Origin of the sequence: Lysobacter sp. CCNWLW3, from assembly GCF_036697405.1 — a bacterium.
In the GTDB taxonomy this organism is placed as follows: domain Bacteria; phylum Pseudomonadota; class Gammaproteobacteria; order Xanthomonadales; family Xanthomonadaceae; genus Lysobacter.
The window spans coordinates 1-56,702 of the sequence record NZ_JBAHWA010000005.1 but is presented as its reverse complement, the minus strand read 5'-3'; the positions used below and the strand labels follow the sequence as shown (position 1 = coordinate 56,702).

At 69.2% G+C, this 56,702-nt stretch carries 48 protein-coding genes, 1 pseudogene and 1 CRISPR repeat array; of the genes and pseudogenes, 16 read left to right on the top strand and 33 right to left on the bottom strand.

Annotated elements, in window-relative coordinates:
• Nucleotides 1-477 precede the first annotated feature (477 nt).
• Both V1318_RS10555 and V1318_RS10550 read left to right on the top strand, forming a co-directional pair.
• Entirely contained in the window at nt 478-855 is a 378-nt protein-coding gene (locus V1318_RS10555) for a PH domain-containing protein (protein WP_332939623.1), read from the top strand.
• A 13-nt stretch (nt 856-868) separates the two neighbouring features.
• A complete protein-coding gene (locus V1318_RS10550) occupies nt 869-2,095 on the top strand; it encodes a multifunctional CCA addition/repair protein (RefSeq protein WP_332939622.1) in 1,227 nt (408 codons plus the stop codon).
• A 298-nt stretch (nt 2,096-2,393) separates the two neighbouring features.
• Here the strand turns inward: V1318_RS10550 and V1318_RS10545 are convergent, their stop codons facing one another.
• The 3 genes from V1318_RS10545 to V1318_RS10535 all read right to left on the bottom strand — a co-directional run bounded on the left by V1318_RS10545 (nt 2,394) and on the right by V1318_RS10535 (nt 6,681).
• On the bottom strand, nt 2,394-4,901 hold the full coding sequence (locus tag V1318_RS10545) for a TonB-dependent receptor (RefSeq protein ID WP_332939621.1): 2,508 nt from the start codon (nt 4,899-4,901) through the stop codon (nt 2,394-2,396).
• 128 nt (nt 4,902-5,029) lie between these two features.
• Entirely contained in the window at nt 5,030-5,470 is a 441-nt protein-coding gene (locus V1318_RS10540) for a VanZ family protein (protein WP_332939620.1), read from the bottom strand.
• Nucleotides 5,467-6,681: an SAM-dependent methyltransferase gene (locus tag V1318_RS10535; protein WP_332939619.1), complete on the bottom strand. Its 1,215-nt coding sequence runs from the start codon at nt 6,679-6,681 to the stop codon at nt 5,467-5,469. Before V1318_RS10535 ends, V1318_RS10540 begins: the two co-directional genes overlap by 4 nt.
• A 130-nt stretch (nt 6,682-6,811) precedes the next feature.
• Here V1318_RS10535 and V1318_RS10530 point away from each other — a divergent pair, with 130 nt between their 5' ends.
• A complete protein-coding gene (locus V1318_RS10530; protein WP_332939618.1) occupies nt 6,812-7,573 on the top strand; it encodes a pteridine reductase in 762 nt (253 codons plus the stop codon).
• A gap of 156 nt (nt 7,574-7,729) precedes the next feature.
• Here V1318_RS10530 and V1318_RS10525 read toward each other — a convergent pair whose 3' ends face one another.
• The 4 genes from V1318_RS10525 to tsaD form a co-directional block, all read right to left on the bottom strand.
• Complete coding sequence (locus V1318_RS10525) at nt 7,730-8,560, bottom strand: DUF6159 family protein (RefSeq protein WP_332939617.1); 831 nt, start codon at nt 8,558-8,560, stop codon at nt 7,730-7,732.
• A gap of 165 nt (nt 8,561-8,725) precedes the next feature.
• The gene (gene folK / locus V1318_RS10520) at nt 8,726-9,232 is read right to left on the bottom strand and encodes a 2-amino-4-hydroxy-6-hydroxymethyldihydropteridine diphosphokinase (protein WP_332939616.1); all 507 of its coding nucleotides are present in this window, start codon (nt 9,230-9,232) and stop codon (nt 8,726-8,728) included.
• A gap of 57 nt (nt 9,233-9,289) precedes the next feature.
• Nucleotides 9,290-9,649 carry a dihydroneopterin aldolase gene (folB, locus tag V1318_RS10515; RefSeq protein ID WP_332939615.1) on the bottom strand — a complete coding sequence of 120 codons (360 nt, stop codon included), beginning with the start codon at nt 9,647-9,649 and terminating at the stop codon, nt 9,290-9,292.
• A gap of 218 nt (nt 9,650-9,867) precedes the next feature.
• On the bottom strand, nt 9,868-10,890 hold the full coding sequence (tsaD, locus tag V1318_RS10510; protein WP_332939613.1) for a tRNA (adenosine(37)-N6)-threonylcarbamoyltransferase complex transferase subunit TsaD: 1,023 nt from the start codon (nt 10,888-10,890) through the stop codon (nt 9,868-9,870).
• Nucleotides 10,891-11,016: 126 nt separating this feature from the next.
• Here tsaD and rpsU point away from each other — a divergent pair, with 126 nt between their 5' ends.
• The 3 genes from rpsU to dnaG all read left to right on the top strand — a co-directional run bounded on the left by rpsU (nt 11,017) and on the right by dnaG (nt 14,027).
• Nucleotides 11,017-11,232 carry a 30S ribosomal protein S21 gene (rpsU, locus tag V1318_RS10505; RefSeq protein WP_031371286.1) on the top strand — a complete coding sequence of 72 codons (216 nt, stop codon included), beginning with the start codon at nt 11,017-11,019 and terminating at the stop codon, nt 11,230-11,232.
• A 199-nt stretch (nt 11,233-11,431) separates the two neighbouring features.
• Nucleotides 11,432-11,893: a GatB/YqeY domain-containing protein gene (locus V1318_RS10500; protein ID WP_332939612.1), complete on the top strand. Its 462-nt coding sequence runs from the start codon at nt 11,432-11,434 to the stop codon at nt 11,891-11,893.
• 358 nt (nt 11,894-12,251) lie between these two features.
• A complete protein-coding gene (gene dnaG, locus V1318_RS10495; protein ID WP_332939610.1) occupies nt 12,252-14,027 on the top strand; it encodes a DNA primase in 1,776 nt (591 codons plus the stop codon).
• A gap of 109 nt (nt 14,028-14,136) precedes the next feature.
• Here dnaG and V1318_RS10490 read toward each other — a convergent pair whose 3' ends face one another.
• The 3 genes from V1318_RS10490 to V1318_RS10480 form a co-directional block, all read right to left on the bottom strand.
• Complete coding sequence (locus V1318_RS10490) at nt 14,137-15,261, bottom strand: membrane dipeptidase (RefSeq protein WP_332939609.1); 1,125 nt, start codon at nt 15,259-15,261, stop codon at nt 14,137-14,139.
• Complete coding sequence (locus V1318_RS10485) at nt 15,258-16,394, bottom strand: membrane dipeptidase (protein ID WP_332939608.1); 1,137 nt, start codon at nt 16,392-16,394, stop codon at nt 15,258-15,260. Before V1318_RS10485 ends, V1318_RS10490 begins: the two co-directional genes overlap by 4 nt.
• A 125-nt stretch (nt 16,395-16,519) precedes the next feature.
• Nucleotides 16,520-16,990, bottom strand: coding sequence for a RidA family protein (locus V1318_RS10480; protein ID WP_332939607.1), 471 nt, complete (start codon nt 16,988-16,990; stop codon nt 16,520-16,522).
• An 82-nt stretch (nt 16,991-17,072) separates the two neighbouring features.
• Between V1318_RS10480 and V1318_RS10475 the strand changes: the two genes are divergently transcribed.
• Nucleotides 17,073-17,963, top strand: a complete 891-nt coding sequence (locus tag V1318_RS10475) for a hypothetical protein (protein WP_332939606.1) — start codon at nt 17,073-17,075, stop codon at nt 17,961-17,963.
• Between the two features lie 10 nt (nt 17,964-17,973).
• Here the strand turns inward: V1318_RS10475 and cyoE are convergent, their stop codons facing one another.
• The 4 genes from cyoE to V1318_RS10455 form a co-directional block, all read right to left on the bottom strand.
• Nucleotides 17,974-18,900 carry a heme o synthase gene (cyoE, locus tag V1318_RS10470; protein WP_332939604.1) on the bottom strand — a complete coding sequence of 309 codons (927 nt, stop codon included), beginning with the start codon at nt 18,898-18,900 and terminating at the stop codon, nt 17,974-17,976.
• 2 nt (nt 18,901-18,902) lie between these two features.
• Nucleotides 18,903-20,051, bottom strand: a complete 1,149-nt coding sequence (locus V1318_RS10465; RefSeq protein ID WP_332939603.1) for a COX15/CtaA family protein — start codon at nt 20,049-20,051, stop codon at nt 18,903-18,905.
• Nucleotides 20,052-20,145: 94 nt separating this feature from the next.
• The gene (locus V1318_RS10460; protein ID WP_332939602.1) at nt 20,146-20,721 is read right to left on the bottom strand and encodes a hypothetical protein; all 576 of its coding nucleotides are present in this window, start codon (nt 20,719-20,721) and stop codon (nt 20,146-20,148) included.
• Entirely contained in the window at nt 20,718-21,437 is a 720-nt protein-coding gene (locus V1318_RS10455) for an SURF1 family protein (protein ID WP_332939601.1), read from the bottom strand. The genes V1318_RS10460 and V1318_RS10455 overlap by 4 nt, the downstream gene beginning before the upstream one ends.
• 60 nt (nt 21,438-21,497) lie before the next feature.
• On the opposite strand from V1318_RS10455, the gene V1318_RS10450 reads away from it, so the two are divergent.
• Nucleotides 21,498-21,722 carry a twin transmembrane helix small protein gene (locus V1318_RS10450; RefSeq protein WP_332939600.1) on the top strand — a complete coding sequence of 75 codons (225 nt, stop codon included), beginning with the start codon at nt 21,498-21,500 and terminating at the stop codon, nt 21,720-21,722.
• A 127-nt stretch (nt 21,723-21,849) separates the two neighbouring features.
• On the opposite strand, the gene V1318_RS10445 is transcribed toward V1318_RS10450, so the two are convergent.
• The 5 genes from V1318_RS10445 to coxB all read right to left on the bottom strand — a co-directional run bounded on the left by V1318_RS10445 (nt 21,850) and on the right by coxB (nt 26,317).
• On the bottom strand, nt 21,850-22,728 hold the full coding sequence (locus tag V1318_RS10445) for a cytochrome c oxidase subunit 3 (protein ID WP_332939599.1): 879 nt from the start codon (nt 22,726-22,728) through the stop codon (nt 21,850-21,852).
• A 56-nt stretch (nt 22,729-22,784) separates the two neighbouring features.
• On the bottom strand, nt 22,785-23,384 hold the full coding sequence (locus V1318_RS10440; protein ID WP_332939598.1) for a cytochrome c oxidase assembly protein: 600 nt from the start codon (nt 23,382-23,384) through the stop codon (nt 22,785-22,787).
• Nucleotides 23,381-23,518 (bottom strand): hypothetical protein, encoded by a 138-nt coding sequence (locus tag V1318_RS10435; protein WP_332939597.1) that lies wholly within the window; start codon nt 23,516-23,518, stop codon nt 23,381-23,383. The genes V1318_RS10440 and V1318_RS10435 overlap by 4 nt, the downstream gene beginning before the upstream one ends.
• A gap of 267 nt (nt 23,519-23,785) precedes the next feature.
• Complete coding sequence (gene ctaD / locus V1318_RS10430; RefSeq protein ID WP_332939596.1) at nt 23,786-25,405, bottom strand: cytochrome c oxidase subunit I; 1,620 nt, start codon at nt 25,403-25,405, stop codon at nt 23,786-23,788.
• 27 nt (nt 25,406-25,432) lie between these two features.
• Nucleotides 25,433-26,317, bottom strand: coding sequence for a cytochrome c oxidase subunit II (coxB, locus tag V1318_RS10425; protein WP_332939836.1), 885 nt, complete (start codon nt 26,315-26,317; stop codon nt 25,433-25,435).
• Nucleotides 26,318-26,819: 502 nt separating this feature from the next.
• Here coxB and putA point away from each other — a divergent pair.
• Nucleotides 26,820-30,029: a bifunctional proline dehydrogenase/L-glutamate gamma-semialdehyde dehydrogenase PutA gene (putA, locus tag V1318_RS10420; protein ID WP_332939595.1), complete on the top strand. Its 3,210-nt coding sequence runs from the start codon at nt 26,820-26,822 to the stop codon at nt 30,027-30,029.
• Between the two features lie 64 nt (nt 30,030-30,093).
• Here the strand turns inward: putA and V1318_RS10415 are convergent, their stop codons facing one another.
• The 11 genes from V1318_RS10415 to V1318_RS10365 form a co-directional block, all read right to left on the bottom strand.
• Nucleotides 30,094-31,308, bottom strand: coding sequence for an MFS transporter (locus tag V1318_RS10415; protein WP_332939594.1), 1,215 nt, complete (start codon nt 31,306-31,308; stop codon nt 30,094-30,096).
• Nucleotides 31,305-32,162: a DUF364 domain-containing protein gene (locus V1318_RS10410; protein ID WP_332939593.1), complete on the bottom strand. Its 858-nt coding sequence runs from the start codon at nt 32,160-32,162 to the stop codon at nt 31,305-31,307. Before V1318_RS10410 ends, V1318_RS10415 begins: the two co-directional genes overlap by 4 nt.
• A gap of 24 nt (nt 32,163-32,186) precedes the next feature.
• Nucleotides 32,187-33,455: an ATP-grasp domain-containing protein gene (locus tag V1318_RS10405; RefSeq protein WP_332939591.1), complete on the bottom strand. Its 1,269-nt coding sequence runs from the start codon at nt 33,453-33,455 to the stop codon at nt 32,187-32,189.
• A gap of 12 nt (nt 33,456-33,467) precedes the next feature.
• Nucleotides 33,468-34,514: a pyridoxal-phosphate dependent enzyme gene (locus tag V1318_RS10400; protein ID WP_332939590.1), complete on the bottom strand. Its 1,047-nt coding sequence runs from the start codon at nt 34,512-34,514 to the stop codon at nt 33,468-33,470.
• Nucleotides 34,511-35,443: a hypothetical protein gene (locus V1318_RS10395; RefSeq protein ID WP_332939588.1), complete on the bottom strand. Its 933-nt coding sequence runs from the start codon at nt 35,441-35,443 to the stop codon at nt 34,511-34,513. Before V1318_RS10395 ends, V1318_RS10400 begins: the two co-directional genes overlap by 4 nt.
• A gap of 28 nt (nt 35,444-35,471) precedes the next feature.
• A complete protein-coding gene (locus V1318_RS10390; RefSeq protein WP_332939587.1) occupies nt 35,472-37,415 on the bottom strand; it encodes a TonB-dependent receptor in 1,944 nt (647 codons plus the stop codon).
• 2 nt (nt 37,416-37,417) lie between these two features.
• Nucleotides 37,418-38,899: a DUF3526 domain-containing protein gene (locus V1318_RS10385; protein WP_332939586.1), complete on the bottom strand. Its 1,482-nt coding sequence runs from the start codon at nt 38,897-38,899 to the stop codon at nt 37,418-37,420.
• Nucleotides 38,896-40,299 carry a DUF3526 domain-containing protein gene (locus V1318_RS10380; RefSeq protein WP_332939584.1) on the bottom strand — a complete coding sequence of 468 codons (1,404 nt, stop codon included), beginning with the start codon at nt 40,297-40,299 and terminating at the stop codon, nt 38,896-38,898. Before V1318_RS10380 ends, V1318_RS10385 begins: the two co-directional genes overlap by 4 nt.
• The gene (locus tag V1318_RS10375; protein WP_332939582.1) at nt 40,296-41,030 is read right to left on the bottom strand and encodes an ABC transporter ATP-binding protein; all 735 of its coding nucleotides are present in this window, start codon (nt 41,028-41,030) and stop codon (nt 40,296-40,298) included. The genes V1318_RS10380 and V1318_RS10375 overlap by 4 nt, the downstream gene beginning before the upstream one ends.
• Nucleotides 41,027-43,306, bottom strand: a complete 2,280-nt coding sequence (locus tag V1318_RS10370) for a TonB-dependent siderophore receptor (protein WP_332939581.1) — start codon at nt 43,304-43,306, stop codon at nt 41,027-41,029. Before V1318_RS10370 ends, V1318_RS10375 begins: the two co-directional genes overlap by 4 nt.
• A 188-nt stretch (nt 43,307-43,494) precedes the next feature.
• Nucleotides 43,495-44,853, bottom strand: coding sequence for a porin (locus tag V1318_RS10365; RefSeq protein WP_332939579.1), 1,359 nt, complete (start codon nt 44,851-44,853; stop codon nt 43,495-43,497).
• Between the two features lie 243 nt (nt 44,854-45,096).
• On the opposite strand from V1318_RS10365, the gene V1318_RS10360 reads away from it, so the two are divergent.
• From V1318_RS10360 to V1318_RS10350, 3 genes are all read left to right on the top strand, one after another.
• On the top strand, nt 45,097-45,789 hold the full coding sequence (locus V1318_RS10360) for a rhomboid family intramembrane serine protease (protein WP_332939578.1): 693 nt from the start codon (nt 45,097-45,099) through the stop codon (nt 45,787-45,789).
• Nucleotides 45,790-45,945: 156 nt separating this feature from the next.
• Nucleotides 45,946-46,266: a DUF1820 family protein gene (locus V1318_RS10355; RefSeq protein ID WP_055901988.1), complete on the top strand. Its 321-nt coding sequence runs from the start codon at nt 45,946-45,948 to the stop codon at nt 46,264-46,266.
• Nucleotides 46,267-46,396: 130 nt separating this feature from the next.
• Nucleotides 46,397-47,023 carry a hypothetical protein gene (locus V1318_RS10350; RefSeq protein WP_332939576.1) on the top strand — a complete coding sequence of 209 codons (627 nt, stop codon included), beginning with the start codon at nt 46,397-46,399 and terminating at the stop codon, nt 47,021-47,023.
• A 209-nt stretch (nt 47,024-47,232) separates the two neighbouring features.
• On the opposite strand, the pseudogene V1318_RS10345 reads toward V1318_RS10350, so the two are convergent.
• From V1318_RS10345 to gpmI, 3 genes and pseudogenes are all read right to left on the bottom strand, one after another.
• Nucleotides 47,233-48,429 (bottom strand): annotated as a pseudogene (locus V1318_RS10345) (S41 family peptidase); the annotation flags it as partial.
• A gap of 553 nt (nt 48,430-48,982) precedes the next feature.
• Complete coding sequence (locus V1318_RS10340) at nt 48,983-50,230, bottom strand: peptidoglycan DD-metalloendopeptidase family protein (RefSeq protein ID WP_332939575.1); 1,248 nt, start codon at nt 50,228-50,230, stop codon at nt 48,983-48,985.
• Entirely contained in the window at nt 50,230-51,753 is a 1,524-nt protein-coding gene (gene gpmI, locus V1318_RS10335) for a 2,3-bisphosphoglycerate-independent phosphoglycerate mutase (protein WP_332939574.1), read from the bottom strand. The genes V1318_RS10340 and gpmI overlap by 1 nt, the downstream gene beginning before the upstream one ends.
• Before the next feature lie 294 nt (nt 51,754-52,047).
• Nucleotides 52,048-52,348: direct repeats of the CRISPR family, unit length 21 nt; unit sequence GAAACCGTCAACGGCAGCATC.
• Between the two features lie 75 nt (nt 52,349-52,423).
• Here gpmI and V1318_RS10330 point away from each other — a divergent pair.
• The 4 genes from V1318_RS10330 (at nt 52,424) to V1318_RS10315 (ending at nt 56,133) form a co-directional block, all read left to right on the top strand.
• Nucleotides 52,424-52,639: a hypothetical protein gene (locus V1318_RS10330; protein WP_332939573.1), complete on the top strand. Its 216-nt coding sequence runs from the start codon at nt 52,424-52,426 to the stop codon at nt 52,637-52,639.
• Between the two features lie 118 nt (nt 52,640-52,757).
• On the top strand, nt 52,758-54,530 hold the full coding sequence (locus V1318_RS10325) for a M28 family metallopeptidase (RefSeq protein WP_332939572.1): 1,773 nt from the start codon (nt 52,758-52,760) through the stop codon (nt 54,528-54,530).
• Between the two features lie 351 nt (nt 54,531-54,881).
• Nucleotides 54,882-55,292 carry an MAPEG family protein gene (locus tag V1318_RS10320; protein ID WP_332939571.1) on the top strand — a complete coding sequence of 137 codons (411 nt, stop codon included), beginning with the start codon at nt 54,882-54,884 and terminating at the stop codon, nt 55,290-55,292.
• 91 nt (nt 55,293-55,383) lie between these two features.
• A complete protein-coding gene (locus V1318_RS10315; protein WP_332939569.1) occupies nt 55,384-56,133 on the top strand; it encodes a 2OG-Fe dioxygenase family protein in 750 nt (249 codons plus the stop codon).
• The last annotated feature ends 569 nt before the right edge of the window (nt 56,134-56,702 follow it).

The following is a 56,702-nucleotide window of genomic DNA, read 5'->3' as shown; positions in this document are numbered from 1 at the left end:
TTACCGGCACCCCTCGAATCCGCTGCGACCTGTCGTCCCTTTGCTTGTCAGTCGCGCAAGTCCGCTGTTGCTCGTCATTCGCGCGAATCTGCTCTTGCTCGTCATTCCCGCGAAAGCGGGAATCCAGTGACTTGGGTGAAACCCACTCACGAAGCGATCTGAACGGAGCCAGGTTCTCTGTACCTGCTACCGTGATCGAGGTTTCGCTCTAAAGTCACTGGATTCCCGCCTTCGCGGGAATGACGGCAAAGAGCAACGGCATCCCCATCGAACGGGTCGTCTGCTGCTTCTTCGCCCGTCACTCCCGCGAAAGCGGCAATGACGGCAAAAGAGGAGCGGCTGCGAACGGGTTCCACATCGCCCGGCTGCCATGCGCTCGTCGGCGCGCTCCCCAAGCCCCCTCGTAAGCCCTCTCCCCTCGCCCTCCCGCCCGACAACCCTTAGCATCGGGTTCCACTCCACACCGAGACCGCCGCCATGGGCTTGCTCGACACCCTGCTCGGCCACGCCGGCGACAAGCCGGTCGACAAGATCGCGGACGACTTCATGCCCTTGCTCGCGCCGGGCGAAACCGTGCAGCGCGCGTTCGGCGAGATCCGCGACCTGATCGTGTTCACCGACCGGCGCCTGATCCTGGTCGACAAGCAGGGCGTGACCGGCCGCAAGACCGAATTCCTCAGCCTGCCCTACCGCAGCATCGTGATGTTCTCGCTGGAAACCGCGGGCCACTTCGATCTCGAATCCGAGCTGCGCGTGTGGGTCTCCGGCCAGGCCACGCCGATCGTGCGCCACCTGGGCCGCAGCAGCGGCGCCGAGGACATCATCGCGCTGCTGGCGCAGAACTCGCCGCGTTGAGCCTGGCCACGCGATGAAGACCTACCTGGTCGGCGGCGCGGTCCGCGACCGCCTGCTCGGGCGGGCGCCGGGCGACCGCGACTACGTCGTGGTCGGCGCGACCCCGCAGGCCATGCTCGACGCCGGCTACAAGCCGGTCGGGCGCGACTTCCCGGTATTCCTGCATCCGGACACCGGCGAGGAATACGCGCTGGCGCGCACCGAACGCAAATCCGGACGCGGCTACCGCGGCTTCGTGGTCGACGCCGATCCCTCGGTATCGCTGGAGGAAGACCTCGGCCGACGCGACTTCACCATCAATGCCATCGCCCAGGACGAAGACGGCGCCCTGGTCGACCCCTACGGCGGCGCGCGCGACCTGGAAGCGCGGCTGCTGCGCCACGTCGGTCCGGCCTTCGTCGAGGATCCGCTGCGGGTGCTGCGCGCGGCGCGCTTCATGGCGCGCTTCGCGGCGCTGTGCTTCAGCGTCGCCCCGGAAACCACCGCCTTGATGCGGCATATGGCCGAGTCCGGCGAACTCGCCGAACTGGTGCCCGAGCGGGTCTGGCAGGAACTGCGGCGCGCGCTCGCCAGCGAACGCCCCTCGGCCTTCCTGCGCACCCTGCGCGATGCCGGCGCCCTGGCGGCGGTGCTGCCGGAGGTCGACGCGCTCTACGGCGTGCCACAACGCGCCGAGTACCACCCCGAAGTCGACACCGGCATCCACGTCGAACTGGTCTGCGACATGGCCGCGCGCCTGGCGCCCGGCGACGACACCATCGGCTTCGCCGCGCTCACCCACGACCTGGGCAAGGCGCTCACGCCCGCCGACGTGCTGCCGCGCCATCAGGGTCACGAACATGCCGGCCTCGAACCGCTGCGCGTGCTGTGCGAGCGCCTGCGCGTGCCGACCGAGCACCGTCAGCTCGCCGAGGCCGCCTGCCGCGAACACCTCAACGTGCACCGCTACGACGAACTGCGCTCCAGCACCGTCTACGACCTGATCGCGCGCTGCGACGGTTTCCGTCAACCCGAACGGATACGCCGCATGAGCCTGGTCTGCGAGGCCGACAAGCGCGGCCGAACCGGTCTGTCCGAGGTCCCTTATCCGCAGGGCCAGCGCCTGCGCGACGCGCTCGACGCCGCCCTCGCGGTGCGCGCCTCCGACGTCGCCGCCGGCCGCAGCGGCCCGGAAGTGGGCGAAGCCTTGCGCCGCGCGCGCATCGCCGCGATCGCCACCGCGGCCGGCAAGAAGAGCTGACGAGACACGCTCCACGCCCCCGTAGGAGCGGCGCAAGCCGCGACCGCGAATCCGCGGCTACGACGAAAGCCGCGTCGCAGGTCCTATTCCGGGTCGCGGCTCACGCCGCTCCTACACTCGCAGGATGCGGTGACAACCGCATCATCGTTGCCACCTGTACCACGCATGATGCGGTGCGCCTGCGGCTCACCGCATCCTACGTCCGTCATGGCGATGCGGCCGACACCGCGCCAAACAAAAACGCCGGGCGACCTCGCGGCCGCCCGGCGCTGTCAGCACTCCGTCCTGGCGCCGCGGATCAGAAGCGATAGTCCATCCGCACGTAGTAGCTGCCGCCGTTCATGCCGAAGGGCATGGTTTCCCAGCCGTACTTGAAGCCCAGCGACGGGAACGGATTCACGCCGGGGTTGTCGGCGCCGACCGACCACTTGTCCGGGTACTGGTCGAAGATATTGTTGCCGCCCACGGTCAGGTGCAGGTTGTCGTTGAACGAGTAGCGCACCGCCAGGTCGAACAGGGTCTTGCCGCCCCAGGTCTGTTCCGGCGCGAAGAACTCGCCGGTGACCGAGCCGTAGTAGTTGGCGCGTCCGGTGATCGTCCAGGCGCCGGTTTCGTACACGCCCTGCAGCACGTGGTGGGCGCGCGGCTGGCCGCGCTCGACCAGGGTGATCTGGGCGGCGTCGAACAACTGGCCGGGCGCCAGGATCGGCGAGTTGGAATGGATCTCGCGCACCTCGGTCTTGTTGAAATGCACCAGCGCGGTCAGGGTCAGGTTGCTGCCGCTGGCGAACTCGGTGTTGTGGTTGGCGACGATGTCCAGGCCGGTGGTGCGGGTGTCGATGGCGTTGGTGAAGAACTGCGCCTGGCCGACCCGGAACGGCGCCAGCGCGCCGGCGATCGGGCAGTTGCTGTTGTTGGCGGTGCAGGGCTGGCCGTCGGTGCCGACCGACTCGGGCGCGATCACGCCGGAGAAGATGATGCGGTCGTCGATGTCGATGCGGAACAGGTCGGCGGTCAGCGAGAAGCGATCGTTGGGCTTGAACACCATGCCCACCGAACCGCTGCGCGAGGTCTCTTCCTTCAACGGCGCCACGCCCAGCGCGCGGGTCACCGCGCTGTCCTGGCGCGCGGTCAGGGTGTCGGTGAGGGTGCCGTCGGGATTGAGGTTGGTCGAAACCTGGTTGTAGTACTGCTGCTGCACGCCCGGCGCGCGGAAGCCGGTGGACAGCGTGCCGCGCAGGGCGAAGCGCTCGCTGGCGTTGAAGCGCGCCGATAGCTTGCCGGTGGTGGTGTTGCCGAAGTCGGAATAGTCCTCGAAGCGCACCGCGCCGCCGAGCAGGAAGCGCTCGCTCAGGTTGGTTTCGGCATCGAAGTACAGCGCCATGCTGTGGCGGCCCTCGTCGACCTCGGTACCCGGAGTGAAGCCCGGGAAGCCCTGAATGCCGCCGGCGGCGATGTCGCCGGTCTGGCCGCGGATGACGATGGCCGGGTTGTTGGTGCGGCCGTACATATACGACACCGGGTCGCCGGCCTCGATCGCGTAGTTGTCCTGGCGCCACTCGAAGCCGGTGGCCAGGTACAGCGGATTGTCGTTGAAGCCCTTCACGCTGCCGCGGAAGTCGACGTTGAAGGTGGTCTGGTCGTACTTGAGGGTGCCGGTGTCGGCGCTGGTCGGCGAGGCGGCGTAGATGCCGGCGGCCGGATTGGCCGGGTCGCGCGGCTCGTACCACCAGCTCACGTTGACCGAGTTGGCCTCCTCGAAGCCGAACTTGCTGCGGCCGTGGTTGATCGAGATGTCCCAGTCCCAGTTCTCGCCGATCGGCGCCTTGTAACCGACCGCCAGCGAGGCGTCGTCGACCGTGGTCAGGATGTTGGGCAGGAAGCCGTTGGGGTACAGCGCCGGCACCGTGCGGTTGTCGCCGGCGCTGCGGAAGAAGCCGGAGGAATCGCCTTCGCGGCGCGACAGGCCGCCGAACCAGTACAGCTCGCCCTTGCCCACCGGCACGCCGGCGTTGAGCCACAGGTAGTAGTCCTTGGCGTCGGCGTCGCCCAGGCGCTGGGTCACGCGCGGCGGGTTGGTGCGCAGGCTGTCGGGGCCGGCGCGGTTGGTCTCGTTGCGGTTGCGCGCCTCGGCCGAGAGATTGATGAAGCCCTCGGCGCCGAGCTTGAAGCCGGTGTTGACCGAGCCGTGCAGCATCTCGCCGTCGCCGGCGTAGTACTGCGAACCCTCGATCGACAGTTCGGTGTATTCGGTCTGGCGCTTGAGGATGATGTTGATCACGCCCGCGATCGCGTCCGAGCCGTACTGGGCGGCGGCGCCGTCGCGCAGCACTTCGATGCGCTCGATCGCCGAGACCGGGATCGCGTTGATGTCGGTGCCGGCCGAACCGCGGCCGATGGTCTGCTGCACGTTGACCAGCGCCTGCTGATGGCGGCGCTTGCCGTTGACCAGCACCAGCACCTGGTCCGGGCCCAGCGCGCGCAGCGTGGCCGGGCGCAGGATGTCGGTACCGTCGCTGACGAAGGTGCGCGAGAAGTTGAACGAGGGTTCCAGCATCTGCAGGATCTGGCCGACTTCGAGCGCGCCGGTGGCGTTGATCTCTTCGCGGCCGATCACGTCCACGGGCGCGGCGGTGTCCTCGGCGGTGCGGCCGCGCACGCGCGAACCGGTGACCTGGACGGCATCCAGCGTGGTCGCGGTGTCCTCGGCGGGGGTCGCGGTTTGGGCGTAGACGGGGGCGACGGCGCTGGCGGCCATGGCGGCGGCCACGGCCAGCGCCAATCGGTTGCGGTGCACTGCGGACATGGTCGTTTCCTTGCGAAAGGGTCGGGGGACGGACTTCCCGAAAGTCCGGCCCGAGGTTCACAAGTTCTTAACCTTTGCGCAATACGTCGTGTGACTGTGCCGACTTTGGCTTTACCAACCCGATCACACTATGACAAACGAGTTCCGGCCAAGCGGGCATCGATGCGCTGCAACATGAGTGCCAGCGGCGTGGAGGCCGTGACCAGCCCGGCCAGGGCCCCGAGGGCATTGGCGAAGGCGTCGCGACTGTCGCCCATGCGGCTGTCGGTCAGCAGGGCCTGGCCGTATTCCAGGGCCACGCCGAGCACGATCAGGCCGGCCGCGCACAGCGCCTGCGGGCGCATGCGCGCGAACAGCATGCAGGCATAGGCCGACAGCGCCGCGTAGGTGAGGAAATGGCCGACCTTGTCGGAACCGGCGAACGGCGACGGCGGCAGGTCGTCCGCGGGCAGCAGGGACACCGCGATCACCGCCAGCACCCCGGTCGCGCCCACGGCCAGCCAGCGGCGCGGGGTGCGGAACCGGCGCAGCCACGGCCCCTTGGGCGCGCCGCTCTTGCGCGTGTTCACAGGCGGTGGCTCAGGTCGCCGGCCAGGAAGGCGTAGCCGAATTCGGCGCCCTTCTCGAAGCCCATGACCTGGAAACGTTCGCCCATCTCGCTGGGCAGGGTCAGGCGCTTGATCTCGTTATGGCGACGCTGGCGCTCGCCCTCGTCGGCGATCGCGTCGATGCGTTCGAGCACCCCGGCCAGGCCGTTGCCGAGCAGGAAGCTGGCCTGCGAGCAGTAACCGGCGAAATCGAAACCGGCGGCGACGCCGGCCTCGGCCAGGGCGGTGAAATCCACCGAGGCGGTGATGTCCTGCAGGCCCGGCCACAGCAGCGGGTCGTGGTGCATGCGATGGCGGTAGAACGCGCGCAGGGTGCCGTCGCTGCGCTCGGGCGCGTAGTACTCGGCGCGCGCGTAGCCGTAGTCGACGAACAGCATCGCGCCCGCGCGCATGCCGCCGGACACGGCCTGGATCCAGTACGGCAGCTGCGGCAGCAGTTCGGAGCGATAACCGTCCTCGAACTCGCGCTCCAGCCGGCGTTCGACCTGGCGCACGGCGTTGCCGAGGAAGGCGTCGGCCTCGCGCAGCTCGCGCGCGAAACCGTCGCCGTCGATCACGATGTTTTCTTCGTAGACTTCGCCATTGCGGATCGCGAAGCGCGGCGTCGGCAAGGCGTCGATGACTTCGTTGGCGAACAGCACGCCGTCCCAGTCTTCCGGGAACGGCCCGTCTAGCCATTCCACCAGCTCGAACAGCGGCGGCGTCAGCCGCTGCTGCAAACGTTCGCGCTGGCGATGGCGCAGCTCGGCGCTGGGCTCGAGGATGGCGTAACGGTCGGGCAAGGCGTCCAGTTCGAGCAGGCGCTTGAGCGCGACTTCGGCGAAGGCGCCGGTGCCGCCGCCCAGTTCCAGGAAGCGCGCGCCCGGCCCGAGTTGGCGCAGCACCGGCGCGACCGCTTCGGCCACGCAGGCGGCGAACACCGGCCCGATCTCGGGCGCGGTGACGAAATCGCCTTCGCCGCCGAACTTGCGCGCGCCGGCGCTGTAGTAGCCCAGGCCCGGCGCATACAGGGCCAGCTCCATGTAGCGCGAGAACGGGATCGCGCCCTCGTTGACCGCGATCTGCTCGCGGATCAGCGTCTCCAGGCGTGCGCTGTGCTCCAGCGCGTCCTGGCCCGGCGCGGGCAGCGTGGCGGCGTCGCGGCGGAGGTCGTTCGGGGTGGGGTCGGACATGAGGCACCGGGTGCAGCGGGCGGTCTGCAGTATAAGTAACTGGTGCAAAGTAACGAGCAACCAGTGGAAGCCGTGCTTTTCACTAGCTACTCGTTACTTTGCACTAGTTACTGACCTCATAGACACGCCTATGCCCGCCACTACCGCCGCCCCCGTCGCCCTGATCACCGGCAGCGCCAAGCGCATCGGCGCCGCGATCGCGCGCGCGCTGCACGCCGATGGCTACGACCTGGCCCTGCACTACCGCGGCTCCGGCGAGGCCATGGCCGCGCTCGCGGGCGAACTGGAAGCCGCGCGTCCGGGCAGTACGCTGAGCCTGCAGGCCGACCTGGCCGAGTTCGACCGCCTGCCGGAACTGGTCGCGCGCACCGTCGGCCGCTACGGTCGCCTGGACGCGCTGGTCAACAACGCCTCGGGCTTCGCGCCGACGCCGATCGGCGCCGCCACGCCCGCGCAATGGGACGCGCTGTTCGCCAGCAACGCGCGCGCGCCGTTCTTCCTGGCGCAGGCCGCCGCGCCGCATCTGAAGGCCGCGCGCGGCGCGATCGTGAACCTGGTCGACATCTACGCCGAGCGCCCGCTGCGCGACCACAGCCTCTACTGCATGGCCAAGGCCGCGCTGGTCATGGCCACGCGCGCGCTGGCGCTGGAGCTGGCGCCCGAAGTACGGGTGAACGCAGTGGCGCCGGGCGCGATCCTGTGGCCGGAAGCCGGCACCGACGGCGGGGTCAAGGACGAAGCGGCCAAGGCCGCGATGCTGGCGCGCACGCCCTTGGGCCGCACCGGCAGCGCCGAGGAAATCGCCGAAGCGGTGCGCTGGCTGCTGCGCGAGGCGCGCTACACCACCGGGCAGGTGCTGCGGGTGGACGGTGGGCGTTTGCTGGCGGATTAGGCGCCGCGCCATCGCTATTCCCTTCTCCCTGTGGGAGAAGGCGGCCCGAAGGGCCGGATGAGGGTCCGAGGTGAGGTTCAAGCTGCGCGCTCGCGCCGAACCCTCTCTCCCCCAACCCCTCTCCCTGTTAGGAGAGGGGCTTTGGAGCAAGGCGTCTTACTTGGGGTTGAACGCCGTCTGCAGTTCCAGCGCGCGGAAGGCTTCCGGGGCTTCGCCCTCGGTGGCGTAGCGGTACAGCGCCGCCGAGTAGATGCCGGCCAGCGCCGCCTGGTACACGCCCAGCAGCAGCACCGCGATCACGAACACCGCGCCGACCGCGATGGCCAGGCCGACCGAGACCTGCGCCGCCGCGAAGGCCAGCAGCGCGCCGATCGCGATCACCGCGAACATGATCAGGCCGAACGCCGCGCCGATGCCGACGTTGCCGATCGCGTTCTCGCCCCAGGTCTGCTTGAGCAGGCCGATGCTGCGCTTGAGCGCTTCGATCGGGCCCACGTTCTGGCTGACCAGCACCGGCACCACCAGGAAGGTGGCCAGGGTCCAGGCCGCGCCCAGGCCGGAGCCGATCATGCGCACGATGAAGTTGTTGTCGCGGTCCTTCAGCGATTGCAGGATCAGGCCCACGGTGGCGGCGATCGCGGCGTAGCCCAGGATCGCAGGCAGGCGCGACTTGGCCGCGTTGAAGCCGTCGCGCAGGGTCGGATCGCCGCCGTCCAGGCGGATCATGGCCGCGCCGACCAGGGCGCAGTTGAAGAAGATGATCACGCTGTACTGGCAGAAGTAGAACAGGAAGCCGAACACGATCCCGCCCACGCCGACGCCGTTCTCGAACAGGCGCAGCGCGAACATCGGCACCAGGAAGGTCGCCAGCACCAGCAGCGTGGCCGCGCTGGACAGGACCGGGAACAGCATCAGTTCCTTGTCCGAGCGCAGCACGCCCGCGCTCGCCTTCACCAGGCCCCAGCTACGCGAAAACTTTTCGAACATCGTGCGATCCCCCTTGGATGAATGGACGCATGCTCAGGCCAAACTCGGCACATCGCAAGCGCTGGCGCCCGCGCGCCGACCGGCGGCGCGCGCGCTCCAATGCTTGGACCGGGGCGAGGCGGCGAATGTGACCGCCCATGAAAGCTCGGCGCGGCCGTCGGATCGCTACGCCGGCGCGTCCGATCCCTCGCCGATGTCGGCCACCACCGCCGGCTGCGCGTAATCCGGATGCGCGCGCCACAGCTCGCCCAGGCTGCGCCCGTCGCCCGGCACCACCAGCTCCGGCGCGATGTCGGCCAGCGGCCGCAGCACGAAGGCGTGCTTGAGTTCCGGTCGCGGAATGCGCAGGTTGCCCGGGCCTTCGAGCACGCGGTCGTCGTACAGGACCAGGTCGATGTCCAGGGTGCGGTCGCTGTAACGCGGCCCGCTGCGGTCGCGGCCGTGGCGATCTTCCAGCGCGTGCAGCCAGTCGTTGAGCGCCTGCGGCTCCAGCTCGCTGTCGACGATGGCCGCGCTGTTGTAGAAATCGGCGCCGTCGAAGCCGACCGCGCGCGTGCGGTAGACCGGCGACAGCACCACCTCGCCGAAGCGCTCGCGCAATGCGGCGATCGCGCCGCGCAGGTGGGTGGCGGCGTCGAGATTGCTGCCGAGACTGAGGTAGGCCTTGCCCATCGCGGTATCCGGTACGCCCGGCCGGCGGCGGGGCGGAGAAGTGGGTAGCGCGGCGACTCAGTCGCCGGCGCGCTCGCGCACGATCGAAACCCCGACCGCGCGCGCGCCGCGCACCGCCCCGGGCTTGCTGAGCTTGAGCCGGACCCGGCGCACGCCGAACTCCTCGATCACGATAGCGGCCACGCGCTCGGCCAGGGTTTCGACCAGGCCGAAGTCCGACTGCGACACGTACTCGATGATGCGCTTGCTGACCGCCTTGTAGTTCAAGGTGTCCTCGATCGCGTCGCTGGCGGCCGGGATGCGGTTGTCGAACGACATTTCCAAGTCGAACACCAGCGGCTGGCGGATGCGCCGCTCCCAGTCGTAGATGCCGATCAGCGCCTCGATTTCGAGGCCTTCGATGAAGACGTGGTCCATAAGAGCCGGGATTGGGGATTGGGGATTCGGAAAAGCGGGGGTCGAGGGTCGGAAGCGGCGGAGGTCAAGCTGCCTGCGCCGCTGCAAAACCGTCATCCCCGCGAAAGCGGGGATCCAGTGACTTTAGCGCGCAAGCGCCGGCGGTGGCGAACCGACACGGCAAGCGAACACCCTGCCCTTAACGACTCCCGATTCCCCATTCCCGATTCCCGAGCTTTTTAAACCGCCGGCAACTGCGCCATGTCCCAACGCGGCGTGACCATCACCGCCGCGCCCTCGTGCTGGCCGGCCTGCAGGCGCAGCGCGCCGGCGTAGGCGATCATCGCGCCGTTGTCGGTGCAGAACGCCGGGCGCGGGAACGCGACCCGGCCGCCGCGACGCTCGGCCATCTGCGCCAGGCGTGCGCGCAGGCGTTTGTTGGCGCCGACGCCGCCGGCCACCACCAGGGTGTCGCAGCCGGCCGCGTCCAGCGCGCGCTCGCACTTGATCGCCAGGGTCTCGACCACCGCGTCCTCGAAGCCGCGCGCGATGTCGGCCATGGTCTGCTCGCCCTGGTCGCTGTCGCGCCAGGTCAGCAGGACCTGGGTCTTGAGGCCACTGAAGCTGAAGTCCAGGCCGGGCCGGTCGGTCATCGGCCGGGAGAATTTGTAGCGGCCGGGCTGGCCGCGTTCGGCCAGCGCGGCCAGCTGCGGGCCGCCCGGATAGGGCAGGCCCATCAGCTTGGCGGTCTTGTCGAAGGCCTCGCCGGCGGCGTCGTCCAGGGTCTCGCCGAGCAGGCGGTAGCGGCCGATGGCCTCGACCGCGACCAGCTGGGTATGCCCGCCGGAGACCAGCAGGGCCACGAACGGCGGCTGCGGGCGGCCCAGCGGGTCGTCCTCCATCAGCGGCGCCAGCAAGTGGCCCTCCATGTGGTGGACCGCGACCGCGGGCAGGTCCAGGGCCCAGGCCAGCGAGCGCGCGACCCCGGCCCCGACCAGCAGGGCCCCGACCAGGCCCGGCCCGGCGGTGTAGGCCACCCCGTCCAGGTCCGAGACCCGCAAGCCCGATTCATCCAGGGTCTGGCGGATCAACGGCAGCAGCTTGCGCACGTGGTCGCGGCTGGCCAATTCAGGGACCACGCCGCCGTATTCGGCATGCAGGGCGATCTGGCTGTAAAGTGCGTGCGCGCGCAGCCCGGTGGCGGTGTCGTAGACCGCCACTCCGGTCTCGTCACAGCTGGTTTCGATGCCGAGGACCTTCATGAAAAGCCCGGCGTTGCTGGGGATTTCGCCTTCATGGGGCGCTATGTTGCACCTTCCGCAGCCCCACCGCTATAATGCACGGCTCGCCCGGTCTGTACGGGCCGGTCCCTGAATCCGAGATTACGTATGCCTAGCGTCAAAGTCCGCGAAAACGAGCCCTTTGAGTTTGCCCTGCGCCGCTTCAAGCGCACCTGCGAGAAGGCCGGTGTTCTGGCCGAGACCCGCAAGCGCGAGTTCTACGAGAAGCCGACCCAGGAGCGTAAGCGCAAGGCCGCTGCTGCGGTCAAGCGTCAGGCGCGCCGCGCCTCGCGCGACGTCACCAAGCGCCAGCGCTTGTACTGATCGCGCATCCCGCGCAGCCCCACCGTCCGTGGACGGGGCCAGCGAGGGATGACCAAGGAGCCGGCCGCGCCCTGCGCCGCCGGCTTTTTGCGTTTGAAGCCGGGATTGGATATTCGGGATTCGGGATTCGTAAAAGCCCCCTGAAGCCACCCTGCGCCTTTTGCCAATCCCGAATCCCCAATCTCGAATCCCTGCCCTTATGAGCCTCAAGCAACGACTCACCGACGACATGAAGGCCGCGATGAAGAGCGGCGACAAGCAGAGCCTGGGCGTGATCCGCCTGATCAACGCCGCGATCAAGCAAAAGGAAGTCGACGAGCGCATCGAGCTCGACGACACCGCCGTGATCGCCGTGCTCGACAAGATGGTCAAGCAGCGCCGCGATTCGGTCAGCCAGTACGAGGCCGCCGCGCGCGAGGACCTGGCCGCGGTCGAGCGCGACGAGATCGTGGTGATCGAGCGCTACGTGCCGGCCAAGCTCGGCGAAGCCGAGATCCTGGCCGCGATCGAGGCCGCCATCGCCGAAGTGCTCGGTGAAGGCAGCGGCGCCGCCGGCCCGGCCGACATGGGCAAGCTGATGGGCCCGCTCAAGGCCAAGCTGGCCGGCCAGGCCGATATGGGCCAGGTGTCGGCGCTGGTGAAACAGCGTCTCAGCAAGTAAAGGTTTGGGCCCGACCGGGCCCCTGCAAGGAGGTGCACCATGAAGCGCCATCGCCCCCACGACGTGAGCTTTCGAGATCACCCGTAAGCGTCGCAAAGGTTACCCGTCCGAGACCCGCGTCAAACGCGGCGACCGGGTGGTTCACTCGGACAAGGAATTGCTCGAGAAGCTGGGCCGCAACGATCCCTGCCCATGCGGGTCCGCTCGGAGGTTCAAGGTACTGCTGTCTGCACAGCGGCCGCTATGAAGGTTCCGAACGCGACCACTACTTTTAGGGACTGAAGGTCCCAGCCAGACGAAGCCGGGTCCGCCCGGCTTTGTCGTTTTCGCCCGACCCCCATGGCATCCTAGCCCTCCGATGGCCCGCATCCCCGACGCCTTCATCGACGACCTCCTCGCCCGCTCCGACATCGTCGAGCTGATCGGCGCGCGCATCCCGTTGAAGCGCCAGGGCAAGGAATATTCGGCGCGCTGCCCGTTCCACGACGAGCGTTCGCCCTCGTTCACGGTCTCGCCGACCAAGCAGTTCTATCACTGCTTCGGCTGCGGCGCGCACGGTACCGCGATCAGCTTCCTGATGAACTACGACCGCCTCGAGTTCCTCGACGCGGTCGAGGAACTGGCCAAGCGCGTCGGCGTCGAAGTGCCGCGCGACACCCTCCAGCGCAACGAGGATTCCGACAGCCGCGATCTCTACGCCGCGGTCGAGGCGGCCTCGCGCTTCTTCCAGAAGCAGTACGGGCTCAGCGGCAAGGCCCAAGGCTATCTGGACAGCCGCGGCGTCAGCGCCGACATCCGCGAACGCTTCGCGATCGGTTACGCGCCCGACGGTTTCAACGCGCTGCGCGACGCGCTGGGCACCGACGAACGGCGGATGAAACTGCTGGAGCGCGCCGGCCTGTTCTCCAAGAACGACACCGGCCGCGTCTACGACAAGTTCCGCGACCGGGTGATGTTCCCGATCCTGGATCGGCGCGGCCGCACCATCGCCTTCGGCGGGCGCGTGCTCGACAAGGAAGACGGGCCCAAGTACCTCAATTCGCCTGAGACCCAGCTGTTCCACAAAGGCCGCGAGCTGTACGGTCTGTGGCAGGTGCGCCAGGCCCACAACAAGATCCCGCGCCTGATCGTGGTCGAGGGCTACATGGACGTGGTCGCGCTGTTCCAGCACGGCGTCGACACCGCGGTGGCCACCCTGGGCACCGCCACCACGCCCGACCACGCCGAGCTGCTGTTCCGCAACGCCGCCGACGTCTATTTCTGTTTCGACGGCGACCGCGCCGGACGCGGCGCGGCCTGGAAGGCGGTGGAGTCGGTGCTGCCGCGCATGAAGGACGGCCGCCAGGCCTTCTTCCTGTTCCTGCCCGAGGGCGAGGATCCGGATTCGATCGTGCGCAAGGAAGGCGCCGAGGGCTTCGACGCACGCCTGCGCGAAGCCACCCCGCTGTCGCAGTTCCTGTTCGACTCGCTGGCCGCCGACGTCAACCTGGGCACCCTGGAAGGCAAGGGCCGGCTGGCCGAGCGCGCCAAACCGCTGCTGGCGCAGATCCCCGACGGCGCCTTCGGCGATCTGATGCGCCAGCGCCTGACCGAACTCACCGGCGTCGGCGCGCGCGCCAGCGCGCCGGACACCCACGTGCCCGCGCAGCGCGCGCGCGCGGGCGCCAACGCGCCCGGACAGAAGCGCTCGCTGGTGCGCGCGGCGATCGAACTGCTGCTGCAGCAACCGGCGCTGGCGCTGGAACTGCAGCCGCCCTACCGTTTCGCCGCGCTGCGCCAGAACGGCATCGAGCTGCTGACCGAGATCGTCGCGCTGGTGGTGTCGCGCCCGGACATCAACACCGGCGCGCTGATCGAACACTTCGCCGAGCGCGAGGAAGCCAAGGCGCTGCAGAAGCTCGCCGCGGGCAGCTTCGTCGGCGACGAGCAGGTCATCAACCGCTACTTCCTGGGCACCATGAGCCAGCTGGAGCTGCAGGCGGTGGAGCAGCGCCAGGCCGAGATCGCCGACAAGCTGCGCGAACTCGGCCCCTCGGCGCTGGACGCGGACGAGCGCGCCGAGATCGCGCGCCTGCTGCAGGATGCGCGCGCGCTGCGCGCGCAGATTTCCGGGTATTCCGGCCCGGCGCTCTGAGGCCGCGCGGGCCGGCGACGGTGCGGCGCGCCTGCTGCTCGCCACACCCTGCTTCGTGACGAGCCGCGGGGTGCGGCGATAACCGCACCATCGCCGCCACGCGGCAGACTCAACCCCAGACTTCGCTCATCACGCGCTTGAAGTTGCCGCCCAGGATCTTGCCGATGCGGGCATCGGAGTGCCCGCGCGCCGACAGCATCGCGGCCAGGGTCTCGAAGCGGCGCGGGTGGTTGAGGTCGGGCAGGATCAGGTAGACGTCGTCGGCCTCGCCCGGCGCCGAAATGCCCAGCGCACGACGCTCGGCGATGAACTTGCGGTGATCGCGCTTGTATTCCGCGGTCAGCTGGGTCGCCGCCACCGTGCCGTCGCTGCCCAGGCCGACGTGGTCTTCGCCGCAGACCTTGACCGCATGCTCCAGGTGCGCGATCAGGTCGGCCGCCATCGGCTGGCCCTTGAGGCGCAGGAACGGCATCAGATAGATCCCGACCACGCCGCCGCGTTCGGCGACCGCACGCAGTTCGGCGTCGGTCTTGTTGCGCGGCACGTCGGCGAGCGCGGCGCAGCCGGTGTGGCTGATCACCGCCGGCGACTTCGAGGCCGCGATGCCTTCCAGTGCGGTACGGCGGCCGCTGTGGGCCAGGTCGACCACGATCTTCTTCTCGTTCAAGGCCTCGACCAGCTTGTGGCCGAACTTGCTCAGGCCGGCGTCGCCGGGCTCCAGGCAACCGTCGCCGACCAGGTTGCGCAGGTTGTAGGTCAGCTGGACCACGCGCACGCCGCTGCGATGGAACACGGTGATGCGGTCCAGGTCCTCGCCGATCGGCGTGGTGTCCTGGAAGCCGTAGATCATCGCGGTCTTGCGCTCGCTCTGGGCGCGCTGCAGATCCGCGCCGGTGCGCGCGAGCAGCAGCTGTTCGGGATGGCGCGCGATCTCGTCGTCCCAGGACGCGATCTGCTCGATGCTCTGCTCGAACGCGTCCTTGTAGTGCCCGACCGGCGCGACCGTGACCTGCAGCGCGCTCAAGCCCGACTCGCGCAGATCCCCCAGTTCCAGCGCGCTCAGCGGCGCATCGCCCTTGTGGTCCTGACGGCCGATGGTGCCGCAGGCGTCGAGCACGAAGGTATCGGCGTAGGGCGCCCAGCGCGGCGGCAGCGCGAAGGCCTGCGCGTTGCGGGCCAGGCCAGCGAGCGCGAGGCTGCCCGCGCCGATCAGAAAACCGCGACGATCGATCATCCCCACACCTCGGTCATGACACGGGCGAAGTTGCCTCCGAGGATCTTAGCGATGCGCGCGTCGGAGTGCCCGCGCGCCGAGAGCATCGCAGCCAGGGTCTCGAAGCGGTCGGCGGTGTTGAGGTCGGGCACGAACAGCAACAGGTTGGGGTCGCGGCCCTGCTCGAAGATGCCGTCCTCGATCATGCCCTTGATCATCTCGGTGTTTTCTTTCACGTACTCGGGCGTGATATCGACCGCGGTCAGGTTGAGGTCGGTGCCGATGCCGACATGATCCTCGCCGCAGACCTTGATCGCGTGCTCGATATGCCGGATCACATCGGCGGAGGTCTGTTGGCCCTGCTCGCGCAGATAGGGCCAGAAAATGATGCCGGCGACGCCACCGCGATCGGCCAGCAGCTTGAGTTCCGCGTCGTGGACCATGCGCGGCACATCCGACAGCGCGCGGCAGCCGGTATGCCCGATCAGCACCGGCGCCTTCGAGGCCAGGATGGCCTCGCGGATGGTGCGCTGCGAGCCGTGCGCCAGGTCCACCACCATCTTCTCGGCATTGAGCCGCTCCACCACCTGATGGCCGAAGTTGCTCAGGCCGGCGTTGCCGGGCTCCATGCAGCCGTCGCCGACGAGGTTGCGGCGGTTGTGGGTGAGCTGCATCACCCGCACTCCCTGCTCGCGGAACTGGGCGATACGCTCGACGTCCTCGCCCAGGGGCTCGGTGCCCTGGAAGGTGAAGATCATGCCGACCAGGCGCTCGCGCTGGGCGCGCCGGAGATCGGCGCCGTCGCGCACCAGCAGCATGGCGTCGGGATAGCGCGCAATCGCCGCCTTCCATTCCTCGACGCGTTGCTTGGTATCCGCGTAGGCCTGGTCGGTGTACCAATAGCGCCCGTACGGCGCCGGGCTGGCCATGATCCCGCTCAGGCCGCATTCGCGCAGCGCCTGCAAGGCCTTGGGCACGCCCGGGTCGTCGGGCTTGAGATAGAACAGTTCGGTGCCGCCCAGCGCATCGATCGCGAGGGTGTCGCGATACGGCTTCCAGCGCGGCGGCGCGGCCGCGGCGGCGAACACGGGGTGACTGGCGGCGGCCAGCGCGGCCAGTCCCGCGGCGCCGATGAACTCGCGTCTGTCGATCATGCCTGCCCTCCATGGTGCGTCGCCCAGACTCTAGCCCAGTCCGCCGCCGTGCGATCGACCGATTCGGCGCATCGTCCGCCCGGTCCGGCGAGTTCCGCCGCCCTCGCCGGCCTGGGCCGACGCGATCATGCCGCCGCGATCGCCTCGATCTCCAGCAGCCAGGCGCTGTCGTAAATTTCGGCCACCACCACGGTCAGCGCGGGCGGATGCGCCAGCCGGCCCAGCACTTCCTGGCGCACCTCGCGCGCGGCGTCGCGGTCCTCGCGCCGGGCCAGGTAGACGGTGACCTTGACCAGATGTTCGTAGGCCATGTCCGCGGCCTCGAGCCGGGCACCGACATTGCGCCAGGCCAGCCTGCACTGGGCGCGGAAATCCGCCGGCACCTCGCCCTCGGCGTCGGCCGGCACCTGCCCGCTCACGAACAGCAGCCGCTGCGGCGCACGCACCTCCGCGGCCTGGGCGTAGGTGCCGTCGGCGACGGCATAGCTGCGCCGTCCCGCCTTCGCCGTCGCGACCGTCAACGGCAGCGCGCATGCCGCCGCGCAGAAGCCTCTCCTGTCCATCGTCCGCCCTCGTTTGGGATCGGGACCGATCATAACCTTTAAAACTTGTTTTACCGGTTTATCCGCGTTAGCCTGACGCCACCAGGGCGCACCGGTGCCGCCCGAGCATGCCGCGATGCGACCACCGTTTCCGCGCCTGGCTTTGTGCCTGCTCCCGCTGCTCGCGCTGTCCTGTCACGCCGGCGAACCGCGCACGCACGCACGGCCGTGGACGCCCGCCGCGATCGCGAGCGATCAGTACGAATCCTCGCCGGCGTTCACGCCGGACGGCCGCGAGTTGTATTTCATGCGCAGCGACCGCGTCTTCGGCCGCTACCGCTTGCTGATGTCGCGCTGCGAGCGCGACGGCTGGAGCGCGCCGGCGCCACCGCCCTTCGCGGGCCCGCCGGACGCGCAGGAAGCCGACCCTTTCGTCAGCCACGACGGCCGGCGCCTGTACTACGTGTCTTCGCGCCAGGGCACGAACCCAGACGATCTGGATATCTGGATGGTGCGGCGCGACGCCGCCGGCGCCTGGTCCACGCCGCAACGCCTGCCGGCGCCGGTGAATTCGTCCGCATCCGAACTGCTGCCGCGCGAGACCGCGGACGGGCGCCTGTACTTCGGCTCCTCGCGCCCCGGCGGCCCGGGCCAGACCGATATCTATCTGGCCACGCCGCGCCAGGACGGCGGCTGGGACGCGGCCGTGGTCGGTCCGCCGATCAGCACCGCCGAACAGGAATACGAGGTCGAGGTGTCGCGCGACGGCCGCCAGCTGATCCTGGTCGGCCAACGTGGCGACGGGCGTTCGCATCTGTATCGGTTCGCGCGCGAAGGCCAGCGCTGGGTCGCGCGCGGACGCATACCCGCGCGCGCGGACGTGTTCCAGGTCGGCCCGCTGCTGTCGCCCAAGGGCGATCGGCTGCTGTTCGGTCAGGCCGCCAACGAGCGCGATTCCGGCGAGCTGTTCCTGGCCGACCTGCGGCCTGGCGCGGATCCGGATTGGCCGCCGCGCTGCGGCGGCTGAAGCCCGATCGTCAGGCCACCGGCTGCAGTTCGAACAGCGGCGCCGGCTGCATCAGCGGCAGCAGCCAATGGTCGACCAGCAGGAAGGCGAACAGGGCCATCAGATAAACGATGGAGTAGCTGAACACCTTCATCGCGTACAGCTCGTCGGGCGGGTCCATCAGCTTCCAGGCATAGCCCAGGAACACCGCGCCCAGCACCAGCGCGCCGCCGAGATAGAACAGGCCGCTCATGCCGGTCGCCCAGGGCAGCACGGTCACCGCCACCAGCAGCACGGTGTAGAACAGGATCTGCCAGCGCGTGTACTGCACGCCGTGGGTGACCGGCAGCATCGGCACCATCGCGCGCGCGTAGTCCTCGCGGCGGAAGATCGCCAGCGCCCAGAAGTGCGGCGGCGTCCAGACGAAGATGATCAGCACCAGCAGCAGCGCGTGCGGATCCAGGGTGCCGGTGATCGAGGCCCAGCCCAGCGCCGGCGGCGCCGCGCCGGCGATGCCGCCGATCACGATGTTCTGCGGCGTCGCGCGCTTGAGGAAGACGGTGTAGACCACCGCATAGCCGATCAGCGAGGCGAAGGTGAGGACCGCGGTCAGCGGATTCACCCACAACAGCAGGATCGCCATCGACAGCGCGGCCAGAATCAGCGCGAACACCAGCGCCTGGGTCGGCGTGATCTGGCCGGCGACGATGGGGCGCCAGGAGGTGCGCGCCATCTTGGCGTCGATGCGCGAGTCCAGCAGCTGGTTGATCGCCGCGGCGCTGGACGCGGCCAGCCAGATGCCGAGGAAGCCGAGCAGGCCGCGCAGGGTCTCCTCGCCCGTGGGCACGCCGTCGACCGCCAGCAGCATGCCGACCAGGGCGGTGAACACGATCAGCGCGACCACGCGCGGCTTGGTCAGGTCCCAGTACTGGCGCAGGCTGGCGCGGGCGGCGGCCATGCTCAGTGCTCCGGGGCGCGCACGCGCGCGAGCAGCGATACCAGCACGAACAACAGCAGCACCGCGCCGGCGTTGTGCAGCACCGCGACGGTCAGCGGCAGGCTGAGCTTGACGTTGGCGATGCCCAGGCCGACCTGGGCCAGGGTCAGCAGCGCCAGCAGCGCGCCCCAACCGAGCATGCCCGGCGTGCGCAGCAGCTTGATCGCCAGGCCCAGCAAATAGACGAACACCACCGCCGCCATCGCCCGATGCGCGAGCTGGATCGCGATGCGCGCCTCGCCGTCGAGGATGCCGCCTTCGTAATCCACGCCGATGCCGCGCCACAGCACGAAGCCTTCGCGGAAGTCGTGCTTGGGCATCCATTGGCCGACGCAGGTCGGGAAGTCGTTGCCGCAGGCGAGCGCGGCATAGTTGGCGCTGGTCCAGCCGCCCAGCGCGATCTGCACGCCGAGCAGGACGATGCCCGCGATCAGCAGCCTGCGCACGGTGACCGCTTCGGCCAGCCGGATCGGCAGGTCGGTCGCGCGCCAGGCCATCCACAGCAACAGCGAGAAAGTGAGCAGGCCGCCGAGCAGATGGCCCATGACCACGATGGGCTTGAGCAGCCAGGTCACGGTCCACATGCCCAGCAGGGCCTGGAACACGATGACCATCAGTGCCAGTGCGGCCACGCGCGACAGGTCGCTGTTGTTCCAGCGCAGCGCCGCAAACAGCAGCACAGCCTCGCCTGCTGCGGCCAGTACCGAAGCCGATGCGTGATGGCCCTTTATGTAGAGCACAACCGCTACCGCTACCAACGCCGCCGCCAGAATCACCTGCGCCATGCCATAACGACGCCGCCGCGCGGCCAATAGCGCCAGCGTCAGGGTCAACAAACCAAGCACAAAAGCGATCATGCGGTGGAACTGTTCGCGCCAGGCCTTGTGCACCTCGACCGGACGGATCGCGGTGGCGACGTGATCGCTGGCCTCGTGCGCGGCCGTCGGCCACGCCGCGCGCCCGTAGCAGGTCGGCCAGTCGGGGCAGCTCAGGCCGGCGTTGGACAGGCGCACGAACGCGCCGAACACGATCACGCACAGGGCGAGCGCCACCGCCAGCCAGGCGATGCGGTGGAAGTTGCGGTACCAGGTCGGTTTGAACGTCACGTTCATGCGGAACTCTTGCGGTTGACTCGGTTACGGCTGGACGCGGGCGCCATGGCGGCCCGCGGCCGGATCCGATCGGTTCGTATCCAATCGGTTCGGATCACATCAGTTTCAGCAGCCTGGACATATCCGCGCGCAGGCCGGCCGGGTCGAAGCCGGGAGCGTAGCGCAGAATCACGAAGCCGTTCGGGTCGATCACGTAGACCGGCACCCCTTTGGGATCGTCCACGCGCGGCAGGCCCGCGCGCAGCTGCGGCGTGGAGCGCACGATGCGCAGCGCGGCCGGATGCGGCGCGCCGGCGGGCGGCTGGCCGATCCACAGCAGGTGGACCTGATCGGCGTCCTTGCCGAACAAGCGCCAAACCGTGTCCAACTCGCGCGCGAGCTTGGCGCATTCGCTGGTGCAGCTTGCCGGCGGTGCCAGCGCGATGCGCCACACGCGCTCGGCCGGATTCCATTCGTAGGCCTTGCCGTCGGCCAGGCGCGGCACGACCTGGCGCAGGTCCGCCGGCGGCTCCACCAGCTCGCCGTGGTTCTTCATGCCGTGCGGGCGCCAGCCCGAAAAGCGCAGCGCGCCGGCGATCAACATGCTGCCGAAGAACAGCGCGCAGATCGCCAGCAACATCAGGCGATTGCGGTTGCGTGCGGGATCTCGGGCGGGATCGGGAAGGTTCATCGGCGGGACGTCCGGAAAGTGAGTATCAAGGCGGTGGCCAGCACCGCCGCGGCCAGCGCGAACCACTGCAGCGCATAGCCGCGGTGCTGCTCGGGCGGCAGGGTATTGGCGAGCAGTTCCAGGTCGCGCTCGTAGCCCAGCCTCAGGGCCGGATCCAGACGCAGCACGCGCGGCGCCAGCGGCACCGACAGGCCGACGCCGGGCGCGATCGCGGCGATGTCGACACGTGTCATCAGCCAGCCGTCGCCCTGCGCGCCGAGCGCGGGGCCCAGCGCGATGCCGGTCGAGGGCGGCGGCACCAGCAGGCCGCGCAGCTCCAGCGTTCCCTGCGGGCGCTCGATCGTCGGGAAGCGGCGTTGGCCGTCCAGCGGCAACCAGCCCAGATCGACCAGCAGCGGCTCGCCCTGCTCGGGCACGAAGATGCGGTAGGCGCGCACGCCCGCGCGGCCGTTGCGCTGTTGGTTGTCCAGCAGCAGGGCGCCGCGCGCGTCGAATCGGCCGCGCCCGACGGCCCAGTCGTAATCGCGGCTGCGTGCCGGATCGGCGGCCAAGGCCAGCGAACCGGGACGGCGCTGCGCCAGCACCCGCGCCGAGGCATCGAGCATGGCCTGCTTCTCGACCGCGCGCCGCGACTGCCACAGGCCCAGGCTGGCGAAGGCGGCGATCGTCAGCAGCGCCAGGGTCCAGCCGACCACGAGGTTGCGCCGGCGGCTCACGACATCCTCCGGCCGGACTGCGATAATCCGGCTTTCGCGGTATCGCGCGCGGAGGCCGCCATGAACGACTCGCTCAAGACCCTGCTGATCATTGCGTTCCTGGTCGTCATTCTCTGGAACCTGGGCGCCGGCCTCTACTACATGCTCGTGGACAAGGGGCAGAGCAAGCGCACCGTGAACGCGCTGACCCGCCGCATCGCGCTATCCGTCGCGTTGATCCTGATCATCGTCCTGTCGATCAAGATGGGCTGGATCCAGCCGCACGGCATCGGCCGGAATCCGTGATTCGGAATTGCAGATTCGGGATTCGCTAAAAGCAAAAGCGACGGCAAGCCCGTCGCTTTCTGCTTTGGCGTAGGGATTCGGTCTTCGCCCTTGCGAATCCCGAATCCCTATTCCCGAATCCCGGCCGTCAAAGCACGTAGACGAACAGGAACAGGCCCAGCCAGACCACGTCGACGAAGTGCCAGTACCAGGCCACCGCTTCGAACGCGAAATGGTTGTCCTTGTCGAAATGGCCCTTCAGGCAGCGGAACCAGATGATCGCCAGCATCAGGGTGCCCAGCGTCACGTGCGCGCCGTGGAAGCCGGTGAGCATGAAGAAGGTCGAACCGTAGATGCCCGAACCCAGGGTCAGGTTGAGTTCCTTGTAGGCGTGGATGTACTCCTCGGCCTGGTAGAACAGGAACAGGCAGCCCAGGGCCACGGTCAGGCCCAGGAACACCAGCAGCTGCTTGCGGTGACCGGCCTTCAGCGCGTGGTGCGCGATGGTCACGGTGATGCCCGAAGTCAGCAGGATCATGGTGTTGAGCAGCGGCAGGCCCCAGGCCGGGATGGTCTCGAACACGCCGCCCACGGCGCCCGGGCCGTTGGTCGGCCAGCCGGCGGCATAACCGCTCCACAGCAGGCTGTTGGTCATCACGCCGTCGCCTTCGCCGCTGAGCCACGGCAGCGCGAACTGGCGGGCGTAGAACAACGCACCGAAGAAGGCCGCGAAGAACATCACCTCGGAGAAGATGAACCACATCATGCCCATGCGGAACGAGATGTCGACCTGACGGTTGTAGTGGCCGCGCACCGACTCGCGGATCACGTCGCCGAACCAGCCGAACAGCACGCCGCACATCAGGGCCAGGCCGACGAAGAAGGTGGGCTTGCCCCAGCTGACTTCGTTGAGCCAGCTGGCGATGCCGATCATGGTGGTGAACAGGGCGATCGAACCGAGGAACGGCCAGCGGCTGCTGTGCGGCACGAAGTAGGTGTTGGCGTCTGGCGTGTGTGCTTGGGCCATGGCGGCGTTCCGTTAGGTTCGGTACTGATGAAGGGGCGTGCGCGGCGGAACCGGGATCACGGCGCCGACAGCGGCGACGTCGGCGTTTTGGCCGCCGAGCCCTGCTGCTGCGCAGTGAGCACATCGTTCTTGAAGAAGGTATACGACAGCGTGATCGTGTTGACGTCGGCCGGCAGGTTGGGATCGACGATGAAACGCACCGGCATGTCGCGCTTCTCGCCCGCCGCCAGGGTCTGCGCGGTGAAGCAGAAGCATTCGGTCTTGCTGAAATAGCCCGACGCGCGCGCAGGCGCGACCGACGGCACGGCGCTGCCGACGATGGTGCGATCGCTGTCGTTGTGGGCGTAGTAAGTGGTTTCGTACTGCTGGCCCGGGCGCACCTGCATGGTGACCTGGTTGGGATGGAACGACCACGGCAGCTTGGAATTGACGCCGCCGTCGAACTGCACGGTGACCATGCGCGCGCCCTTGGTCCGGGCCTCGTTCACGCTCTCGGCGGCGGTGCGCTCCAGGCGGATGCCGAACACCTTCTCGCAGGCGATGCGGTACAGCGGCACCAGGGTGAAGGTGAACGCGAACGCGGCCAGCGCCACCAGCACCAGCTTCACCAGGCCGGCGGTGTTCTTCTTGCTGCGATCGTCGCTGCCGGCGCTCATTTCGCGGCCACGCCGATGTTGCTCAGGAGGAACACCACGTAGACCGCCACCGCGATCGCCGCCGCCCACAATGCGGTACGCCGCGCGCTCTTGCGGCGCGCGTCCATATCCGAGTTGTCAGGCGTCTTGTTCATACGTTTCCTAGTACCCGGAAGGCCGGCCTTGGAGCCCCCTGAGTTAGGGGGCGGCCTTGCTTCGCGCAGCGGAGCAAGGCGGGGTATGGCATGCAATCCGAATCTATCCGAAGCAGTGTTTCTCGAGCTACTTATGCGTAAGGCCCCAAGAGCCCCCTTAAGTTAAGGGGGCGGCCTGCTCCGCGCAGCGGAGTAGGCGGGGTTGTGGGATGCAATCCGCATCAATCCGAAGCAATGTTCTCCGAGCTCCTTACTGCGGCGTAAGCCTCAGTGGGTGATGTCGCCATGCGCCAGATCGCCATCGCGAATCACCGGCGGCGTGCTGAAGGTGTGGTGGGGCGCCGGGCTCGGCACGGTCCACTCCAGGCCCTTGGCGCTTTCCCACGAACGGGCTTCGGCCTTGGCGCCGTACTTCTTCGAATGCCACAGGATGCCCAGCATCATGAACGGCGTCAGGAACATGCCGAAGGCGCCGATCGAGCTGACCAGGTTCCAGTCCGCGAACACCACGTTGTAGTCCGGGATGCGGCGCGGCATGCCGGCCAGGCCCAGGAAGTGCTGCGGGAAGAACAGCAGGTTGACGAACACGATCGTCCACCAGAAATGGAACTTGGCGGCAGTCTCGTTGTACATGCGGCCGGTCCACTTCGGCCACCAGTAATAGACCGCGGCGATGATCGAGAACAGCGCGCCGGTCACCAGCACGTAGTGGAAGTGCGCGACCACGAAATAGGTGTCGTGGTACTGGAAGTCGGCCGGCACGATCGCCAGCATCAGGCCCGAGAAGCCGCCGATGGTGAACAGGATCACGAACGCGATCGCCCACAGCATCGGCGATTCGAAGCTGATCGAACCGCGCCACATGGTGGTGACCCAGTTGAACACCTTCACGCCGGTCGGGACCGCGATCAGCATGGTCGCGAACATGAAGTAGATCTCGCCACCCAGCGGCATGCCGACGGTGAACATGTGGTGCGCCCACACGATGAACGAGAGGAAGGCGATCGAGGCGGTCGCGTACACCATCGCCTGGTAGCCGAACAGCGGCTTGCGGCTGAAGGTCGGGATGATCTCCGATACCACGCCGAAGGCCGGCAGGATCATGATGTAGACCTCGGGGTGACCGAAGAACCAGAAGATGTGCTGGAACATCACCGGGTCGCCGCCGCCGGCCGCGTTGAAGAACGAGGTGGCGAAGAACTTGTCGGTCAGCAGCATGGTCACGGCGCCGGCGAGCACCGGCATCACCGCGATCAGCAGGAACGCGGTGATCAGCCAGGTCCAGCAGAAGATCGGCATCTTCAGCAGGTCGATGCCCGGCGCGCGCATGTTGAGCACGGTCGCGATCACGTTGATCGCGCCCATGATCGAGCTGATGCCCATCATGTGGATGGCGAAGATGGTGAAGGCGACGTTGTTGCCGCCCTGCAGCGACAGCGGCGGGTACAGGGTCCAGCCGCCGGCCGGCGCGCCGCCGTCCAGGAACAGCGTCATCAGCAGCAGGCTGAAGGCGAACGGCAGGATCCAGAACGACCAGTTGTTCATGCGCGGCAGCGCCATGTCCGGCGCGCCGATCTGCAGCGGGATCATCCAGTTGGCCAGGCCGACGAAGGCCGGCATCACGCCGCCGAAGATCATCACCAGCGCGTGCATGGTGGTCATCTGGTTGAAGAACTCGGGATTGACGAGCTGCAGGCCCGGCGTCGCCAGTTCGGCGCGGATGATCACCGACATGCCCGCGCCGATGATGAACATCACGAAGCTGAAGATCAGGTACAGCGTGCCGATGTCTTTGTGGTTGGTCGAGAAGAACCAACGCTCGATGAAGCCCTGCTGGTGGGCGTGATGATCATCGTGATGATCGGCGACGGGGTGCGTGGCTGCCATGGCCTACCTCTGAGAATGCTTTGACGATCAGCCGGCGACCGCGGGAGCGGCCGTGGCGTCGGTGTTCTGGTTGCCGGCCGTCGCGGGCGCCGGAGCGGCTGCGGCCGGCGCGGCCGGAGCGGCGGGCGCCGCGGCCGGAGCGTTCTTGGCCTGCTGCTCGGCGAGCCACTGCTGGTACTCGGCCTTGGGCACGGCGCGCACGACGATCGGCATGAAGCCGTGATCCTTGCCGCACAGTTCGGCGCACTGGCCGCGGTACACGCCCGGCGCTTTGATCTCGGTCCAGGCTTCGTTGACGATGCCCGGGATCGCGTCCTGCTTCCAGCCCAGCGCCGGCACCCACCACGCGTGGATGACGTCGTCGGCGGTGATCACGAAGCGGATCTTGGTGTCGGTCGGCAGCACCAGGACATTGTCGACGTCGAGCAGGTAATGCTCGTGGTCGGCCTGGGTGACGGTCTTCTTGCCCTGGCGCAGCGTGTCGCTCTTGCGGTCCAGGCGGCTGGTGAACGAGACGTTCTGGCCCAGGTAGTCGTACTTCCACATCCACTGGTAGCCGGTGACCTTGACGGTCATCGCCGATTCGCGGGTGTCGTACATCTTGATCAGCTTGCTGGTCGCCGGGAACGCCATGGCCACCAGCAGCACCACCGGGACCACGGTCCAGATGATTTCCAGCTTGGTGCTGTGGGTGAAGTCCTTGTCCGGCACCGCGCCCTTGGAATGGCGGAACTTGAACATCGCCACGGCCATCGCGCCGAACACCAGGATGCCGATCACCACGCAGATCCACAGCGCCATCATGTGGGCTTCGTAGGCGTTGACCGACTGCGCGGTGACGCCGCGGCCCATGTTCAACTGCCACGGCTTGGGATCGGCCGCCTGAGCAAATGCAAGGACCGGCACCGCCATCGCGGCGACACCCACTGCCCACTGCTTGAAACGACCGGCTTTCATCAGTTCGAGCCCCGAAAATCGTAGAAGGTTGCGTTGTCTGCTCCGCGGGCTGCCCCTCCCGGCACCGGCCCGGCCAGGCGCTGGCGAGGGGGAACCGTCCGGAAGGAGGTGGCTGGCGAGCCCCGTCCAGGGCCCATCACGCCGGTGACGGCGCTACGGATAATCCGCGAAATGGTAGCCTCCGACCCGCTCTGCGGCAACCCGCGAGGCGTTCACGCAGCCGCTGCGGGCCTTGCGCAAACGGCCTGATGCGGCCGTCGCAGCGACCTGCGGACGGCTCCGCGGCCCGCGCTGGGGCCGACTCGGCGACGCCGCCCGGAGCGCCCGCCAGCGGCCCGTGCGCACCCGCACGGCGACCCGATGCGCAAGCGGTGCCGCCGACAGCCCGGATACGACAGACCGGATTGGACCGAAAGCTCTAAACTAAGCGGCTCCCCTCCGCTGCGCTGCGGTCCGAATGACCATCGACTCCTCCTCCGACGCCGCCGACGGCCCGCCGCCGCGCGCGCTGATCAGCCCCGAACTCCCCCCGGCCCCGGCCGCCCCGCGCGCGGCGATCACCGCCGCCTGGGTGCGCGACGAAGCCCAGCACGTGGGCGACCTGCTGGAGCAGGCGCGCCTGCCCGAGGCCGACCGCCAGTCCGCGCAGGCCACGGCCGCCGACCTGGTCGCCCGGGTCCGCACCCGCGCCCAGGACCAGGGCGCGATCGAAGCCTTCATGCGCCAGTACGACCTGGGCAGCGAGGAAGGCGTGCTGCTGATGTGCGTGGCCGAGGCCCTGCTGCGCATCCCCGACCAGGACACCGCCGACAAGCTGATCCGCGACAAGCTCGGCGAGGCCGACTGGAAGCGCCATCTCGGCCAGTCCGACTCGGTCCTGGTCAACGCCTCGACCTGGGGCCTGATGCTGACCGGCCACCTGGTCGACCTGGCCGACGACACCAAGCGCGACGTCCACAACGCCTTCAAACGCCTGATCGGCCGCGTCGGCGAGCCGGTGATCCGCCTGGCCGTGCGCCAGGCGATGCGCATCATGGGCCACCAATTCGTGATGGGCCGCACCATCGGCGAGGCGCTGTCGCGCTCGCGGAAGGGCGACAACGCCAGCTACCGCTACTCCTTCGACATGCTGGGCGAAGGCGCGCTGACCACCAAGGACGCGCTGCGCTACCTGGAGGCCTACCGCCAGGCGATCCACGCCATCGGCAAGAGCGGCCCCGGCGGCCACTACCTGCAGCACGACGTGTTCGCCGCGCCCAGCATCTCGGTCAAGCTGTCGGCGCTGCACCCGCGTTACGAGCACGCCAAGCGTGCGCGCGTGTTCGCCGAACTCACCCCGCGCGTGCTGGAGCTGGCGCAGCTGGCCAAGAGCTACGGCATCGGCTTCACCATCGACGCCGAAGAAGCCGACCGCCTGGAAATGTCGCTGGACGTGATCGCCGCGGCCTACGCCGACAAGTCGCTGGACGGCTGGCAGGGCTACGGCCTGGCCGTGCAGGCCTACCAGAAGCGCGCGCCGGAGGTGATCGACTTCCTCGCCGATCTCGCCCGCCGCACCGGCCGCCGCATCCCGGTGCGCCTGGTCAAGGGCGCCTACTGGGACAGCGAGGTCAAGCGCGCCCAGGTCGACGGCCAGCTCGGCTACCCGGTGTTCACGCGCAAGCCCAACACCGACGTGTCCTACCTGGCCAACGCGCGCCGCATGCTCGACGCCAGCGACGCGATCTACCCGATGTTCGCCACCCACAACGCGCAGACCATCGCCACCGTCCACCGCATGGCCGCCGGCCGCGCCTTCGAATTCCAGAAGCTGCACGGCATGGGCGACGACCTCTACGCCGAGGTCGTGCCGGCCGATCGCCTGGACGTGCCCTGCCGCGTGTACGCGCCGGTGGGCTCGCACGAGGACCTGCTGCCCTACCTGGTGCGGCGCCTGCTCGAGAACGGCGCCAACTCCAGCTTCGTCAACCGCATCACCGACGAAGACATCGCCATCGACGACCTGATCCGCGACCCGATCGACACGGTGTCGGCGTTCACCAGCATTCCCCACCCGCGCATTCCGCTGCCGGTCGACCTGTACCGCAGCTACGGTTTCGAGAGGACCAATTCCATGGGCGTCAACCTCGCCAACGATCAGCAACTGCAGACCCTGGCCGAGCAGGTCAACGCCGCCGTGGGCGACTGGCGCGCCGCGCCGCTGGTGCCGGGCGCCAACGCCGCCGGCCCCGACATCGCCGTGACCAATCCGGCCGACCGCCGCGAGACCGTGGGCCAGTGGCGCGCCGCCGACGCCGCCACCGTCGAGCTGGCGCTGAAGAACGCGGTCGCCGCGCAGGAAGCCTGGGACGCGACCCCGGCCGCCAGCCGCGCCGCCATCCTCGAGCACGCCGCCGACCTGCTCGAACAGCGCATGCCGCAATACATCGCGCTGTGCGCCAAGGAAGCCGGCAAGACCATCCCCGACGGCATCGCCGAAGTGCGCGAGGCAGTCGACTTCCTGCGCTACTACGGCCAGCAGGCGCGCAAGCTGTTCGCGCCCGAGGCGCTGCCGGGCCCCACCGGCGAGTCCAACACCCTGCACCTGTCCGGCCGCGGCGTGTTCGTCTGCATCAGCCCCTGGAACTTCCCGCTGGCGATCTTCGCCGGCCAGATCGCCGCGGCGCTGGCCGCTGGCAACAGCGTGATCGCCAAGCCCGCCGAGCAGACCAACCTGATCGGCTACTACGCGGTCAAGCTGCTGCACGAAGCCGGCGTGCCGGAAGCGGTGCTGCAGTTCCTGCCCGGCGACGGCGCCACCGTCGGCGCGGCGCTGACGAAGGACCCGCGCGTGGCCGGCGTGGCCTTCACCGGCTCCACCGACACCGCGCGCGCGATCAACCGCGCCCTGGCCGCGCGCGACGCCGCGATCGGCGTGCTGATCGCCGAGACCGGCGGTCAGAACGCGCTGATCGCCGACTCGTCCTCGCTGCCGGAACAGCTGGTCAAGGACGCGATCGGCTCGGCCTTCACCTCGGCCGGCCAGCGCTGCTCGGCCGCGCGCGTGCTGTTCGTGCAGGAAGACATCGCCGACAAGGTGACCTCGATGCTGGCCGGCGCGATGGCCGAGCTCAAGGTCGGCGACCCCGGCCTGCTCTCCACCGACGTCGGCCCGGTGATCGACGAGGACGCGCTGAAGATGCTCAACGAGCATGCCGCGCGCATGGACAAGGAAGCGAGCAAGATCGCCGAGGTCGCGCTGGACGCCGACAGCGCCCACGGCAGCTACTTCGCCCCGCGCGCCTACGCGCTCAAGTCGCTGGACCAGCTGCACAAGGAAGTCTTCGGCCCGGTCCTGCACGTGATCCGCTGGAAGGCCGACCAGCTGGACGCGGTGATCGACGCGATCAACGCCACCGGCTACGGCCTGACCCTGGGCATCCACTCGCGCATCGACGAGACCATCGAGCGCATCGCCGCGCGGGTCAAGGTCGGCAACTGCTACGTCAACCGCAACCAGATCGGCGCGGTGGTCGGCGTGCAGCCCTTCGGCGGCCAGAACCTGTCCGGCACCGGCCCCAAGGCCGGCGGCCCGCACTACCTGCCGCGCTTCACCACCGAGAAGACGATCACCGTCAATACCACGGCGGCGGGCGGCAACGCTTCGCTGCTGACGTTGGGCGACTGATAGGCGGGCGACAACTCGCGACATCGAGAAGCCCCGCGCGATGCGGGGCTTTTCGTTTGCGGGCTCAGGACAATGCGGCCTGCACGCGCGGCTGACGGCCGCGCAGCAGCGCCGACAGCCCGAACGCGCTGGCCAGGCCGATCGCGCAGAACACCGACCACGGCAGCCACGGCCAATGCCGCGCCGCGGCCACGTCGATCAGCCAGCCGCCGGCGATGTTGCCGATGCCGCCGCCCACCGCCAAGCTCAGCGAGCTCACGCCCAGGTAGGTGCCCAGGGCGCGAGCGTCGGCCATGTCGGCGATCAGGGTCTGCTGGGTCGGTCGCGTCATCACCGCGCCGATCGAGAACGCGGCGACGCAGGCCAGGAAGGCGGCGAATCCCGACACCAGGCCGATCGCGCCGGTCGCCAGCGACATCAGCACCACGCCTGCCACCAGCACCTGCGCCTGCGTCCAGCGCCGTTCCAGCCAACGCACCAGCAGGTACTGCAGGGCCACGGTCAGGCCGGCGCTGACCGCGAACATCAGACCGACGCTGGCGACGTCGCCGGTCAGGCGCTGCGCGAGCAGGGGAAAGCTGATGTTGATCTGGATGGCGAGGAACCAGTACAGCACCATCAAGCCGACCAGGCCCAGGAACGGTTTGTCGCGCAGCACCAGGCCCAGGCCGCGGCTGGGCAGCGCGCGTTCGGGCATCTCCACGCGCGGCAGCAGCGCCAGGGCGACGACGAAGTTGGCGGCGAAGCAGGCCGCCGCGACCAGGCACACCACGCGGAAGTCGAAGCGCAGCAGGGCCACGCCGATCAGCGGGCCCAGCGTGGTCGCCACGCCGCTGACCCAGTTGCTGATCGCGTAGTAGCGCGGCCGCGTCTGCGCCGTGGTCAGGGCCGCGATCGAAGCCTGATACGGGGCCTCGAACAGCGCACCGCCCAGGGCCGACACCACCATCGCCGCCAGCAACGCGGGCAGGTCGCCGGCGAAGGCCAGGCCGGCGAAACCCAAGGCGCGCAGCAGCACGCCCAGGCAGATCATGCGGCGCGCGCCGTAGCGGTCCGAAAGCAGGCCGCCGACCAGGGCCAGGCCCTGCTGGGTCAGCTGACGCACGGCCAGCGCCAGGCCGACCGCGGCCGCGGCGAAGCCCAGGTCGTTGACGTAATGCACCGCCACCAGCGGCATCAGCATGGCGAAGCCGCTGACCATGAAGAAGGTGTAGACCAGCAGGCCGTTGAGGCCGCGCCGGCGGCCGCGCTCGTCCAAAGGCGGCGCCGATGCGCTCATGCCGCCGCGCACGCGCCGTCGTCGTAGCCGGGCGCGCGGTACAGATGGATCGGGGTGGGATCGGCGCTGAACTGCGAGAACGGGAACGGTTCGGCCGAGACCGCGGCGACGCCGTGGCCGAGGAAGCGCGGCACGATCGCGCTGCCGGTCTGGGCGTAGACCACCAGCGGCACCGCGCGCGCGCGCAGCGTGGCCAGGATTTCGTCGAAGGAGCCGTTGCTCAGGGTCATGCCGGTGGCGATCACCAGATCGGCCTGGGCCAGCACCGGGCGCATGTCGCGTACGACCTGCGTGCCGTCCTGGGTGCGCTCGAGATTGAAATCGCAGGGCAGGCAGACGCCACCGCGCGCGAGGATCGCCGCCACCAGCGGATTGACCACCCCGATCAGGCCCACCCGCATGCCCGGTTCGATCCGCAGCAGGCCGGCGATGGCCTCGTCGCGCGCTTTCGCGCGCTGCAGGGGCGTGCCCTGTGGCAGCAGGAAGCGCTGCGCGCGCGGTTGCTCGTGGTGCGGACAGGTCAGCGACAGGTAAGCGTCGAGCGCGGCCACCTGCACCGGCGTGCGCGGATCGCGCAGCAGCTCGGCGACGCTGCGGCCGGACAGCTCCTCGGCGACGACGGAGTCGAGCTGCTCGCGTTCGAGGCAGCAGCCGCCGAATCCTGCCTCCACCCGCAGCACGAGATAGTAGTTGCGGTACTTGGTGTCGGTGCCCGGGAACTGGGTGCTCTGGCGGACCCAGAAGGCGCCGACCGCGTGCAGGGTCTCGGGATCGGGGCCGTATTCGCCACGCAGTACGGCACGGATGAGGTCGGCAACGGACACCGGGGCGGAGCAAGACGAATCGATGGGCATGGCGTTCTCGAGGATGGCGTGGCGTCAGGCGTTCGGGGAGGCGGCGTAGTGCAGCCGCACGCGGCCCAGGGCGCGCTCGGCGTGCGCGCGTGCGCCCTGCCCCAACGCGTCGACGGCGACCACGTGGCCCAGGTAGCAGGCGTTATCGATCGGCTCGGCGACGTCGCTGCCGGCGATCGCGGCCAGGCTCCAGCGCGCCAGGTGCGGATCGCTGTCCAGGCTGTCGACGCCTTCGACCGTTTCGACGCGGCCGCCGCGCGGCGGCACCAGGAACTTGATCGCGGCGCTGCTCACGCCGGTGGCGCGGGGGCTGAGATCGGGCTCGCGGCCCAGCGCCAGCTCGATCTGCGCGTCGAGCAGGTCGATGCCGGTCACGCGCTGGATCAGCTCGACGATGTAGTTGCCGCCCGGCCGCGGATTGATCTCGATCACCCGCGGTCCGTCGGCGGTGAGTTTCACCTCGGTGTGGCTGATGCCGTGGTCGTGGCCGACCGCGGCCAGCGCGCCGCGCACCAAGGCCACGACCGCCTCGGCCTGGGCCGGCTGCAGGCGCGCGGGAAACATGTGGCCGTCCTCGATGAAATAGGGAAAGCCGGCCAGGCTCTTGTCGGTGATGCCGATCACCGTGGTCGCGCCGCCGTAGGTGCAGGCCTCGACGCTGACCTCCTCGCCCTGCAGGTATTCCTCCAGCAGCACCAGCGGCACGCGTTCCTGTTCGCGGAAGTTGCGCGGGAACTGTTCCAGCGCATCGTAGGCGTGGCACAGCTCGACTTCGTCGCGCACCAGCCGCACGAAGGCGCTGGAGGCCAGGTCGGTGGGCTTGAGGATCAATGGGTAGCCGATGCGCTGCGCCTCGGCGCGGGTCTGCTCCCAGCCGGCGGTCACCGCGAACTTCGGATTGGGCAGGCCGGCGCGCTCGATCGCCTCGCGCACCAGGTCCTTGCGCCGCTCCATGACCACGTTGGCCGAGAACGCCTGCGGCAGCCCCAGCGCCTGCGCGACCTGGGCCACGGTGTCGATGTAGTAGTCGCAGATCGTGACCACGCCGTCGAATTTCAGGATCGCGTGCTGCGCGCGCAGGAACTCGATCAGCGCCGGCACGTCGTTGGTGTCCCAGCTCAGTACGTGCTCGGCGTGCTCGATGACCGGGTGGATCTCGCGCGTGCGCGGGTCGCGGTAGTGATCGCGGTTGCGGGTCACGAAGCTGTAGCGGTGGCCGAGCCGGCCGATCGCGGGTGGGAAAATGCGGCCGGTGCCGCCGACCCAGCTTTCGATCATCAACAGATGCGCCATGGCGCTGCTCCTTCAGGGGGAATGGGGCTGGGCGGCCTCGGCCGTCACCGGGTTCGGCGTGTAGTCGCGGCGCTGCCAGGCCATCGCCGACCACGGCAGGGCCAGTTCGTCCAGCGCCGCGATCGGCTTGGGCGCGAGCGCGCGCGGATCCAGCGCGTCCTGGTAGTGGGCGAACACGCCGTCGACGTAGCGGTGCCCGGTGTCGGCGGCGACGAACAGCACCTTGCGTTCGGGATGCAGCGCGGCCTCGCGCGCGGCGACCAGATAACAGCAGCCGGTGGACAGGCCGGCGAACACCGCGTGCTCGCGCAGCAGGGCGACCGAGCCGGCCAGGCCGTAGTCGAACGACACCCAGTGCACCTGGTCGTAGAGCGCATGGCGCACGTTGCGGAACGGGATCGAGCTGCCGATGCCGGCGATGATGATGCCGGGATCTTCCAGGTGCTGGCAGCCGAAGGTCAGGCTGCCGAAGGGCTGCACCCCGATCAGCTCGACCGCATCGTCGACCTCGCGCAGCGCGCGCGCGAGGCCGCCGGTGGAGCACCCCGAACCGATGCCGCCGACGATGCTGAGCGCCTCGCAGCCCAGGCTGTCGGCGATGGCCTCGGCCACCGGCGCGTAGCCGTCGTAGTGGATGTCGTCGTGGTACTGCTGCATCCAGTGCAGGCTGGGATCGGCGGCCAGCAGTTCGTGGATGCGCGCCACGCGCAGGCTCTGGTCCAGCTTGAGCGTGGCCTGCGGCTCGACCTGCTCGATGGTCGCGCCGAGGATGCGCAGCTGCAGCATCAAACTGCGATCCACGGTCTTGGAGCCGACGATGCGGCAGCGCAGCCCGAACTTGTGGCAGGCCAGCGCCAGCGCGTAGGCGTAGATGCCGCTGGAGCTGTCGATCAGGGTCGCGCCCGCCCGCACCCGGCCGCTGGCGAGCAGGCGTTCGACCGCGACCAGGGTCGAGTAGACCTTCATGGTCTCGAACCGCGCCACGTACAGGTTGGGCCCCAGCCGGATCAGGTCCGGCGCCTTGATCGCATCGGCGATATGCGCGTGCACGCCCCTCATGGCCCGGTCTCCACGAAACGGCACTGGTGCCCCAGGCCGCGGAAGAAGGACGAGAGCTCGCCCATGCGCGCGGTGCTGGGACGGCGCGCGTAGAGATAGCCGATCAGGCTGCCGGTGTGCGCGACCACGATGCCGTCGGCGCCGAGCGCGCGCCGCCGTTCCAGCAAGGTGTCGAAGGCGCGCTTGGCGATCACGCCCTGGGCCAGCGCGGCGCTTTCGGTGGCGCAGTCGCAGATCGCGCGCACGTCGTGGGCGGCGAAGGCCTGCAGCATGCGGTCGAGGTTGCGGCGGTAGTCGTCGAGGCGGTCGCGATAGTGGCCGAGCAGATCGGCGGCCACGGCTTCGGTCTCGACCGTGCCGCCCTCGTCGATGTAGCAGGCGTGCAGGCGCAGCGCGCGCGGGAAGGTGCGCACCACTTGCTGGCGGCCGCTGAGGTAAAGCGCGTGGCGGTCGAGGAACACGCTGTCGGAACGTTCGATCTCGCGCAGCAGCGCGGCCATCAGCGCCGGCGACGAGCGGATCCCGAACACCCGGTCCAGGCAGCGGATGGTGGCGACGATATCGGCGGTGGAACTGGCCATGCCCTTGCCGGTGGGCAGCTCGGAGTCGTGGCTCCAGCGGCCTGCCGGCAGGCGCTTGCCGTGATGCGCCAAGTACAGTGCCAGCGCCTGCCGGCATTTGTCCTTGCCCGCCAGCTCGGCCTCGATGTCGCCGCCCTCGCCGGGCGCGAAGTGCATCCAGCTGTAGCGCCGTACCGGCAGCGAGATGATGCCGATGTGCAAGTCGCCGTCGCATTCGTACGGCCCCTGCAGCAGTTCGCCCAGGGTGCCGTGGCATACGCCGCTGTGCACCGCCGGCGCGGCATCGGTTGCGCGCAGGCGCGCCGGCGTCGAGGGTCGATCCGGATGTTGCCGTTCCTGGCGCAGCATGCTCGCTGTTTCTCCTTGTCGCATCGGACTAAGCCTCGAAATCGACCGCGAGTTGGACCACGTAGCGACGGCCGTCGGTGAGGCCGAAGCTGTTGTGGCCGTAGAGGTTCCAGGTGTAGGTGTCGCCGACGTTGGCCACCAGCAGGCGCAGGGTCGCCGGGGCGTTGCCGAGCTTGAAGCGGTAGCGCGCGCCGACATCGGCCAGGCTGTAGGCGGGAACGCGGTTGAAGCCGTCGCGCGAGGCCACGCGTTCGCCGTAGTGGCTCATGGCCAGGTCGAAGGACCAGCCCGGCCAGCTCGGCGGGCGATATTCCAGATCGGCGCGCAGCACGCGTTCGGCCTGGCCGATCGGACGCTCGCCGACGCGTCCCTGACGCACCGCTTCGCCGCTCACGCGCGGGCGCATCAGCACCGCGCCGGCGACCAGGCTGAGGTTGTCGCTGGGCCGGCCGCTCAGGCTCAGCTCGACGCCGCGATGGCGGACCTCGCCCAGCGCGCCGTAGACGTTGCGCTCGTCGGTGATGAAGTAGGGTTTGCGCACGTCGAACACGCCGGCCACCAGCTTCATCTCGTTGGGCAAGGTCCAGCGCAGGCCCGCATCGGTCTGGCGGGTACGGATCGCCGGCAGCGCCTGGTTGCGATTGGCCGCGTCGTCGGGCGCGACGCCGCTCTCCTCCAGGCCGCGGGTATGCCCGGCGTACAGCGCGACGCGCTTGCTCAGGTAGGCGGTCAGGGTCGCGCTGGGCAACCACGGATCGTCGCGGGTGGACACGCGCGGCAGGCCGGGCTGGTCGACCTGCTTCTCGTAGCGGGTGCGTTGCAGGCCCAGGCTGAGTTCGCCGACCTCGCGCCAGCGCCCTTCGTAGGCCAAGCCGGCGGTCCATTGCCGGACCTGGTCCTGGGTGCGCGGGCCGAACGCGAAATCGCCGGGGCGCGGCACCGGCGCCGGTTCGCCGAGCCTGCGCCAGCCGTAGTCCAGCGCCGGCGCCGAGCCGCCGTACTCGCTGTGCAGGTCGCGCCCGCGCACGATCGCGTGCAGCACGTGCAGGCGCGGCCCCTGGCTGAAGCTGCGGCTCAGGCGCAGCTCGCCGCTGGTCGAGGCCGAACGCTGGCGCGGATCGGCGATCACCTTCTCGCGCGTGAGCCCGTCGGGCGTGGTGTCCACGAACAGTTCGGCGTAGCCGCTGGGCATCTGGAAGATCGAGCGCACCACGCCGCCGGCCAGCGCCCAGTGCGCACCGAAGCGCGCCTTGGCGATCACGCCGTAGTTGCGGCTGTCGTACTCGTTGTCGCTCCAGGTCTGGCCGAAATGCCGGCGCCGTTCGATCTTGGGCGGCAGGTAGTTGCCGGCGGTGACGATCACCGGCGCCACTTCCTCGTCGCGGCCGCGCGAGATGCTCCAGAACGGCAGGATCTCGACGTGCTCGGACGGCCGCCAGCGCGGCACCACGGCGGCGCGCAGGTAACGCGCGTCGGCGCCGTCGTAATACTCCTCGCGCGCCCAGGCCAGATTGGCGGCGACGCCGAACGTGCCATCGACGATGGGCAGCTTCGCGTCCAGTTCCAGGGCGGGCGCGCCGTAGGCGTTGAGCGCGCCGAGCACGCTCAGCACGCGTCGGTCGCCGGCCTTCTTGAGGCGGTAATCGACGATTCCGGTCGGCGCGGGAAAGGGATAGTTCAGCGCCGACAGGCCGACGCGGATGCTCGAACCCTCGACCAGGGCCGGCGGCACCGTGCCCTGGCGATCGAAGTAGACGCCGTCCATGCGCACGTTGCCCGCTTCCACCGGCGAGAAGCCGCGCACCTGCTTGCTGCTGTACAGGCCGATGCTTTCGTTGCCCAGGGTGGCGCCGAACGCGTCTTCCGCCGCGGTGACCGCGTTGTCGCCGGCGCGCTGCGCCATCGCCGGCGAGGCCAGCGCGCAGGCCAGCGCCAGCCAGGTGGGTTTCATCCGTGCATCGGTACGCGACATGCTCACAACTCCGTCGGCCAGTGGCGCAGGCGCAGCAGCGCCCACGCGGTGAGTGCGGCGGCCAGCAGGCACAACCACAGCGCGAGCGGCGCCACCGCGCCCGCGCGCGCCGACGCCGCCGCTTCCGATCCCGACCAGGCCGGGATCGCGTCGTAGTCGGTGAAGTTCATGCGGCCGTAGCCGCCGGCCGGCGGGCGCGCGGCGACGATCTGGCGCTGCATGCGCGGATAGAACCAGTCGCGCAGGCGCAACTGGTAGGCGCGCGTCTGCGCCTCGAAGCGGCGATGCCGGGCCAGGTCGGTGCCGGCCAGGGTCGCCAGCGCGCTCTGCAGGCCCAATGGCGGCGACAGGTAGGCGAGCCGATCGGAACTGCGCTCGCGGTCCGCGCGCGCTTGCGACTGCCGGCGATGCAGCGACAGCAGCCTGCGCTCCAGTTCGGGGGTGAGGAAACTCAGGCGCGTCGCGTAGTCGAGCGCGCCGATCCGATCGGCCGCCGCGGCCAGATCGGCGCGGCCGCGGAACGCGGCGGCGACGAGGCTGTCGCGGTGCTCGGCGATGGCATCGTTGGCGCGCCGCTGCGCGTCCACCACGGTCACCGCCGAGGGCGCCGGTGCGAACGCGGCCGAGGCGGCGTTGCCGGCCAGGGGCAGACCGATGGCGAGCACCGCCCATACCGCCACCAGCGAGGAAATCGTGCCGGCCGCGCTAGACCAGCGCGCGGCGACCGCGAAACCCAGCGCCAGCCAGAAGGCCAGATAGGCCAGCACCAGCGCCGTCGACGCCGGCAGTTCGGGCGCGGCGGCGGATAGATCGGTGCCGGCCAAGGCCAGCGCCACGAGCATGCCCAGCACCAGCGCCGGCGCCAGCCACAACGCGATCGCGGCGATGCGCGCGCCCAGCCAGGCGCGCGCTCCGACCCGTTGCGCGGCGATCAGGCGCAGCATGCCGTTGTCGCGTTCGAAGGTGGCCAGCAGGCCGACCAGCAGGATGCAGGCGATCGGCAACAGATAGACCAGCACGAAGCCCAGGTCGAAGCGGCCCAGGGCCAGCCCGCGCGGATTCTCGAAGTCGTAGACCGGCTCGATGCCGAACGGCGTCTCCAGTTTCACCGGCAAGCGTGCCGGCAGCAGATCGCTGCTGCCGACCGCCAGCGGCGACAGCGGCAGGTGCGGTTTGTAGGCCTGGACGCGCAGGAAATAGCGGCTGAAGCCGGCGGCGTCGGTAGGGTCCTGCCAGTACGGCAGTTCGTCGCTCGCCGGCGCCGAATAGCGGCGCGCGCGTTCGCGCACCTGCTCCATCCAGGCCGCGTCGCTATGGCGCGCGCGCTCGATCGCCGCGTCCTGCTGACGATGCAGGGCGGCGCCGCTGCGCGCGCCCCAGACCATCGCCAATACGAGTATGCCCAGCACCAGCCACAGCAGGCGGTTGCGCCCGACCTGGCGCAGCTCCCAACGCAGCAGGTCCGCGAAGCCCGGCGCCCTCATGGCTGCAACCTGCGCGCGGCCAGCCACAGGGCGCCCAGCGCCAGCGCGCACCACAGCGACAAGGCCCACAGCGCCGGCGCCGCCTCGCCCCAGGCATCGCCCAACGCCGGCGGCCGATGGCGGAATTCCGGTATCTGCGCCCACAGCGACCGGTCGTTGGTGTGGCGCTCGCCGCCGTTGTGAGTCGGGTGCGCCATCACGTCCTGGTTCATGCGGTTGACCAGCGCGCGCCGATAGGCCTCGGCGCCGTCGATGAAGCGGCGGTGGTGGGCGAAGTCGCTGCCGGCGAAAGCCGGCGACAGGCTCTGGATCGCGATCGCAGGCGAAAGCAGGCCCCAGGCCGCGTAGGCGCGGTCCTGCGCCAGCACGCGGCCGTAGAAATCGCCCAGCACGCGGTCGAACACGCGGTAGGCATGACGCTCGTTCATGTCCAGCTCGGCACCGCGCAGGTCGACGTTCAGATCTTCCTTGCGTTGCGCGCCGTGCTGCGCGAGCAGCTTGGCCTGGTTCTGGCGTGCGGTCTCGGCGGTCCAGAACGCGGGCGCTTCCTCGGCCAGGCGCTGCTTGATCGACTGCGCCGACGGCAAGGGACGGGCGCGCTCGACCGCGCTGTCGGCCCAGCGCGGCAGCGCCAGCGCGAACACGATCCACACCCCGAACAGGACCGCCAGCGCCGTGCGCACGCCACGCGCGAAGCTCGCCACCGCGATGCCGAGCGCGGTCAGCACGCCCAACCAGGCGGCCATCGCCAGGCTCCACCAAGTCAGACGCAAAGCCAGATCGAGATACAGCGCTTCCTGCGCCCAGGCCAGGGTGGCGGCCGCCACGGCCGAAGGCAGCAACAGCACGGCCAGCATCGCGATCCAGATCGCCAGCGCTTTCGCCGCGACGATCGCGCGCGGGCGGGTCGCCGCGCCCAAGGCCAGGCGCAGGGTGCCGCGCTCGCGGTCCATCGCCATCGCGCCGAATGCGAGCAGGAAGGCGACCAGCGGCGCGAAGCCGATCAACAACCCGGCCGGGCTGACCGCGCCGGCGCGCTGCAGCACGCTGGCCTCGCCTTGCGGGCGATACAACATGTCGTTCTGCGCGTGCGCCTCCAGCCACAGCGCCTGACCCACATAGGGTTCCACGCCCGGATCCAGCGCGGCCAGGGTCGGCGCCGGCTTGAACGCGTAGATGCTGTAGTGCGCGGCCGAATGCGGATCCTTCTCGCCCTGGCCCAGCCAGCGCGCGCGTTCGTCCTGGGCGATGCGCGACTTGTCGGCATTGGCGCGCGCGAGCTGGGCGGCATTGATCGCGAAGGCCAGCAGCACCAACGCGCCCAGGCTCAGCAGGGACCACCAGGCGCGACGGTCGCGCCGCAGCAGGGTCCATTCGTAGGCGGTCAGCGAGGCTTTCATCGCGCTAGCTGCTCCAGGTACAGCGCTTCGATGTCGGCCGCCGACAGCTGCTCGGTATGCCGCTCGATCAGCAGGTGCCCGCCGCGCAGGATGCCCAGGCGCTGCGCCACGTCCTTGACCCGATACAGGTCGTGGGTGGCCATCAGCACCGCGACGCCGCGACGCGCGGCGGCGCGCACGCCCTGCGAGAGATCGTTGGCCGCGCCCGCGTCCAGGCCCGAGGTCGGTTCGTCCAGCAACAGCAGTTGCGCGTTCTTGGCCAGCGCGATCGCCAGGCCCACTTTCTGGCGCATGCCCTTGGAGAAGCCGGCCGCGCGCCGCGTATGCGCTTCCTCCTGCAGCCCGGCCTCGGCGAGCAGCGCGCGCGCCTGGACCTCGTCGAGACGGCGCCCGCCGAGCATGGCGAAGTAGCCCAGGTTCTCGATCGCGCTGAGCGCCGGGTGCAGCATCACGGTTTCCGGCAGGTAGGCGATCTTCGCGCGCGCCTGCAGGGGGTCCCGCGTCGTGTCGACGCCGCCGACCTCGATGCGTCCGGCATCGGGATGCAGGAAGCCGAGGATCAGGTTGAGCGTGGTGGTCTTGCCCGCGCCGTTGGGCCCGAGCAGGGCGTAGACCTCGCCGGGCGCGATCGTCAGCGACAACGAGGCCAGCGCCTGCCGATCGCCGAAGTCCTTGCGCACCTCGTGCAGGCGCAACGCATGGATGCGCGTGGGCGCGTCGAGGCGGCTCACAGGTTCACCTTGAACGTCAGCTCGACGCTGCGCGGCGCGCCGATCACGACCTGGTCGGCGGCGCCGCCGGACCAGTCGGCGTAGAAGGCGTCGCCGAGATTGCGTCCGTGCAGGGCGATCTCGCCGAACGGCAGCCGGTAGGCCAGCGAGGCGTCGAACACCGTATGCGCGTCGACGCGGATGCTGTTGGCGTTGTTGGTGTAGAACGCGCCGACGTGACGCAGGCCCGCGCTCAGGCGCAACGGCAGGCCGTCGAAGCGGTAGCTGGCGCGAAGGCTGGCCATCCGTTCGGGCACGTTCGGCGGCACGTTGCCGGCGCGGTCCACGCCGCCGGCCTCGCGCAGTTCGTCGAAGCGCGCGTTCAAGGCCGCGACGCTGGCCTCGACGCTGAGCGCGCGCGTGAGCGCCGCCTGCACCGACAACTCCATGCCGCGCGAGGACTGGCGCCCGCCCTGGATCGAGATCGCGGCGTTGGCGGGATCGCGGGTGACGATGTCGTCCTGCTCGATCCAGTAACCGCCCAGGGTCAGGTCGACGCGGTCTTCCCAGAACGAACTCTTGATTCCGATATCGACCGCGCGCCCGTGGGTGAGCTCGAAGCGCGAATTCGCCAGCGACATCAGCGGCAGGCTGCCGACCGGCGCCACCGCCCGGCTGTACTGCGCGTACAGCTGGGTCTGCGGCCGCAGATCGAACACGCTGCCCAGGCGCCAGGACAAGGGATCGTATTCGCGCGCGAAGCGGGTGACGACGCCGGTGTTGAAATCGCGCACGCTGCGCTCCAGCTCGATGCGGTCGTAGCGCAAGCCGGCCAGCAACAGCCAGCGCGGCGTCAGGTTCAGGGCGTTCTCGGCGAACACCGACGCGGTGCGCGTGGTCGAATCGAAATCGACGCGATTGCCGGCGCCGGGGAAGTTGAGCGCTTCGTCGCCGACCGGGAACAGGCCGCGCTGCGGCGCGTAGGGATCGACCGCCTGGGCGGTGCCGAAGCGGCGCGGCACCTTGAAGTCGCCGTTGCTGAACTCCAGCCCGAGCGAGGCGCGATTGCGGCGCCCGCCCAGCGTACCGTCCGACAGCAGGGTCGCGCGTTCGACCCAGTAGGCCTGCTCGTGTTCGATGCGGGTGATGCCGCGTCGGAGCAGGCCGCTGGCGGCGTCGTAGGTATAGGTTTCCGAGTTCGACCAGCGCCGCGTGGCATCGTAGTAGCTGGCCTCGTTGACGAAACGCAGGCCCTCGCCGATCCGCCAGTTCACCCGCGTGCGCAGCCAATCGCTGTTGGCGGTCTGCACGCCGTCGGCGACGTTGTAGTTGCGGTCGCGCAGCGCGCGGTCGATCACGTAGCCGTTGCCGCTGCGGACCAGGTCGCTGGGATCGCGCGCGATCGCGCGCGGAACCAGCGGCGTGCCCCAGTAGGCGGTGTCGTAGTCGTCCTCGTAATGGTCCAGGGCCAGATCGACCTCGAGCGCATCGCTGGGACGCCAGCGCGCGCTCAAGGTCGCCGAGCTGGCGCGGCTGCCGGTGTCGTCGACGTAGCCGTCGCTGCGGCGGTGGCTGGCGACCAGGCGCAGGGCCAGGGCGGAATCGATCGGCAGGTTGCTGTCGATGGCGTAGCGTTGGCTGCCGAAACTGCCCCAGCCCAGCAGCATCGAGGTCGCGCGGCCGTCGAAATGCGGCCGCTTGGGCACCAGGTTGATCGCACCGGCCAGGGCGCCTTCGCCGTACAGCACCGAGGCCGGCCCCTTCAGCACCTCGATGCGCTCGAAGCTCCAGCTGTCGAAGTCGCGCGTGACCAGCGGCGCGGCGGTTTGGCGCACGCCGTCGTACAGCAGCGAGATCGCACCGCCACTGAAGCCGCGCATCGAGCTCATGCCGGGCGAGGACGGCAGCTGGCCGGCGAGCACGCCCGGCGCGGCATTGAGCGCCTCGACCGTGCCGCGCAGGCCGCGTTGCCCGATCGCGTCGGCGCTCAGCGTTTCGATCGCGGCCGGCGTCTCGCGTGGGGTCAGGCCCAGGCGCGATGCGGTGGCGGTCGGCGTGTCCAGGGCCGCCTGCTCGGCCGTGCCGCTGACGGTGACCTTGTCCAACTGATGCGGCGTGGCACCCGCGTCCGCCCCCTGCCCGGAACCGGGCGTCGCCACCTGCGCGAACGCCGCCGGCGCGATGGTCAGGGCGCCCAAGGGCAGCGTGGCCGCCACCGTCCGTCCCAACCACCTGCCCCAACCCAGCTTGCGCCCGCGCTCCATCGCGCGGCGGCCCCCATCACGCCTGTCGTTCACGTCGATTCCTTCCTGAAGCAGTATTGAAACGTTATATCGTTTCAATTTACGAGTAAGCCCGGGGTGGCGTCAAGACGTTTCGAACAATCGGCGTATGGCGGGGCGCTGCGGCACGGGCCGGGCAACCCGTCAGGCACAAAAAAAGCCCCGCCGAAGCGGGGCTTTCTTGTGCAGCGATGCAGCGCGGATCAGAAGTGGTACTGAGCCGAAACGCCGAACAGGTTCACGTTGCTGTCGTAGGAACCGAACAGGCGCTGGCCGCCCTGCGCCGGCGGGGTGACGATGCCGATCTGCGGGGTGTCCGGCTCGATGCGCACGTAGGAGAAGTTCAGCTCGAGGTTCTCGCTGAAGTTCCAGGTGGCGCCGATGGAGTACCAGCGACGGTCTTCGTCCGGCAGGCGCGGGGTGCGTGCGCCGTAGGTGGTCGGGGTTTCGTCGTAGGCGTAACCGGCACGCAGGGTCCAGGCGTCGTTGAGCTGGAACTCGCCGCCCAGGGCCATGAAGCGGGTCTTGCTCCAACCGAAATGCTCGACCGAATCCGGATCCGGGTTGACGAAGTCGATGCGGATTTCCTGCAGCGACGACCAGTCGGTCTCGGAGTAGTCGGCCATCAGCGCGAAGCGGTCGGTGAACTTGTACTCGACGCTCAGGGTGGTGACCGACGGGGTGGTCAGCTTGGCCATGACCTTGCCGTCCTGGAACAGCGGACGGGTGGTCGGGCTGGCAGCGAACACCGCGGCCACATTGCCCGGCACGGTCCAATCGACGTTGCCTTCCAGCTCGTGGTCGATTTCCGAACGGTGCGACAGGCCGATGGCCAGCTTGTCGTTCGGGCGCAGGTTCACGCCGATGATCCAGCCCAGGCCGGTATCGTCGCCTTCGACCTTGGCGAAACCGTCGGAAGCCTGCGGACGGGCGAACGGCAGCGGACGCGTAGCCGGGTTACCGAACAGCAGGGTGCCGAAATCGACCGACTTCGACAGCTCGGCCTCGGCCTTTTCCCAGACGATGCCGGCGCCGACGGACAGGTGGTCCGGAACCAGCTCGAACGCGGCCGACAGGGTCAGGTCGACGGTCTTGAGCTCGGACTTGGCGGCGTAGTAGCGGCCGACCCAGCCGTTTTCGTATTCGGTCTTCAGACCGAACGGCGCGCTGACCATGGCGCCCACGGACAGGCCGTTATCGAACTTGTGGATGATCGACATCGCCGGAACCGGGGTCATGTCGCCGGCTTCGCCGCCGTTGCCGCCGGTGAGCGGACGGCCGAGCACGTCGTAACCGCCGCCGTTGAACTTGGCGTTGAGGTCGATGACGGTGACGTCGGCCTGGAAGGTGGTGCCTTCGAATTGGGTCATCGCGGCCGGGTTGTTGGCGACGACGGAGGTGTCGCCCGCGGCCACGCCGGAACCGGCGAACGCGCGACCCATGGCCTTGACGCTGTTTTCCTTGAGCTGAAAGCCCGAAGCGTGGACCTGGCCCAGGGCCAGGGCGCCGGTGACGCCCAGCGCGAGGGCGGTCAGGCGCGTATAGCGGTGTGCGTGTTGCATGCGTGTAGTCTCCATTGGAGTATTTTTGGTCTTCCACGGCCGTCCGCGGGGCCCCGGCGATGCCGAAGCCCGCGCCCGCCGGAAAGCCCCTCCCGACGTACGACGCCGTATGCACTATAGCGCGGCCGTTAACCGAACGCTAACAATAGGACCCGGTCCCACCGCTACCGTTTCCGAACGCTTTCCGCCCTGCCGCCCCCCTGTTCGTACCGGCCGGATCGGAAGCCGCGACGCCCCAAACCGATGTTCATCGCCATCCCTTCCCGCGAAAAGGCACCCCTGCGCTGGGCCACGCCCCTGCTGTTCGCAGCGCTGTGGCTGTGCTTCATCGGCTCGGCGCTGCTGCCGGACCCGGAGCAGCGCCGGCTGATGCTGGAATGGGGCGCGCTGTCGGGCGGCCTCTCCAGCCCCGAGGCCTGGTGGCGGGCGGTGCGCGACGGCAGCGGCCTGCGCCTGTTCAGTGCCCTGTTCCTGCACGCCGACTGGGCCCACCTGCTGGGCAATCTGGTGTTCCTGCTGATCTTCGGCCTGCCGGCCGAGCGCACCATGGGGCCCTGGCGCTTCCTGGCCCTGTTCCTGTGCGGGGGCGCCGTCGCCAACCTGGCCGCGGTGATCGCGATCGGCACGCCGGACCGGTTGATCATCGGCGCCAGCGGCGCGGTCTCGGCCCTGATCGGCGCCTACCTGGCGCTGTTCCCGGGCGCCAAGCTAGGGGTGGTGGTGCCGCTGGGGCTGTTCCTGCAGTTCGTGAAGGTGCCGGCGCCGCTGTTGATCGGGGTCTGGGCGCTGCTGCAGGTCGTGTTCACTTTCATCGGCCCGGCCTTCGGCGCGGTGGCCTGGTCGGCGCACCTGGCCGGCTTCGCGTTCGGCGGCGCGTTCGCGCTGATCGCGCGCGCGGGCATCGCGCGGCGGATGCGGCGCAAGCGCGGCTTTTGAGGGCCGGGATTCGGGATGGGGGATTAGGGATCCGACAAAGCAGGTCGATACCGCGCACTTGAGTTTCGGTGTTCTCCCCCCAGCTTGGATGCAGGTGCCCGCTCGCGCTTTTGCGAATCCCTAATCCCCAATCTCCAATCCCCAATCCCGGCTCCCATGGCCAAGACCCTCTACAAAGTCACTTTCCTCAACGCCGGCAAGGTCTACGAGCTGTACGCGCGGCACGTGGCTTCGGGCGCGCTGTGGGGCTTCACCGAAGTCGGCGAGTTGGTGTTCGACGTGCACGAAGGCCTGGTCGTGGATCCGACCGAAGAGCGCCTGCGCGACGAGTTCGGCAATACCCGCATGCTGCACCTGCCGATGCACAGCATCGTGCGCATCGAGGAAGTCGAGCGCAAAGGCCAGTCGGCGATCCGCGACGCGGCCACCGGCGAGAAGGTGGTGACGCCGTTCCCGCTGCCGGCGAAACCGCGCTGACGCAAACGCGGCACGGCTAGTCGCAAGCGCGGTTGCGCCGGTGCGGAAGCCGGCGCGGCGATCCTTAGACTGCGGCAGCTCCAGCGACGCCGAACGGCGGCCGGAGCGCCCCGTCCTCGGAACCGCCTGCATGAAATCTGCCGCATTCGCGCTGTCGTTGTTCGCCTTGCTGCCCTGCGGCGCGTTCGCCGCGGACGATCGTTCGTATTCGAATGTCGAACTGGGCTATATCAATACCGAAGAACCCCACAACGGCTTCGAGCCCAAGGGCTGGAAACTGTCCGGCTCGATTGAAATCACGCCCGAGCTGCATGCGTTCGGGTCGTATGCCAAGCAAGATCTCGGCACTTTCGACTCACCCTTGACCGGTCGGACCGGGTTCGATCTGGGAAACACCGATAATTGGCGTCTGGGCCTGGGCTATCGCCATGCCCTGGGCGAGCGCGCCGATCTGGTCGCGCGCGTGGCCTACGAGCGCCTGGATCACGATATCCTGAATTTCGGCGAGAGCCTCGACGGCTACAGCATCGAAGTCGGCGTGCGCGGAACGTTGAGCGAGCACTTGGAAAGCCATGCGAGCATCGGTCGCCAGCGTTTCGAACCGCTCTCGTTCTGGGATGCCGAACCGCATACACGCAACTATCTGCGCGTCGGGCTGTTCTGGAAGTTCAATCAGCGCTGGGGTCTGGCTGGCGAGGCCAAGTGCGACGACGAGCATGTGCGCGAGTACTTCATCGGCCCACGCCTGAGTTTCTGAGGCGGCGCAACAGGCTGCCCGGCGGACAACTTCGCTATCGCGATCACAAACGTTTTCGCGACGATCCGGACGATCGCTAGCGGTTGGCACGCGTGTTCTTCGATCCCACGGACCGAAACCGGAGCGCGCCGGATGCGAAGACGCCCGGCTTGCGGCCGGGCGTCTCGTGTTTCGTGCGGCGGAGTTCGCGTCGGATCGGCTGACGTAGCTCAGCGCTTGGTCGCGCCGCTTTCAGCCTTGGCCACCGCCGGCTTCTTCAGCTCCGCCAGCGCGGCCGCGATCGGTGCGTCGCCTTCCAGCACTTCGCCGGCATTGGTGCCCGGCGCGTCGTCGACGTCGCCGCGCAAGTGGCCGGGCAGGCTGGCTTCGCTGTAGTTGGTGCGACCGCCGTTGGCGGCTTCCTTGGCCGGATGCAGGGCGACGTCGGGCACGATGCCCAGGGCCTGGATCGATTTGCCGCTGGGCGTGTAATAGCGCGCGGTGGTCAGCTTGACCGAGTCGCCGTTGTCCAGGGGCAGCACGGTCTGCACCGAGCCCTTGCCGAAGGTGCGGCTGCCGACCACGCGCGCGCGGCCGTTGTCGCGCAGCGCGCCGGCCAGCACCTCCGAAGCGCTGGCCGAACCGGCGTCGACCAGCACCACCACCGGCGCGCCGTCGATGCGGTCGCCCGGGGTGGCGCCGAATTCGGCGTCGCTGATCGCGATGCGGCCGCGCGTGCTGACGATCTTGCCCTGCTCCAACAGATCGTCGGCGATCTGCACCGCCGAGGTCAGCAGACCGCCGGGGTTGCTGCGCAGGTCGATCACCAGGCCGTTGAGCTTGCCGCCGGCCTGGGTCTTGAGCTTCTCGACCTGGGTTTCGAAATCGGCGGCGGTGTCGGCCTGGAAAGCGCTGATGCGCGCATAGGCGTAGCCGGGTTCGAGCATGCGGCTGCGCACGCTGGCGATGCGGATGGTCTCGCGCGCCACGGTCACGTCGAAGGGCTTGTCGCGGCCGGCGCGCACGATGCTCAGCACCACCTTGCTGCCGGGCGCGCCGCGCAGCGGGCCGGAGCTGTCGCCTTCGTCGGCCTTGAACGGCTTGCCGTCGATGGCCACGATCAGATCGCCGGCCTTGATGCCCGCGCGCGCGGCGGGCGTGTCGTCGATCGGCGCGATCACCCGCAGGGTGCCGTCGGGCTGGCGCTGCAGCTCGACGCCGATGCCGTCGTAGGCGCCGCGCGCCTGCTCGTCGAAATCGTCGGCGGCGACCTTGTCGAGGTAAACGCTGTGCGGATCCAGATCGAACAGCAGGCCGCGGATCGCCGAATGCATCAGTTTGCGATCGTCGACCGGCTCGACATAGGCCTGCTTGACCGCGTTGTAGACCGCGACGTAGCGGCGGATCTCGTCGATCGGCACCTTGGATTCGTCCTTGGCGTCTTTCGCGTCCTTGGCGTCGGCCTTGGCCGGCTTGACGGGCTCGGGAGCGGTGGCGGGAGGCTGCTTGTCCTGCGCCATGGAGGGCAGGGCCGCGCCGGCCAGCGCCAGCGGCGCCAGGCCCAGCAGCAGGGCTCGCGCCAGGGTCGGACGAAAGGAGAGCGGGTGACGCAGGCGCATGCATGGAACTCCGTAACGGATACCGGTTGGACCGCGCGGCGCGATCGGGGTTCGGTCGGTGCGCGTGGTTCGAATAGGAACACGTTAGGCAGGGCCGCGGGAAGCTTTCGTTAACGGCCGGCGGGCATGTTCAGGCGCGGTGGGGCGAGGCTTGTGGAGGGAGGAGCAAATCCCCCTCAATCCCCCTTTTTCAAAGGGGGAAGACCGGCCGCCGGCAGTGAGAGAACTCCGCGATTCGGCCCCGCGACCTGGTCCCGCGACTCGACCCCACGGCTCCCGGCGCCGAAACCATGGCCCGCACCGCACCGGCTTTCTCCCCCTTTGAAAAAGGGGGATTGAGGGGGATTTGCTGTTCCGCGCCTCAGCGCCGCAGCCAGGTCCCCGGATTCACCGGCTGCCCATTGCGCCGCAGTTCGAAGTACAGCGCCGGGCGGCCGTTGCCGCCGGAGCTGCCGACGGTGGCGACCGGGTCGCCGCGTTTGACGCGGTCGCCGACGTTGCGCAGCAGGGCGTCGTTGTGCGCGTACAGGCTCATGTAGCCGTTGCCGTGATCGACGATCAACAGCAGGCCGTAGCCGGTCATCCATTCGGCGTAGACCACCTGACCGTCGCCGACCGCCTTGACCGTGGCGCCGGCGCTGGCGCCGATCAGCAGGCCTTCGCTGCCGCGGCCGTCGGGCATGGTGCCGCCGTAGCCGGCCAGCAGCGCGCCGGACACCGGCCAGCCCAGTCCGCCGACCTGCAGCGGAGGCGCGCTGGCGACCACCACCGGCTTGCGCGTGGCGGTGGTGGGCTTGGAACCGGGCTGGGCGGCGGCACGCGCGGCTTCGCGGGCCTCGCGCGCGGCCGCGGCCTTGCGTTGCGCCTCGGCGCGCGCGGCGGCCTGGCGCAGTTTCTTGAGCAGGCTTTCCAGGCCTTTGGCGTCGCGGCCCAGTGCGCGCTCGCGGCTGCTGCGGTCCTGATACTTCTGGTTGATCTGGGCGACCAGAACCGCGCGCGAGGCGCGGTCGTTCTGCAACTGCCCGAGCTGCTCGCGCTGTTGCTTGCGCGAGTGGTCGAGCTCGGCGCGGCGGCTGACGATCTCGCGCTCGACCGCGTCGAGTTCGCTCAGCTCGGTGCGCAGTTGGGCGATCCGACGCGCGCGGTCGCGTTGCAGGTAGCCGTGGTAGGCGAGCAGGCGATTGGCGTCGGCGACTTTGTCCTGCGCCAGCATCAACTTCAGCGGCGCGTCGGCGCCTTGCGTGTAGGCCGCGCGCAGCAGGCGATCGAGTTCCTCGCGCTTCGCCCCCAGCGTGCCTTGCAGGGTTTCGCGGCGCTGTTGCAGTTGCGCCAGCGAGGATTGCTCGCGCGCCAGGCGCTGTTCGGTCTCGCGCAGGCTGCGGTTGGATCGGCCGACCTTCTCGTCGACCTCGCGCAGTTGCCGCGAGGCGGCACCGCGCTGGCCTTCGAGCTTGCGGCGCTCGTCGGCGACCGACTTGAGCTCGCTCTTGATGCGCTCGAGCTTGCGTTCGGCGTCGCGGCTGCTGTTCTGCGCCGCCGCCGGCGCGAGCGCCAGCAGCGACAGCAGCGACAGCAGCAGCGCCACGGCGAACGCGCGCAGGGATGGCATCAGGCGACCGATCCGACTTCCACCAGCAAGCTCTTGCCGGTCATCTCGGCCGGCTGCGGCAGGCCGAGCAGGTCCAGGATGGTCGGCGCGACGTCGCGCAGGGCGCCGCCGCTGCGCAGGCCGGCGCGGCGCGGGCCCAGGTAGACCAGCGGCACCGGGCCGACGGTGTGGGCGGTGTGCGGCTGGCCGGTGGAGGGGTCGCGCATCATTTCCAGGTTGCCGTGGTCGGCGGTGATCAGCAGCGCGCCGCCGCTGTCGCGCACGGCCTGGGCGATTGCGCCGATGGCCACGTCCACCGCCTGCGCGGCCTGGATCGCGGCCTGCAGGTCGCCGGTGTGGCCGACCATGTCGGGGTTGGCGATGTTGCAGATGGCAACATCGACCGCGCCGGAGCGGATCGCCTCGACCAGCCTGGCGGTGACCTCCGGGCAACTCATTTCCGGCTGCAGGTCGTAGGTCGCGACCTTGGGGCTGGGCACCAAGATGCGGGCCTCGCCTTCGTAAGGCTCTTCGCGGCCGCCGCTGAAGAAGAAAGTCACGTGCGCGTACTTTTCGGTCTCGGCGATGCGCAGCTGCTTGAGGCCGTGCTCGGCCAGCAGCTCGCCGAGGGTATGGCGCAGGTCGTCGGGCGCGAACGCGACCGGCGCCGGCAGTTTGGCGTCGTACTCGGTCAGGCAGACGAAGCGCGACAGGCGCGGCTGGCGCAGCTCGTAGCCGGAGAAGTTCGGATCGACGAAGGCGGCGGTGAGCTGGCGCGCGCGGTCGGCGCGGAAGTTCATGAACACCACCGCGTCGCCGTCCTGGACGGGGCGAGCGCCGTCGATCACCGTCGGGGCCACGAACTCGTCGGTCTCGCCGCGCTCGTAGGCCTGGGCCAGGGCGGTCTGAGCGTCGCCGGCGCGGTGCTCGCTGCGGGCTTCGACGATCGCGTCCCAGGCGCGGCGCTGGCGGTCCCAGCGCTGGTCGCGGTCCATGGCGTAGTAGCGGCCGCTGACCGAAGCGATGCGGGCGTTGCTGACCCGATCGCAGACCTCCTGCAGGCGCGCCAGGCTGGGCGCGGCCGATTTCGGCGGCATGTCGCGGCCGTCGAGGAAGGCGTGCACGGCGACCTCGGCCACGCCTTCGCGGCGCGCCAACTCCAGCATCGCGAAGATGTGCTGTTCGTGGCTGTGCACGCCGCCGGGCGAGAGCAGGCCCATCACGTGCAGGCGGCCGCCGCCGGCCTTGGCCGCGGCGCAGGCCGCGCGCAATTCGTCGTTGGCGTAGAAGCTGCCGTCCTCGATCGCGGCGTCGACCCGGGTCAGATCCTGATAGACGATGCGGCCGGCGCCGAGGTTCATGTGGCCGACCTCGGAATTGCCCATCTGCCCGTCCGGCAGGCCGACATGGCGGCCTTCGGTATGGATCAGGGTATGCGGCTGGCTGGCCAGCAGCGCATGCCACTGCGGCAGCTCGGCCTGGGCCAGGGCGTTGTCGGCGACCTCCTCGCGATGGCCCCAGCCATCCAGAATCAGCAGAACCACGGGGTGGGGGCGCGCGGAGGGGGATGGCACGTCGCGTTTCCTAGTGAATGAGCCGGAGCCGGCGTTGCGGTTGCCCGGGATTGTAGCGGAGCCGGCCGCGGCGGCATTACCAAGGACACGCGCCGAAATCGTGGGCCATGGCTTAAACCTGTCGCGTGCCCAGCGCATCAGATCTTACGAACCCACCCAACGGGAACTCCCGAGGACCCCGCCCATGACCCGCAACCGCTTCGCCCTCGCCCTTTCGCTGGCCCTGTCCGTCGCGGCCGCGCCGGTATTCGCCGCCGATCAGGACATCGACAAGGTCAACGGCAGCATCAACGTCGAAGCCGGGCAGACCTACGGCAACCTGGAAACCGTCAACGGCAGCATCCGTATCGGCGCCGGCGCCCGCGTCAAGAAGGCCGAAACCGTCAACGGCAGCATCACCGTCGCCGAAAAGGTGCAGTCCGGCGGCCTGGAAACCGTCAACGGCAGCATCCGCGTGGCCAACAACGTGGTGATGGGCGACCGCCTGGAGACCGTCAACGGCAGCATCTTCGTCGATCGCGGCGGCAACGTCCGTGGCGGCGTCGAAACCGTGAACGGCTCGATCGGCCTGGTCGACACCGACGTTTCCGGCAGCATCAACACCGTCAACGGCGACCTCACCGTCGGCGCGGGCTCGCACGTGAAGGGCGGCATCACCTACGACAAGCCCAATTTCCAGCTGTTCTCCAGCAATCGCCGCAATCCGCGCGTGATCATCGGACCCAACGCCCAGGTCGACGGCGCGCTGGTGTTCAAGCACGCGGTGGACCTGTACGTGCACTCCAGCGCCAAGATCGGCCCGGTCACCGGCGCCACCGCGGTGCGCTACTCCGGCGACACGCCGCCCAGCAGGTAAGCGCGGCGATGCTGAACGGCCCGGACCCGACCGCGTATTCACGATAGCGGTCAGGTCCGCGGCCCGCGCCGGGACATAGAATGGGGATTCCGCCGATGCCGGCCGTCCCGGAGTTGCCATGTCCCGCACGCCGTTCCACTCCGCTCACTGGTTGAGCGCCACCTCGGTGCTGGCCGCCGCGCTCGCCGCGACCGCCTGCAGCAAGCCGCCGGCCGAAGCGCCGACCACCGCCGCACCGCAAGCCGCCGCCCCCGCCGCCAGCTCCGGCCACGCCTTCGACGCGGCCATCAACGCCGCCGATTTCGCCGAGCACGTCAAAACCCTGGCTTCGGACGAGTACGGCGGTCGCGCGCCGGGCAGCGCCGGCGAAGAGAAGACCGTCCAATACCTGGAAGCGCAGTTCAAACGCCTGGGCCTGAAGCCGGGCAACGGCGACAGCTACTTCCAGACCGTGCCGATGGTCGAGACCACGGCCGACGAATCCACCTCGCTCAAGCTCGACGTCAAGGGACAGGCGCGCGAGCTCAAGTTCGGCAGCGACATGGTCGTCGGCACGCGCACCGGCAAGCCGGAGGTGAAGATCGACGCCAGCGACCTGGTGTTCGTCGGCTACGGCGTCAACGCGCCGGAGCAGAACTGGAACGACTACGCCGGCGTCGACGTCAAGGGCAAGACCGTGGTCATGTTCGTCAACGACCCGGGCTTCCACGCCCAGGACGCCAAGCTGTTCGAAGGCAAGCGGATGACCTACTACGGCCGCTGGACCTACAAGTTCGAGGAAGCCGCGCGCCAGGGCGCCGCGGCGGCGCTGATCATCCACGACAGCGAGGGCGCGTCCTACGGTTGGGAGGTGGTCAAGAACTCCTGGTCGGGCGCGCAGTTCGATCTGCCGGCCAAGGACGATCCGGAGCCGCGCCTGCCGGTGCAGGGCTGGATCACCGGCGAGACCGCGCGCAAGCTGCTCGCCGATCTCGGCCAGGATCTGGACGCGCTGTACAAGGCCGCGGGCAAGCCCGGCTTCAAGGCGATCGCGCTGCCGGCCAAGGCCTCGATCGATCTCAAGAGCAAGATCAGCGAGAAGTCTTCGCGCAACGTGATCGCGCGCCTGGACGGCGCCAAGCGTCCGGACGAGGCCATCGTCTACATGGCGCACTGGGACCACCTGGGCGACCACGCCGACAAGGGCGCGCACGAGGGCCACGGCGCCGACGCCTCGGCCGCCGCCGCGGACACGATCTACAACGGCGCGATCGACAACGCCACCGGCGTGGCCGGCATCCTCGAGATCGCCGAGGCCTTCACCAAGCAGAGCCCGCCGCCGGATCGCTCGCTGCTGTTCGTGGCGGTGACCCTGGAGGAGTCCGGCCTGCTCGGCTCCAAGTACTACGTCGCCCATCCGACCGTACCGCTGAACAAGACCGTCGCGGTGATCAACCTCGACGCGATGCCGGTGATCGGCAAGGCGCGCGACATGACCGTGATCGGCTACGGCAGCTCCGAGCTCGAGGACATCCTCAAGACCGTCGCCGCCGCCCAGGGCCGCACCCTGCACGCCGAAGCGACGCCGGAAGACGGCTTCTACTTCCGTTCCGATCACTTCAACTTCGCCAAGGCCGGCGTGCCCGCGCTGTACGCCAAGGGCGGCGACGACCTGCTCGAAGGCGGCACCGTGGCCGGCCAGAAGGCCAACACCGACTACCGCGACCAGCGTTACCACAAGCCCGCCGACCAGTTCGATCCGGGCTGGAAGATGGACGGCGTGATCCAGGACCTCGACGCCTTGTACGCGGTCGGCAAGACCCTGGCCGGCAACGAGCAGTGGCCGAACTGGTACGAGGGCAATGCCTTCCGCGCCGCGCACGACAAGCTGATGCAGCCTGCGGCCAAGTGAGGACGCTCGCCTCTCTCCTGCTTGCCCGTCGTTGGACTTGGCGGGCGGGAGAGGGGCGGTTCTTGAGCGGTAGCACCCACGAGAGCGGGTTTTGCCGATAACGCCCGGCAGTCGGGATTCGTCAACGCTTGGATCGGCGATGCGGCTGCGACCCGATCGAGGCTTTTTTTCGCCGTCATTCCCGCGAAGGCGGGAATGACGGCCGTGGCGGCTGCGCACACGACAAGAGTCGGGAACGACGCGATCACGTCACCCGCCAAACCCGGCTTGCGGATCGCCTGCGAGCCCGCGCTCATGCCCACCCCGCTTTTCCGCTAGGCTCTGCACCATCCTCCCTCGCGGACCCCTGTCATGACTCTGGCCCTGGCTTACTGGTGCGTGTTGTTCGCCGCCCTGCTGCCGTATCTGTGGGTGTCGATCGCCAAGGCCAGCGGCCAGCGCTACAACAACCGCGACCCGCGCGGCTGGCAAGCGCGTCAGGACAACCCGCGCTCGATCCGCGCCTATGCCGCCCAGCTCAACGCCTTCGAAGCCTTCGCTCCGTTCGCCGCCGGCGTGGTGATGGCCCAGCTCACCGGCGTCGCCCATGCGCGGATCGCCGCGCTGGCGCTGGTGTTCGTGATCGCGCGCGTGCTGCACGGCCTGCTCTATCTGGCCGACAAGCACAGCCTGCGCAGCCTGGTCTGGGTCGTGGGCTATGGTTGCGTGATCGGCTTGCTGGGCATGGCGGCGCTGAAAGCGGCCGCGATCGCCCCCATCTGATTCCTTGCGGCGGGCCCGTTCCGCCGCTTTCCGTTCCTCCGGATCCAACGACCCGGCCGAACGCTACGCTAGCTTCGTCAAGGCCAGGGCAATGACTTCCGGCGTCACCGATACCGTCCGCGACCTCGAATCCGGACTCCAGCACGACGGCTTCCGCTTCGTCCAAGCCGACACCATGCGCGGCCTGCTGGAACGCGAGCGCCCGCTGGCCGACTGGTCCGTCTTCGCCGACAGTTGGAACGACCTCGGCCCGGACACCTACCTCGCCCGCCACGGCCGCGACCGCAAGCGCCGCTACGCCGTGTACTCGGCCGATGCCGACGGCAGGCTGCGGCGCGAGGCGCATCAGCCGCATTACCAGAGCCTGGACTACAACACCCTGCAGGGCGACATCGAACGCTGGTTCGAACCGATCCTGCCCGCGGTCGGCGACAGCGACAGCCTGTCGCGCATCCTCGGTTTCTGCCGCGACTTCTACGGCGCGCTGGCGCCGGCGGTCAGCGGCTGGCATATCGAGGTGCACCAGTTCCGGATCGAGGCCCGCAGCGATCAGTCCGGCGAACCCACCCCGGAGGGCGTGCACCGCGACGGCGTCGACTATGTGCTGGTGCTGCTGATCGATCGCCAGAACATCCTCAGCGGCACGACCTCGATCCACGCCGAGAACGGCCGCGAGCTGGGCAGTTTCACCCTGACCGCGCCCCTGGACGCAGCCCTGGTCGACGACAGCCGGGTCTTCCACGGGGTCACGGCGGTCACCGCGCAGGACCCGGCGCTGCCCGCGCACCGGGATGTGCTGGTGGTGACCTTGAGGGCGAAGGATTCGGCGGCTCCGCGTTAGCCGCACCGAGCAAGACCTCCCGAGGCTGCAACCACTAATTGGCGACAAACTACAAATGCCGGCGCAAGCCGGCATTTTGTTTGCATATGGCAGCAAGATCGCCGTATTCCACGGCTCGTGGAGCTCTGCCGAATGCAGGAGCGGCGCCGCCGCGACCGTACCAACCCCATCCGACGCAACTCTGCCTGTCCCCTGCAGGAGCGGCTTGAGCCGCGACCGCAGCAACGCACCGGCGGCGCAGCCCGGGTCACCGGGCGTAGACCCCGGCGGCCAGCGCCGAAACGCTTCCTGTGGGAGCGGCGTAAGCCGCGATCTCGATAATGGAGCAGCGGCGCAGTTCGGGTGATGGCGATCGCGGCTCACGCCGCTCCCACAGGGGTGGGTTCATGAGCCAGGCCTGGTCGTCGCCTCCGCTTTGCGGTCGCCACAAACGCCCATGCCGGCGTTAATGGAGCGGCGCCGCAGTTCGGGCTATGGCCATTAGAGAGCAGACGCGCAACGGTCCGCGCACGAGTTAATCGTCCATCGACGGGCCGCATTAACCAAATCGTCGCGCAAAGAAGAAGGCC

Bases quoted from the DNA above. Each gene is read 5' to 3' on its own strand.
- V1318_RS10490 (WP_332939609.1), bottom strand. From the start codon at position 15,261: ATGATCGATCGTCGCGGTTTTCTGATCGGCGCGGGCAGCCTCGCGCTC.
- V1318_RS10350 (WP_332939576.1), top strand. From the start codon at position 46,397: ATGAAATCTGCCGCATTCGCGCTGTCGTTGTTCGCCTTGCTGCCCTGC.
- V1318_RS10325 (WP_332939572.1), top strand. From the start codon at position 52,758: ATGTCCCGCACGCCGTTCCACTCCGCTCACTGGTTGAGCGCCACCTCG.
- coxB (WP_332939836.1), bottom strand. From the start codon at position 26,317: ATGGCGGTGCCGGTCCTTGCATTTGCTCAGGCGGCCGATCCCAAGCCG.
- V1318_RS10340 (WP_332939575.1), bottom strand. From the start codon at position 50,230: ATGCCATCCCTGCGCGCGTTCGCCGTGGCGCTGCTGCTGTCGCTGCTG.
- V1318_RS10400 (WP_332939590.1), bottom strand. From the start codon at position 34,514: ATGAGGGGCGTGCACGCGCATATCGCCGATGCGATCAAGGCGCCGGAC.
- V1318_RS10500 (WP_332939612.1), top strand. From the start codon at position 11,432: ATGAGCCTCAAGCAACGACTCACCGACGACATGAAGGCCGCGATGAAG.
- folK (WP_332939616.1), bottom strand. From the start codon at position 9,232: ATGGGCAAGGCCTACCTCAGTCTCGGCAGCAATCTCGACGCCGCCACC.
- V1318_RS10385 (WP_332939586.1), bottom strand. From the start codon at position 38,899: ATGAGGGCGCCGGGCTTCGCGGACCTGCTGCGTTGGGAGCTGCGCCAG.
- tsaD (WP_332939613.1), bottom strand. From the start codon at position 10,890: ATGAAGGTCCTCGGCATCGAAACCAGCTGTGACGAGACCGGAGTGGCG.
- V1318_RS10315 (WP_332939569.1), top strand. From the start codon at position 55,384: ATGACTTCCGGCGTCACCGATACCGTCCGCGACCTCGAATCCGGACTC.
- V1318_RS10555 (WP_332939623.1), top strand. From the start codon at position 478: ATGGGCTTGCTCGACACCCTGCTCGGCCACGCCGGCGACAAGCCGGTC.
- folB (WP_332939615.1), bottom strand. From the start codon at position 9,649: ATGGACCACGTCTTCATCGAAGGCCTCGAAATCGAGGCGCTGATCGGC.
- V1318_RS10450 (WP_332939600.1), top strand. From the start codon at position 21,498: ATGAACGACTCGCTCAAGACCCTGCTGATCATTGCGTTCCTGGTCGTC.
- putA (WP_332939595.1), top strand. From the start codon at position 26,820: ATGACCATCGACTCCTCCTCCGACGCCGCCGACGGCCCGCCGCCGCGC.
- dnaG (WP_332939610.1), top strand. From the start codon at position 12,252: ATGGCCCGCATCCCCGACGCCTTCATCGACGACCTCCTCGCCCGCTCC.
- V1318_RS10545 (WP_332939621.1), bottom strand. From the start codon at position 4,901: ATGTCCGCAGTGCACCGCAACCGATTGGCGCTGGCCGTGGCCGCCGCC.
- V1318_RS10410 (WP_332939593.1), bottom strand. From the start codon at position 32,162: ATGCCCATCGATTCGTCTTGCTCCGCCCCGGTGTCCGTTGCCGACCTC.
- V1318_RS10360 (WP_332939578.1), top strand. From the start codon at position 45,097: ATGTTCATCGCCATCCCTTCCCGCGAAAAGGCACCCCTGCGCTGGGCC.
- V1318_RS10475 (WP_332939606.1), top strand. From the start codon at position 17,073: ATGCGACCACCGTTTCCGCGCCTGGCTTTGTGCCTGCTCCCGCTGCTC.
- V1318_RS10530 (WP_332939618.1), top strand. From the start codon at position 6,812: ATGCCCGCCACTACCGCCGCCCCCGTCGCCCTGATCACCGGCAGCGCC.
- V1318_RS10480 (WP_332939607.1), bottom strand. From the start codon at position 16,990: ATGATCGGTCCCGATCCCAAACGAGGGCGGACGATGGACAGGAGAGGC.
- V1318_RS10465 (WP_332939603.1), bottom strand. From the start codon at position 20,051: ATGAACGTGACGTTCAAACCGACCTGGTACCGCAACTTCCACCGCATC.
- ctaD (WP_332939596.1), bottom strand. From the start codon at position 25,405: ATGGCAGCCACGCACCCCGTCGCCGATCATCACGATGATCATCACGCC.
- rpsU (WP_031371286.1), top strand. From the start codon at position 11,017: ATGCCTAGCGTCAAAGTCCGCGAAAACGAGCCCTTTGAGTTTGCCCTG.
- V1318_RS10380 (WP_332939584.1), bottom strand. From the start codon at position 40,299: ATGAAAGCCTCGCTGACCGCCTACGAATGGACCCTGCTGCGGCGCGAC.
- V1318_RS10485 (WP_332939608.1), bottom strand. From the start codon at position 16,394: ATGATCGACAGACGCGAGTTCATCGGCGCCGCGGGACTGGCCGCGCTG.
- cyoE (WP_332939604.1), bottom strand. From the start codon at position 18,900: ATGGCCGCCGCCCGCGCCAGCCTGCGCCAGTACTGGGACCTGACCAAG.
- V1318_RS10415 (WP_332939594.1), bottom strand. From the start codon at position 31,308: ATGAGCGCATCGGCGCCGCCTTTGGACGAGCGCGGCCGCCGGCGCGGC.
- V1318_RS10405 (WP_332939591.1), bottom strand. From the start codon at position 33,455: ATGGCGCATCTGTTGATGATCGAAAGCTGGGTCGGCGGCACCGGCCGC.
- V1318_RS10365 (WP_332939579.1), bottom strand. From the start codon at position 44,853: ATGCAACACGCACACCGCTATACGCGCCTGACCGCCCTCGCGCTGGGC.
- V1318_RS10435 (WP_332939597.1), bottom strand. From the start codon at position 23,518: ATGAACAAGACGCCTGACAACTCGGATATGGACGCGCGCCGCAAGAGC.
- V1318_RS10445 (WP_332939599.1), bottom strand. From the start codon at position 22,728: ATGGCCCAAGCACACACGCCAGACGCCAACACCTACTTCGTGCCGCAC.
- V1318_RS10320 (WP_332939571.1), top strand. From the start codon at position 54,882: ATGACTCTGGCCCTGGCTTACTGGTGCGTGTTGTTCGCCGCCCTGCTG.
- V1318_RS10390 (WP_332939587.1), bottom strand. From the start codon at position 37,415: ATGTCGCGTACCGATGCACGGATGAAACCCACCTGGCTGGCGCTGGCC.
- V1318_RS10550 (WP_332939622.1), top strand. From the start codon at position 869: ATGAAGACCTACCTGGTCGGCGGCGCGGTCCGCGACCGCCTGCTCGGG.
- V1318_RS10440 (WP_332939598.1), bottom strand. From the start codon at position 23,384: ATGAGCGCCGGCAGCGACGATCGCAGCAAGAAGAACACCGCCGGCCTG.
- V1318_RS10355 (WP_055901988.1), top strand. From the start codon at position 45,946: ATGGCCAAGACCCTCTACAAAGTCACTTTCCTCAACGCCGGCAAGGTC.
- V1318_RS10535 (WP_332939619.1), bottom strand. From the start codon at position 6,681: ATGTCCGACCCCACCCCGAACGACCTCCGCCGCGACGCCGCCACGCTG.
- V1318_RS10395 (WP_332939588.1), bottom strand. From the start codon at position 35,443: ATGCTGCGCCAGGAACGGCAACATCCGGATCGACCCTCGACGCCGGCG.
- V1318_RS10525 (WP_332939617.1), bottom strand. From the start codon at position 8,560: ATGTTCGAAAAGTTTTCGCGTAGCTGGGGCCTGGTGAAGGCGAGCGCG.
- V1318_RS10460 (WP_332939602.1), bottom strand. From the start codon at position 20,721: ATGAACCTTCCCGATCCCGCCCGAGATCCCGCACGCAACCGCAATCGC.